Origin of the sequence: Streptomyces sp. NPDC127100 (assembly GCF_042724095.1) — a bacterium.
GTDB lineage: Bacteria > Actinomycetota > Actinomycetes > Streptomycetales > Streptomycetaceae > Streptomyces.
Map to the genome: position 1 here is coordinate 112451 of NZ_JBHXFL010000011.1, position 56267 is coordinate 168717.

The following is a 56267-nucleotide window of genomic DNA, read 5'->3' on the forward strand; positions in this document are numbered from 1 at the left end:
ATCACCAGCCGCACCCGGCCGAAGTCGCGCCGGTAGCTCCAGCGGACGGAGGCGGGATCTGCGTCGGCCCGGGCGGCGAAGTCGCGCAGCGCGTCGGTGCCGTCGGGCGCCGCGCGGACGGCCGCGTAGAGCGGGTCGGCGGCCAGTTCGGCCGGGGAGAGGTTCCCCAGCTGCTGGTACACCCAGTACGACATCAGGCCGCTCAGGATGCGCTCGCGCCACCAGCCGGTGGCCCGCATGTCGGCGACCCAGGCGGCGGAGGTGTTCCAGTCGTCGATCACGTCGTGGTCGTCGAAGACCATGCACGAGGGCACGGTGGACAGCAGCCAGCGCACCTCCGGGTCGCTCCACGACTCGTCGTAGAGCCGGGTGTACTCCTCGTAGTCCGCGACCTGGTCGCCCGGGGACTCCGCCAGGTCGCGGCGCCCGGAGATCCAGCGGCGGGTCGCGTCGGAGACCTCGTCGGCGTACACCTGGTCGCCGAGCAGCAGCAGCACGTCGGGCCGCGCGCTCCCCGGGTCGGCCGCGATGCGGGTCGCGAGGGAGTCCAGGGCGTCCGGGCCCACCGGGTCCTTCCCGCCGGCCGGCGGTGCGGCCCAGCGGCAGGAGCCGAAGGCGACGCGCAGGCCGTCGTCGGCGGCCGGCGTGGCGATCACCGAGGGCGGGAAGCGCGAGTCGGGCGGCGGCCACACGGGGGCGCCGTCGAGCAGTACCTCGTACTCCGTCGCCGTCCCGGGCGTCAGGCCGGTCACCGGGACCAGGACGTAGTGGTGGCCCGCGACCTGGAACGTGCGGGCCGTGCCTTGCGCGCCGTCGGCGCAGCGCACCTCGGCGGTGCAGGGACGGTTCGTCTCGGCCCAGATGGTCGCGGACGAGCCGTCGTTGTACCTCAGCAGTGGTCCAAGGCGCAGTTCCGCCATGGCGATCCCCTCCTCCGTCGCCCCGTACGGTACGGAACGACGGAGGGGTGCGGGGAGTGTCCGCGCCGGAGCCGGAGCGGTCTCAGCAGCTCGCGAGCTGGTTCGTCAGCGCCGACTTCTCGGCGGAGTCGACGGAGAGGCCGTAGTAGTACTTCACCTGGACCCAGGCGCGCACGTACGTGCAGCGGTAGGCGGTGCGGGACGGCAGCCAGGTGGCCGGGTCCTGGTCGCCCTTGGCCTGGTTGACGTTGTCGGTGACGGCGATGAGCTGCGGGCGGGTCAGGTCGTTGGCGAACGACTGGCGGCGTGAGGTGGTCCAGCCGCTCGCGCCGGAGTCCCAGGCCTCGGCGAGCGGCACGACGTGGTCGATGTCCAGGTCGGAGGCGGCGGTCCAGGTGGCGCCGTCGTAGGGGGAGTACCAGCTGCCCTTGGTGGCGGCGCAGGAGGAGTCGGTGACCACGCCCGAGCCGTCGCGCTTGAGGACCGTCTCGCGGGTGTTGCAGGTGCCCGACTGGGTGATCCAGTGCGGGAAGAGGTCGCGGTCGTAGCCGGTGCGGTTCTCGGTGGCCACGGTGAGGGAGGCGAGGTAGGAGCGGGCGGTGGCGGCGCTCACCGGGGTGGGCAGGGCGGCGGAGGCGGACGGGGCGCCGAACAGCCCGGCGGAGGCTATGAGCCCGGTGAGCGCGGCGAGGCCGGCGAGACGTCGACGCGCGTAGAACTTCGGCATGCGAACTCCCTTGGGGTGGGGGGGTGGGGCGCGAGCGAAGGAATGCTCGCGGCGCCGCATGGCGCACAGATGTGCGGCCGGTAAGAAGTTAGTGACGTGTGCATGGCACGTCTAGAAGCGCGACGGGACTTTCGCCCTCGATGTGGCGGCCCGCCGGGGCACGGGGGGTGCTGGTGGCGGGCTCAGGGGTGCGGAGCCGGCGGGGCCGGTGGGCGGCTCGGCGGGCGAACGGCGGGTGAACGTCCGCCCGTGCGGTGGCGCGATGGCCGACCTGTTTTGTACCGTGGAGAAACAAAGTGGCTCCCGCCCGTTCTCCCTGACCGGCGGGCGGGGCCGCCTTGTTCCCTCCCCGTGTCTTGGAGTCTGCCGATGACGGCCACCACCACTGTTCTTTCCGCCCGTGCCCTGCTGCTCGACATGGACGGCACCCTCGTCAACTCGGACGCCGCCGTCGAGCGCATCTGGCGGCGCTGGGCCGGCCGGCACGGGCTGGACGGCGACGAGGTCATGAAGGTCGTCCATGGTCGGCAGGGCTACGCCTCGATGGCGCTGCTGCTGCCGGACCGGCCGATGGAGCGGAACCACGCCGACAACGCGCGGATGCTCGCCGAGGAGACCGCCGACACCGAGGGTGTCGTGGAGATCGCCGGGGCGCGGGAGTTCCTCGCCTCGCTGCGGGGGCTGCCGCACGCGCTGGTGACCTCCGCCGACGTCGCGCTGTCCACCGCGCGGATGGCCGCCGCCGGGCTGGGGCTGCCGGACGTCCGGGTGACCGCCGAGTCGGTCGGCGCGAGCAAGCCGGACCCGGAGGGCTTCCTCAAGGGCGCGGCCGAACTGGGCGTCGAACCCGCGGACTGCGTCGCCTTCGAGGACTCCGGGGCCGGGATCGAGGCCGCGCGGGCCGCGGGGATGCGGGTCGTGGGGGTCGGGCCGCGGGCCGGTGCGTACGGGCCGGACGTGGTGGTGCGGGATCTGACGGAGGTGCGGGTGGAGGCCGACGGGCGCGGGGGGCTGCGGCTGTCCGTGGGCGGCGGAGTGGCCTGACGCGTCTGCGTGCGCCGAGGGGGGCGGGTGCGGCCGCGGCCGGTGAGGGGGTGACCGTGGGGGTGGCGGGGCCGCGGGTGGGGAGCGCGGCCCGGCGCCGACGGGGTGCCGCCGCGCCCACCCGTGCCGCCCTCGGCGGCACGATTGCCCGCGGCTGAGCCGCTTGCGGTGCTCGGTGCGGCGCGGTTGGGCGCGGCTGAGGCGCTTGCGGTGCTCGGTGTGGTGCGGTTGGGCGCGGCTGTGGCGCTTGCGGTGGCCGGTGTGGTGCGGTTGGGCGCGGCTGTGGCGCTTGCGGTGGCCGGTGTGGTGCGGTTGGGCGCGGCTGTGGCGCTTGCGGTGCTCGGTGTGGCGCGGTTGGGCGCGGCTGTGGCGCTTGCGGTGGCCGGTGTGGTGCGGTTGGGCGCGGATGATGCGGGTCAGGGCTGGTGGGTCTCCGTTTCCAGCATTCGGCGGGTGGCCTCGTCGTACACGCCCAGTTCGGCGCGGATGCCGCGGGCCCACTGGTAGGTGCGGACCGATTCCTCGACCTGGTGGTTGTAGGTGCCGTTGAACTCGCCGGTGTACAGGTAGAGCTGGGCCAGGCGCTGCTGGAGTTCCACGACCTCGGCGCCCCGGTCGCCCCGGTGCAGCGTGCCGCCGCCGTCGTAGGGGCCGTCGTCGTCCTGCCCGTCGGTCCCCGGGGCGAGCGCGGGGGCGCTCGGCGTGGTCGTGGTCGGCTCGGGCGACCGCGACGGTGCCGGCGAGGCGCTGGACGCCGACGGGGACGGCGAGGGGGAGGACGAGGGGCTCGCCGACGCGGAGGCGGACGGGGAGGGGGACTCGGTGACCGGCTCGGCCGTGGTGGCGCTCGGCTCCGGTGCCGTCGACGACGCGGTGGCCGACGGAGCCGGTACGCCCGCCCGGACCTCGTCCGGCAGTGCGCCGTCCCGCGAGGGCGACTCGTAGGAGAACAGCCCGCTCGCGTACCCGGCCGCCCCCACCACGATCACGGCCGCCCCCGCGACGCCGAGCAGCACGCCCAGTCGCCGTCGGCGAGGCCGGCCGCCCCCCGTGCCCTCCGGCACGGTCCGCAGCGGCGCCGTCGTCGCCGGGTCGTCCGCCGAGGTGTCGAACAGGCGCACGTCGTGGTCGCTGGGCGCACCGGCCGAGGGCGCCAGCGGCGTGGGCAGCACGGACGCCGCCCCGGTGGCCGGGGGCGCGGTGGACGGCCCGGCGTCGACGGCGCGCAGCGTCATGGTGGCGTCCGGGTCCGGCGCCGGCGGCGTGGACTCCGGCGGGAGCGCCGCCGGTTCACCGGTGCCGTCCAGTTCGACGTACGGCCGGATCCGCAGCGGGTCGAAGTCCTCCGCGGCCGCGGCCTGGGCCGTGCGCGCGTCGCGCAGGGCGTCGGCCGCGCGGGACCCGCAGGCACAGGACGGCGTGTGGTCGGCCTCCCTGGGTGCTCCGCACTCCGGGCAGGGGTGCTCCGAGGGCCGCCCCCCGGGCCCGTGCGGCTCCTGCGACGGCTTCTGTTCCTGCTCCACGCGCTCGTCCCTCCCCTCGCGACTCCCCTCGCGAACTCCAGAGATTATGCAGATCTCCTCCACACTTTCGCGCACACGCCCCCGGGAGCACCCGCCTTTCGCAGGACTGAACAGGCCATAACGGGTCACACCGATCAGGATGGGGTGTGGGTGGCGGCACCCGTGGACAGCGCCGGGAGGTCATCGATGGCAGCGGATGTGCGCGAAGCGACGGAGGCGGCAGGGCCCGAGGACCGCGAACAGGTCTCCCGCGGCGTCCTGGTGTCGATCGGGGCCCTGCTCCTCGGCATGCTGCTCGCCGCCCTCGACCAGACCATCGTGTCGACGGCGCTGCCCACCATCGTCAGCGACCTGGGCGGGCTGGAGCACCTGTCCTGGGTGGTCACCGCGTACCTGCTGGCCGCGACCGCCGCGACCCCCCTGTGGGGCAAGCTGGGCGACCAGTACGGCCGCAAGCGGCTGTTCCAGACGGCGATCGTGATCTTCCTGGTGGGCTCCGCGCTGTGCGGCGTCGCGCAGAGCATGTCCGGGCTGATCGCCTTCCGCGCCCTTCAGGGGCTGGGCGGCGGCGGCCTGATGGTGCTGTCGATGGCGATCGTCGGCGACCTGGTGTCCCCCCGGGAACGCGGGCGCTACCAGGGCCTGTTCGGTGCCGTGTTCGGCGCGACCAGCGTGCTGGGGCCGCTGCTCGGCGGGGTCTTCACCCAGCATCTGAGCTGGCGCTGGGTGTTCTACATCAACCTGCCCGTCGGCATCGTCGCGCTCGCCGTGATCGCGGCGGTGCTGCACATCCCGCGCCGCACCACCCGGCACGTCATCGACTACCTGGGCACCCTGCTCATCGCCTCCGTCGCCACCTGCCTGGTGCTGGTCGCCTCGCTCGGCGGCACGACCTGGGCGTGGGGATCGCCGCAGATCGTCGGGCTGGCGGTGCTGGGCGTCGTGCTGGCCGTGGTGTTCGTGGCGGTGGAACGCCGGGCCGCGGAGCCCGTCCTGCCCCTCAAGCTCTTCCGCGTCCGCACCTTCACGCTCTCCGCCGTCATCAGTTTCATCGTCGGCTTCGCGATGTTCGGCGCGATGACCTACCTGCCCACGTTCCTCCAGGTCGTGCGGGGGGTCACCCCGACCATGTCCGGTGTGCACATGCTGCCGATGGTGGTCGGCGTGCTGCTGGCCTCGACCGGCTCCGGGCAGATCGTCAGCCGCACCGGGCGCTGGAAGGTGTTCCCCGTCGCGGGCACGGCCGTCACCGCCTTCGGCCTGGTCCTGCTGCACCGGCTCGACGAGAACAGCTCGACCGCCGAGATGAGCGTCTACTTCTTCGTCTTCGGAGTGGGCCTCGGCCTGGTGATGCAGGTCCTCGTCCTCATCGTGCAGAACGCCGTGGCGTACGAGGACCTGGGCGTGGCCACCTCCGGTGCCACCTTCTTCCGGTCCATCGGCGCGTCCTTCGGCGTCGCGATCTTCGGCACGGTCTTCTCCGGCCGCCTCGGCGACCGGCTCACCGACGTGCTCGGCGGCGCCACGCTGCCGCCCGGCGTCTCCGCGGACTCGCTCAAGGCGGACCCGCGCGGCATCGGCGCCCTGCCCCCCGCCCTGCGCCCGGACGTCCTGCACGCCTACGCGTCCGCCATCACGGACGTCTTCCTGTACGCCGCCCCCGTCGCCCTCCTCGGCTTCGCGCTGGCCTGGTTCCTCAAGGAGGACCGGCTGCGCGGCTCGGTCACGGCGCCCGACGGCTCGCAGACCTACGCCAGCAACCCGGTCGAACGGTCCTCGCACGACGAGGTGTGCCGTGCCCTGTCGGTGCTCGGCACCCGCGAGGGCCGCCGGGAGATCTACCGGCGGATCACCGAACGGGCGGGCTACGACCTGCTGCCCGCGGCGAGCTGGATGCTGCTGCGGGTCAGGAAGTACGGCCGGGTGGAGCCGGCCGTGCTCGCCGAGCGCAGCCCCGTTCCGCTGACCGCCGTCATGGCGGCCGCCCGCCAGGTGGAGGAGCGGCACCTCGCCGTCCGCGAGGGCCCCGACCTGATCCTTACGGACCGGGGACGCGAGTACGCCGAGCGGCTGGCGCAGGCCCGGGAGGACTCCCTGGCCGAGCTCCTCGGCGACTGGTGGGGGCCGGACCGTCCGACCGACCTGGTGCGGCTGGTGAAGGAGCTCACCGGTGAGCTGTGCGGGTCGGAGCGGGAGCGCCCGCACGACGAGCGCACCCTGCTCACCCGGTCCGCCTGAACCCCGTCAGACGGCGGCCCGGTCCAGCGGCTTCGTGAACCAGTGCTCGGCGTACGGGTCGTCCTTGTACGCCTCGGTCTCCGTGTAGCCGAGCCGCGCGTACAGGGAGCGGGCCTCGACGAGGTCGCCGCGGGTGTCGAGGACGATCCGCGCGGCGCCGAGCTCCCGCGCGGCCTCCTCCGCGGCCCCGACCAGCAGCGCGGTGCCGCCCCGGCCGCGCAGGTCCGCCCGCAGGAACACCCGGGTCAGCTCGGCGGTCGTGCCGTCCAGCAGCCGTACGCCCGCGGTGCCGGCCGGTTCACCGGCGTACCGGGCCACCAGCAGCCGGGCCAGGTCGGCGCCGGAGTGCGCGGCGATCTCCCGCTCCAGCTCGTCCGGGTCGGTGCGCCGTCCCTCGTGCAGCAGGTACCAGCGGTCGCTGACCTCCGTGTAGTACGCGCGCCACAGGGCGGCGGCGACGGGGGAGTCGTGCGGTTCCGGGGCGACGGTCCAGGTCATGACCGGCATTCTCGGGACCGGCCGCGTGGTGCGCGACCGTATTTTCCCACCGATGCGCCGTCGGCGCCTCCCGGGTGCCGTTTGAGGCGGATCTGCGCGGCAACACGAAGTGCGAACCGGCCGTCCGAGAGCCGGTGGCCCGAGAACCCGGAAGGCACACATGTCCACAGGCGTGATCATCGCTCTGATCGTGATCGTGGCGGCCGTGCTCGTTGTCGCGGCCGTCCTGGCCTCGCGCGCACGGGGCTCCCAGCACGGCGGGAACCTGAAGCGGCGCTTCGGGCCCGAGTACGACCGGGCCGTGGCCCGGCACGACGGCGACACCAAGGCCGCCGAGCGTGAACTGGCCGAGCGCGTCGAGCGGCACGGATCGCTGCGGACCAGGCAGCTCGACCCGGCCGAGCGCGAGCGCTTCGAGGCGCACTGGACGGCCGTGCAGGAGCGCTTCGTCGACTCCCCGCGCGAGGCGGTCGCCGAGGCGGACCGTCTGATCGCCGAGGTGGCCGGCGCCCGCGGCTTCCCGGACGGCGGCCAGTACGAGGAGCAGCTCGCCGCGCTGTCCGTGCACCACGCCCACCACGTCGAGGGCTACCGGCGCGTGCACCGCGTGACGCACGCGCGCGTGGACGGGGCGCAGGACAGCGGTGCGGGCACGGAGGAGATGCGCGCGTCCCTCGTCGAGGCGCGCGCCCTGTTCGAGGACCTGGTGCGCCCGTCCCGCCACGACGGCGGCCGGCACCGGACCGGGGCGGAAGGCGGCGCACCCGCACCGGCCCGCGCGCACCACTCCTGGTCGTTCAGCAAGCGTCAGCCGAAGGAGAGTTGAGCCACATGTCCGACGTGACCCGGCAGCCCGGCGGCACCCCCGCCGAACGAGACCCGCAGTTCCCCGGAGCCCACGGCGAAGCCGCCCCGGGCACCGACCGCGCCGACCGCGGAGCCGGCCCGGCGGGCGGCATCGACCCGGCACCCGGCGCACGCGCCGACCAGGCCGCCGGCCCCCGCACCGGCCACGACGGGGGCATCGGCGCCGGCCATGACGCCGGCCTCGGTACTTCCGGCCCGGCGGGCGGCGCGTACGCCGACCAGGGCGCCGGCACCCGCACCGGCCATGACGCCGGCCTCGGTGCCGGACACGACGCGGGCCTCGGCGCCACCGGCCCCGCGGGCGGCGCCACCGGCCCGGCATCCGGCACCCACGCCGGACACGACGCCGGCCTCGGTGCCCGTGTCCGCGACGGGGTCACCCCCGGCTCGGGGACCCACGGCACCGGCAACGGCGCCGGTACCCGTGCAGAGGGCGCCGTGGACGGGCACGGGCTGCTGCCGCACGAGGAGTGCGACAGGCTCGGGCAGCGGCTCCACCACGCGGTGACGGAGTTCGTCGACGCCCCGCGTGCCTCGGTCGAGGAGGCCGACCGCGTCCTGGAGGAGCTCGCCGCCCGCTTCACGGACGCCGTGACGCACCGCCGCCGCGCCCTGCGCACCTCCTGGCACGACGCCGGCGAGGAGACCCGCGCGACGAGCACCGACACCGAACAGCTCCGTCTGGCCCTGCGGGACTACCGCGAGCTGGCCGACCGCCTGATGCACGTGTGACGCGCAGGCGTCACCGCTCCGCCCGGCGCTCCCGCCACCGGCCCACGACCTCTTCGACGTCGTAGGGCTTGAGACCCAGCGGGGGCCCGGGCGGTGGCTTGAACATGACGTCACGGATCTTGGCGTTGATCTGCTCGACGATCCTGCGGGCGGCCCCCTCCGTCGGGGCGTCCACCGCCGCCAGAAGCGCGTCCTCCGCCTCCTTGCGCAGGGCCAGCGTCGGCGGCAGCACGGAGAGGCCCTCGCGGGCCATCTTCCGCTTGACCCACCACAGTTCGTCGTACGGGGTCTCCACGTCGCTCGGGAGCGGTTTCCCCGCCCCCGGCAACCGGTCGAACTCGCCGCGCGCGTCCGCGTCGCGGATCTGCTTGTCGACCCAGGACTCGAAGTCGACGCCGGGTGGCTTTCGCTCGGTCATGACCCCATTGTGCCGGACACCACACCACCGGCCGATCTATCATGCGGCGGCGACCAGCCAACGCCCAGCCGGGACGTCTCGAAGGAGCGCACGTGCTCGAACTCACCATGGCCGCCGTCGCCGCGGCCGACGCGGGCGCCACCGCCGGTATGCAGATGGCCGACGCGCCCAGCGAACCGGGCGCGGTGCTGCGGGTGGGCCGGGACCGGTCCGTGTGCCGGCTGTCGACGCCGGACGACTGGCTGTTCGTCTCCCGGGTCCACCTGGAGTTCCGGTGCGGCTCCGACGGCACCTGGCAGCTCACCTGGCTGCGCGGCTCGCAGCCGGACCCGTCCTCCGAGGTCCGGCTCACCGCCGGCGCGCACACGCAGCCCCTCGTCTACGGCGGCACCGTGGCGCTGCCCAGGGGCGGCAGCGGCGAGATCGTCGTCCAGGACCGCACCGGGCCGCGCAGCGTGAACGTCGGCTTCTACCACGAGGTGTAGGCCGCCGCCCGGCCGCTCAGGCCAGTACGCGGGCCAGCGCGAAGCCGTCGTAGCCCTTGCTGCCGACGGTCTGGACCGCGGTGCCGCTCAGCCGCGGATGGCTGCCGATCATCTCGATGGCGGCGCGGGTGCCGCGCACGTCCTCGGCGTCGCTGCCGGCGTCGGCCACCCGGCCGCCGCGCACCACGTTGTCGATGACGATGAGGCTGCCGGTGCTGGTGAGCCGCAGCGCCCACTCCAGGTAGTGCGGGTTGTTGCCCTTGTCGGCGTCGATGAAGACCAGGTCGAAGGGCGGCGGGTTGTCGTCCGCGAGCTTCGGCAGCGACTCCAGCGCCGGGCCAACGCGCACGTCGACGACGGACTCCAGGCCGGCGCGGGCGATGTTGCGGAGGGCGACCTCGGCGTGCCGGGCGCTGTACTCCAGCGTGACCAGGCGGCCGTCGGCGGGCAGGGCGCGGGCCAGCCAGATCGTGCTGTAACCGGCGAGGGTGCCGATCTCCAGGATGGTGCGGGCGCCCTGGACCTGGGCGAGGAGGTGGAGGAACTTGCCCTGGGTGGGGGTGACGGCCACCGGCGGCAGCCCGGCGGCGTCACTCTCCCGGAGGGCGGCCTCCAGGGGGCCGTCCTCGGCCGCGAGATGGCCGGTGAAGTAGGCGTCGACGTCGTCCCAGAGCCGTGAGTCGCTCATGCCGGGGATGCCTCCCGTACGCGTGGTTAGCACTGCTAAATAGATGCGCTAACGAATATAGACGCGCGGGGAGGGCGTGTCCCGGAGTTGACCGGGGCCCGGCCGGGTGTGTCCCCCGGCCGGGCCCCGGTGGCCCCGGTGTGCTCAGGCGGACTCGGTGCGCTCGACCGAGGGGGCCGAGCCGGGCAGCGGGCGTCCGGCCGACTCCGTCATGAACCACACCGCCGCGCCGCCGATCACGGCCGCGGCCATCATGTAGTAGGCGGGCATCATCATGTTGCCCGTCGCCCCGATCAGCGCCGTCACCACCAGCGGCGTCGTGCCGCCGAAGAGGGACACGGAGACGTTGAAGCCGATCGACAGCGAGCCGTAGCGCACCCGCGTCGGGAACAGCGCGGGCAGGGCGGACGGCATCGACGCGGTGAAGCAGACCAGCAGCAGACCCAGCGCGGCCATGCCGAGGCCCACGGCGAGTAGGCTGCCCTGGCGGATCAGCAGCAGCGCCGGGACGGACAGCAGCAGGAAGCCGGCGCAGCCCGCCGCGATCACCGGCCGTCGCCCGACCCGGTCGGTGAGCGCGCCCGCGAACGGCTGCACGATCATCATCAGCGCCATCACGGCCAGCACGACCAGCAGTCCGTGCGTCTCGTCGTACTTCAGCTCGCTCGTCAGGTAGCTGGGCATGTACGACAGGAGCATGTAGTCGGTGACGTTGAAGACCAGCACCAGGCCGACGCACAGCAGCAGCGTCCTCCACTGCCCCGTGATCATGTCCCGCAGGGGGACGCGGGGCCGGGAGGCCTCCGCCTTCTCGACCTCGGCGGCGAACGCCGGGGTCTCCTCCAGCCGCATCCGCAGGTACAGGCCGATGATGCCCATGGGTCCGGCGATCAGGAAGGGGATGCGCCAGCCCCAGGAGGTGAGGTCGCCGTCGGACAGCAGCGCCGTCATCAGCGTCACCAGTCCCGCGCCGCCGATGTAGCCGGCGAGCGTGCCGAACTCCAGCCAGCTCCCCAGGAACCCGCGCCGCTTGTCCGGCGCGTACTCGGCGATGAAGGTGGACGCGCCCGCGTACTCGCCGCCGGTCGAGAAGCCCTGCACCAGGCGGGCCACCAGCAGCAGCACCGGCGCCCACACGCCGATCGACGCGTAGGACGGGATCAGGCCGATGGCGAACGTGCCGGCCGCCATCATGATCATCGTGACGGCGAGGACCTTCTGCCGCCCGACCCGGTCGCCGAGCGGGCCGAAGACCATGCCGCCGAGCGGCCGGACCAGGAACGCCGCGGCGAAGGCGCCGAAGGTGGAGAGGAGCTGCGCGGTGGGGTTGCCCGAGGGGAAGAAGACCTTGCCGAGCGTCACGGCGATGTAGCTGTAGACGCCGAAGTCGAACCACTCCATGGCGTTGCCGAGCGCCGCCGCCTTCACGGCGCGCTTGACCAGGGCGGGGTCGGTGGAGGTGACGCGGGCGCCGGACGCCGACGCACCGGAGCGGACCGGCTTCTCGAGGGACGGATGGGATGCGACGGTGGCAGCCGACAAAACTCCGCTCACCTACCTTTCGACGGGGACAGGGACACCGCGACCCGCACGGCGGCACTGTCGCCGGGCCGGAAGGGACCCGCGGCAACGCGCCACAGGCCGAAAAGCGACCATAGGCGCTGATGTGCCGCTTACGCCCGGTAGGCTGTTCGTTGCACAGTGCATCAATATGTCGTGCAAACAGGCACGTCTCGTCCGTACGGAGCACGCCCCGAGCCTCTGACCTGTGATGCTTCTCGCTCCGAGCGGAGCGGTGACGGACCGGCGGAGCAGGTACGGGAAGCGCCCCGGGCACGACCGCACTATCGTCATGCGGACAAAGGGCGGCCGAGGGGCCGGCCGACGACGGACGGCGGTCAGGCGGAACGGGGGTTGCCTGCGTCTCCCCCAGGGGGCGGTGCGAGCCTCATAGGGTTCGCAGGGACAGCACCGCGCACACGGGCGCGCGGACGAGCGGGGCGGGAGGCCGCGGGGCGTGGCGAATGCGGAGAGCAGTGGGCGACCGGCGGAGGCCTTCGGCGCACCGGCCGTCGCGGCGACCAGAGCACGGCTGCGCGCGGCGCGGCTGGGACTGTGGCTGGTCGCGGCCGTCCTCGCCGTACGCCAGCTGGCCGCGGTCCTCGGCACCCCGCGCGGGGAACGGCTGACGGACCTGGAGACGTGGGTCGGGGAGCACGGGGTCCTGCACGTGGAGGGCTCGCTGTACGACTCCACGCAGTTCACCGGCACCCCCTTCGTCGGCCTCGTCCTCAAGCCCTTCACCCGCGCCGCCGAACAGGCTCTCGGCTGGGGCTGGACCTTCGGCTCGCTGCTGCTGGTCGTGGCCCTCGGCCTGGTCGCCGCCCGCGCGCTGCCCCGGCCGGTGGGCCGCCGCACGGCGCTGCTGGCTGCGCCGGTCGCCGTGAGCCTGCTGATGCTCTCGCTGCCGGTGCGCAACGCGCTGTGGCTCGGCCAGACCAGCATCCTCCCCGTCCTGCTCGTCCTGCTGGGCTGCTTCACCGTCCGCGGCGAGCACGGCGAACGCGTCGGCGGCGTGCTGATCGGCGTCGCCGCGGCCTTCCAGCCGACCGTGCTCCTGTTCGTGCCCCTGCTGTGGTTCACCGACCGCGGACGGGCCGCCGTGTCCACCGCCGCCGGCTTCGCCGCCTGCACGGCGATCGCCTGGGCGGCGATGGCGCAGGACTCGTACACCTACTGGGTGCACCACCTGGCGGGCGTCGGGCTCGGCGGCGCGGCCGACGACCTCGCCAACCAGTCCCTGCACGGCGCCCTGCTGCGGCTCGGCCTCTCCGGCCCCCTGGAGATCGCCCTCTTCCTCGTCCTCGGCGCGGCCGTCGCCGCCCTCGCCCTGCGCCGGGCCGTGCGCTACGCCCGCGACGGCCAGCTCCTGCTCGCCGTCGCCGTCACCGGCTGCGCGGCCGTCGCCGTGTCGCCGACCACCTGGCAGCACCAGCTCCTGTGGGTGCTGCTCGCGGTCGTCGGCCGGGTCGGCAGGCGCGCCTCCGACCGGTACGTGTGGCCGGTCGCCGTCGTGCTGGTGATGACGCTGCCCGCCAGGATGATGCTGCCGGACATGCCGTCCCTGTACCCGCTGCGCGACAACGTCGTGCTGCTCGCGGCGCTGGCCGCGGCCGTCGCCGTGCCGTTCCTGCCCCGCACCTCGCCGTACTACGACTCCCCGGTGCCGACGAGCTACGCGGCGCCGGTCCCGGCCCGCTTCCGGCACGTCCCGCTCCTGCCCCACCTGCGCAGGGTCCTGACCCGCCCCAACCTCCTCCTGGAACTCCTCCTCATCCGGGTCACCTACGCCGCCTACTCCCAGGTCCGGCTCGCGGCGACCGGCGGCAGCAACTCGGCCGGCCGGGAGCGGGCGGAGGCGCACGGCCACCAGATCCTAGACCTCGAGCGTGTCCTGCACATCGACATCGAGCACGCGGTCAACCACGCGGTGGTGCGGATCGGCTGGCTGCGGGACTTCTTCGACTTCTACTACACGTCGTTCCACTTCTTCGTCCCGCTGACCGTGCTCGGCGTCCTGTACTGGCGCCGCCCGGTCGACTACCGCTGGGCCCGCGCCTCCCTCGGCTTCGCCACCCTGCTGGCCCTGGTCGGCTTCTGGCTGTACCCGCTGGCCCCGCCGCGCCTGATGCCGGGGCTCGGCATCATCGACACGGTGCACGGCGTGCAGGACTTCTCCAAGCCCGACTACGGCACGCTGACGGCCCTCACCAACCAGTACGCGGCGATGCCGTCGCTGCACTTCGGCTGGTCGCTGTGGTGCGGACTGGCGATCGCGGTCATCGCGCCGAAGACGTGGATGAAGGCCCTCGGCCTGCTCCACCCGCTGTTCACGGTCTCGGCGATCGTGGCGACCGGCAACCACTGGGTGCTGGACGCGGTGGGCGGCGCGCTCGTGGTCGGCGGGGGCTTCGGGCTGACGTACCTGCTCCAGGGCCCCCGGGCCCGGACGGTGACGGCAGCGGCGCAGCAGGCCCTGCCGGCTCCCACCCGTCCCCCGGCCGACGAGGTCAGCAGCGGTCCGGCGTCGTCGGCGAAGGAAGGTACGCCGAGCTGATCCGGTACTCGCCCGCCGCCGGGACGGTCAGCCGCGTGAACTCGCCGTCCCGGGTCAGGCACCCGCCGTCGGCCCGCAGCCACGGCGACCAGGCGACCTTCACGGTGACCGGGCCCGGCCGTCCCACGCGCAGCACCAGCTCGACGCCGGTGGTCGTCACGACGGTGCCGGGCGCGGAGACCAGCGGTACGGCGTCCCGCACCCGGTAGACCCGCCAGTGCTCGTCCTGCCAGACCGGCTCCAGCCACTCGGGCCGCAGCCCGGGGTCCCGTACGAGCGCCGCCTCGGCCTCGGCCGGGCCGTCCGGCCTGCCGAGCGGCAGGACGACGAGGCCGACGCCCCAGCGGTCCAGCCAGTCCCGGTAGGTGGCCGCGGAGAAGCTGCCGTCGTAGAAGAGACGGCCGCGCTCCACGTCGAGCTGCCGGTTCCAGCCGCGGGCGAGATTGACGTGCGGGGCGAGCCCGGAGGCCTCGCGGTGGTTGCGGGCGGGCACGACCTCGACCCGGGTGCGGTCGGCCCCCAGCCCGTCCAGCGCCCGCACGAGCCCGTCCGTCTCGGCGGCCCAGGCGGGCACGGCCGTGGACACCCGCAGGTCGTCGACGGTCTTCTTCCCCACCCATCCGACGGAGTAGACGAGCGCGACGACCAGGAGAGCGCTCGTGACCCGCCGCATCCGGTCCACGGTGAGCAGGGCGGCGAGCAGCGCGGCGGGCGCGAACAGTTCGACGAAGCGCTCGACGTTCGTCCCGACGGGCGAGGCGACGAGGTACGTCAGCACCGTCCCGACCGCGTACACGGCCCCGCTCCACCGCGCCACCCGCCAGGTGCGCGGCGCCAGTGCGGTGACGGCCAGCCCGAGTGCGACGGGCGGCCAGATCCGGTCCGCCGGCATCGGCTGCTCCCCGGTGAAGGGGAAGAACAGCGTGGTGAGCCCGACGACGGCGGCGGGCGGTATGAGCAGGACCAGGGCCCGCCCCCAGTCCCGCACCAGCAGGAAACCGGCCCCGACGACGGCCAGGAACAGCCCGGCCACCGGCGAGGCCATGGTGGCGAGCGCGGCGTAGGCGGCGGCGAGGGCGAGCCGCCGCTCCCGGACCAGCGGCACGCACGCGGCAAGTCCGAGGGCGACCCCCAGGGCGAAGGTCGTCCGCCCCGAGGCGACGTCGCACCACAGTGCGAGCGAGGCGAGCAGCGCGGGCCACAGCGGCCGGCGCACCCCCGCCCGCCTGATCAGCACGGCCGCCAGCCAGGTGGCGGCCAGCCCGGACGCCACGGTGACCGTGCGCACGCCGAGCGCGGCCATCAAGTAGGGGGATATGAGGCTGTAGTTGGCGGTGTGCATCCCGCCGTACCAGAACAGCCCGTACGCCGAACCGCCGTGCCGCGACGCGAAGTCCGCCCATGCCTGCTGCGCCGCGAGGTCACCGCCGCCGGTGGCGAGGTACGCCCACCACAGCCCGTACAGGGGCAGGGTGGGCAGCGTCGCCAGCAGCGGGACGCGATGCCGGTGCCAGAAGGTGCGCGGCGCGTCGTTCCGGCGTCCGTCCGCCCGCTGTTCGGGACGGGAGACGGTGAGATCGGCAGGGACCACGGTCGGGGTTTCCGTTCGGCTTCGTCAGGTGCGTCCGGTGCGGACACACGTGCGAAGACGATAATTCGAACAGAAACGTTGATCCGACCCGGGGCCGGGTCATCAGGCCCGTGCGGAGGCCCAGTCGAGGAAGGCGGCGAGGGGGTTTCGAGTGCGGGGACCCCGCCCAGTGGTGCGCGGGGGCGTCCCCCGTCCTGGAAGCGGGGGACGCCCGGTGATCACACCGTCGCGGTGTGCCCGGTGATCGGGCAGGTGCCCGCCGCCACGGCCGCGGTGAAGCCGGCCGTCCTGGCGGTGGGTGCCGTCCCGCCGATCTGCTGGAGGATCTCGTCGGAGAGGAGGTCCTCCTTGCCCTTGAGGGCGTCGGCGACCTTCAGGTCGGTGTTGAAGACCATCTCGGCGGCGACGTTGTCCTGGACGATGCGGGCCAGGTTGTCCAGGGCCACGGCGATCGGGTCCGAGGGGGTCTCCACGGTCGGCAGGTCGATCAGGTGGGTGTCCACCTTCGCCTGGTTCATGGTGCGGCGGATGATGATGGACGCCTGGTTCAGCTCGGCCGTGGTCCAGATGGACAGCACCGTGACGTAGAGGTTGCTCCACGCCGTCTCGCCGATCAGCGTGCGCCACCGCTTCATGAGGCCCTCGATGCCGGTGATCTGCGCGGTCGCGGCGAAGGTCATGTTGACGCGGATGGACGGATAGACCGTGGCGGCGAACCTGTTGTACGACACCATGTCGAACGACTGCGCGTTGACGGACGCGTCGATGAACTTGACGGCCTCGCTCAGGATCCTGTCGCAGGAGTTCTCGAGGTCGAGCGGGAGGTTGGCCGTGCCGAGCTTCGTGTACGCCGTCTGGAGCGTGGTCCGGAAGGCGGTCAGCGGAGTGATCCAGCCCTTGTCGCCCGGCGCCTTGGTGACGACCATGCCGAGGTCGTGCGGGTCGATGCGCTCGGCGTTGGGGATGTTGGGTACCTGGTCGCTGAGGTAGGAGGCGAGGATCGAGAAGAGGCCCAGGGGAACGTGGGCGATCGACTTGGCCAGCTCGAAGTACTCCGGCACCGGGTCGACGGTCTCGACCTGCTTGCCGTTGTTGATCAGCGTGAAGCGTCCGCCGACCGCGTTGTTCGAGACGACGACGACCGGGCTGAGCTGGGTGGTCAGTTCGCTCTTGAGGGCCGCGTAGTTGGCCCGCATCCTCGTGTTGACGGCGCGTATCGCGTCGCGCGCCGCCTTCTGGTCGGTCGCGGTGGTGCCGGTGGTGGCCGCCGAGGCGGTGGAGGCGGTCTGGCCCGTGAGTAACGTCGCCGCCCCGACGGCCGACGCGGTGCCCAGAAATCCTCTACGCGTTGCCATGCCCCGTTTTCCTGCTTTCTTGGGTGAGTGAAAGTGCCTTGTGGCGTGGGGGGGAACAGCGTGGGGGGAGATCAGGGTGGGGGGAGGTGGGGGGAAGTCTCAGGTCAGGGACTTCTGCGACGGGACCACGACTCCGTAGAGGTCCTGGACCGTGGCGAGTGCGGCCTCGTGGGCCTGCTGCGCGGGAATGCCGTTCGGGTTGCCCTTCAGGGGCAGCGGCCGGGTCGCGGAGGCGTCGGCCACCACGGTCGGCTTGTTGCCGTTGAGGAAGGCGCCCTGGGTGGTGAACAGCGTGCACATGTTGGTCATGAAGCCCGCGATGATGACGTTCTCGCGGCCGGCCTTCTTCACCTGCGCGGCGAGGTCGGTGCCGTGGAAGCCGTTGGGGACGCTCTTCTCGACGACGGGCTCGCCCTCGGCCGGCTCGAGCGCCGGGATGATCCGGCCCGCCTTCGACTTCAGGTCGTAGCCCTTGTCGACGATGTGGATGACCGGCGTGCCCGCCGCACGCGCCCGCTTCAGGAGAGCCGCGGCGTTGTCCACCGCCGGCTTCCAGCCGTCGAGTTCCATCACACCCTCGGTGTAGGTGTTCTGGTAGTCGACGAGGATGAGCGTCGCGTCGGAGAGCGTGGCCGGGGTCTCGTCCAGGCCGTTGAGCTTCCGCAGCGTCGTGGTGTCCTTCGCGACGTTCGCCGCGGTGGTGGCGGAGGCCGACGGCGTGCCCTTGGGGGAGGCGGCCTCGGACTCGCCGCCGCACGCGGTGGCGGTGACCGCGAGGACGGCGGCGGCACCGAGCGCGACGGCCGGGCGGAGCAGCCTCATCAGACGATCTCCTTCTGCGACGGGACGACGACGCCGTACAGGTCGGCGATGGTGGCGAGGGCGCTGGTGTGCACCTGGCGGGCGTCCACCTCGGCGCCCGCGACCGGCAGGGCACGGGTGGCGCTGGCGTCGGCCACCACGGTGGGGCGGTTGCCGCGCAGGAAGGCGCCCTGGGCGGTGAAGGCCACGCACATGTGCGTCATGAACCCGGCGATGACGAGGTCGGTCCGGCCGGCCGCGTCGACGTGCTGGTCGAGGTCCGTGCCGACGAAGGCGTTCGGGACCTTCTTGACGACGACGGGCTCGCCGTCGACGGGCGCGACGCTCGGGTGGATCTGCCCGATCTCGGCCCGGATGTCGTACGGCGTGCCCTCGCCGCCGTCGTTGACGACGTGGATGACCCTGGTGCCCGCCTCGCGGGCCCGGGCCAGCAGCTCGGCGGCGGCGTCCAGCGCCTCCCGCCAGCCGTCCAGTTCCATGACGCCGGTCGTGTAGGTGTTCTGGTAGTCGACGAGGACCAGCGTGGACTCGGCGAGCTTCGCCGGGGTCTCGTCGAAGCCGTTGAGCTCGCGCAGCGTCGTTCTGGGCATGGGGGAACCACCTGAATTCGCGTGGAGGGGGAGGCAGTTCACCGGTGCGGTGACCTGCGCCCACGACGCTACGGCCACCGCCTCGTGTCGGCAATGTCATCTAACATGCAGATACCGACATGGCAGTTGCCGAGCGTGGGGGGTTCCGTGAGCACCGTCGGACGACTGATCGTCATCGTCCTCTTCGAGGACGTCGACCTGCTCGACGTCACCGGACCACCGGAGGTGTTCTCCCTAGCGCGCCGCGAGACGGACGAGGCCGCGGGTTACGACGTGGTCCTCGCCGCGGAGACCATGGACCCGGTCACCACCGGGGCGGGGGTCCGGGTCCTGCCCGACACCACCTTCGACGCACTGGCCACGAAGAGCATCGACACCCTGATCGTGCCCGGCGCCGTCCAGGTGGACGACCAGCGCCGCGTCCACCCGCTCACCGACCCGGCGGTGGTGGAGCGAGTACGGCGACTCGCCGCCCGCACCCGGCGGGTCACCTCCGTCTGCGTCGGGGCGCACATCCTCGCCGCCGCCGGGCTCCTCGACGGCAAGCGCGCCACCACCCACTGGTCGACCGCGCGGCAGCTCGCCGCCGAGCACCCGGCCGTCGAGGTCGACGCCGACCCGATCTTCATCCGCGAGGGCGACGTGTGGACCGGCGCCGGCATCAGCGCCTGCCTCGACCTGTCGCTCGCGCTCATCGCCGACGACCTCGGCGAGGACGTCGCGCTGCGCGTGGCCCGGCAGCTCGTGATGTACCTGAAGCGGCCGAGCGGCCAGAGCCAGTTCAGCGTCCCCCTGGAGCAGGTCTCCGCGACCCGGCGCGTCGAGGACCTCCGCCACCACATCATGCGCCACATCGCCGAACCCCTCACGGTCGCGGACCTCGCCGCGTACGCCCACGTCGGCGACCGGCAGCTCACCCGGATCTTCAAGAACGAGCTCGGGACCACCCCGCACGCCTACATCGAGTCGGCCCGCGTCGAAGTGGCGCGCCACCAGCTCGAATCGACCGACGCCACCCTGGAACGGATCGCCTCCGCCTGCGGATTCGGCACCGTCGACACCCTGATCAGGGCCTTCCGCCGCCGGCTCGACACGACACCGACCGAGTACCGGCGCCGGTTCCGCACCGCACCTGCGGGGGCGCGCTGACGCCGGTCCGGCGGCGGACGCACGAAGGCGGCGGCCCCGGGGATCGGGGGGCCGCCGCCTTCGGTCCGTGGGGGCCGGATCAGTACCAGCCGTCGGCCTGCCAGAAGCTCCACGCGTCGCAACCCCGGCGGCCTTCTTGGACGTGACCGGCGTCTCGACGGAGCGGGACCGGACGGACCGCGGCCGGCCGGTCAGTGGCAGAGGTCGCTCAGGATGTCGAAGTCGCTGGTCATGCGATTGCTGACCGTGTCGTAGTACTCCCGGAGCTGGTCACCGCGCCAGGTGTCGCCGGAGGCGTTCGCGGACCCGATGTCGTTCAGGGTGGTCCTCAGCTCCTGCATGTCGTCGGCGAGATCGTTGATCGCGCCGGAGACGTCCGGGTCGTCGGCGTCCTTCGCGGCGAACTCCAGGTCGACCTCCAGATCGATCAGCTCGGCGGTGCCCGGGTCCGTCGCCTCGTTGTATTCGCTGACGCCGGACATGGCGTCCTCGCAGCCGGCCGGTGTGGTGTCCTCGGGTTCGGGTTCGGATGTGTACTCGTCCGGCTCGGGTGTGTAGTCGTCCGGCTCCGGTGTGTACTCCGGCTGCTGGGGGCTCGGGACGGCTTCGCCTCCGGCGGACGGTGTCCCGCCGGCGTCCGCCGACACGGCGGGTTCGTCCGCCGTCTGCGACTCCAGCCGGTCGAGGACCTTGCCCGGGCCGATCGCGAGCACGATCACGCCGACGACGACGGCGAGGAAGCCGAGCCAGCCGTAGCCCGAAGCGGTGCCGGAACTCGACGGGGCGTCGATCTTCTTCGTCCTCCTCGGGTCCGGAGCGCGCTTCACGGTCGTGGCCGTCGCGCTGTACTTCGCCGTGTCGTAGGCCGCCAGTGAGCCGGCCACGGTGTCGGGGAGCCAGTCGCCGGCGAGGTCGAGGGTCTCGCCCCCGGCCCCGCGGCGGGCCTGCTTCATGATCCAGTCGACGCCGGGCCGTTTCGCGGGGTCCTTGGCGAGGCAGGGCCGGACGATCTCGCGCAGCCGGGGCGGGCAGGCCTCCAGGTCCGGATCCTCGTGCAGGATGCGGTAGAAGAGCGCCTCGGTGTTGCCCTCGCCGAAGGCGGCCTGGCCCGTCGCCGCGTACGCGGCGAGGTTGCCGAGGGCGAAGACGTCGCACGGTGGTCCCGCCGAGCGGCCGCGGACCTGCTCCGGAGCCATGAACGCGGGGGTGCCGATACGGATTCCGGTGGTGGTGGCGGACGTCGCGTTCGCCGCGTGGGCGATGCCGAAGTCGATGACCCGGGGCCCGTCGTCGGCGAGGAGGATGTTCGCCGGCTTGAGGTCCCGGTGCACCAACTCGCGGGCGTGGACGGCCGCGAGGCCCTCCGCGACACCGGCGATCAGCCGGAAGACCGTGGGCAGGGGCAGGGGCCCGTGCTCGGACACGGCCTGGGCGAGCGAAGGGCCCGGCACGTAGGCGGTGGCCAGCCAGGGCGGTGTCGCCTCGCTGTCCGCGTCCACCACGGGCGCCGTGTACAGGCCCTCGACGCTCCGGGCAGCCTTGATCTCCCGTTGGAAACGGCGGCGGAACTCCGGGTCGTGTGCGTAGTCGGGCCGTACGACCTTGACGGCGAGCGGCCGGCCGCCCGGGGTGAAGGCCAGGTACACGCGTCCCATGCCGCCGGCGCCGATGAGGGCCCGTACCTCGTACCGCCCGACGGTCCTGGGATCATCGGCGTCGAGCGGAGTGAATCTGCCGGCCATCGGTACCCCCGTACTGCCACGCCCGCCATTTGGATACTGGCACTATCCCACGAACGCGGGTCCCCGGGAGGCCACTTCAGGACGTCGGGTCACTTCTTCGGCGCGTCGAAGGTGACCGGGGTCTCGAAGGCCGCCCGGCGGGTGGCGCGGCGCAGCGCCTTCAGCACCGGTGTGCCGAGCGCGAGGGTGAGCACGACCGTCATCGCGGCGCGGCCCCCGTCCCAGCCGAGGGACGTGGCCAGGCAGTACGCGAGGAAGCGGGCCAGGTTGTCGGCGACCGACGCGTCCGGGTCGAAGGCGATGTTCGAGGCGAGCGTGTTCATGAAGGTCCAGCCCGCGAGGTTCATCACCGTCCCGTAGGCGAACGCGGCCAGGAACCCGTACGCGGCGAGCAGGAGCAGCTCACCCCGGCCGCGCAGCCGGTCCGGGAAGGGCAGCAGGCCCGCGCCCATCGTGAACCAGCCCATCGACAGCATCTGGAACGGCATCCACGGCCCCACCCCGCCCGTGACCAGCGCGGACGCGAACATCGTGACCGAGCCGAGGACGAAGCCGAAGCCCGGGCCGAGGACCCGGCCGCTGAGGACCATCAGGAAGAACATCGGCTCCAGGCCGGCCGTCCCCGCGCCGATGGGGCGCAGTGCCGCCCCCGCCGCGGCCAGCACGCCGAGCATCGCCACGGCCTTGGGGCCGAGGCCCGACTCCGAGATCGTCGCCGCCACCACCGCCACCAGCAGCACCAGCACACCCGCGAACAGCCACGGCGCGTCCTGGGCGTGGGCGTTCACCGAGGCGTCCGGCGGGGCGAGGAAGGGCCAGCCGAAGCCCGCCACACCCACCGCGCTGACCAGGACCAGGGCGACGACGGAACGGGGGCCCAGGCGGACGGCGCGGGCCTGGCGCGTGCCGCTCACGACAGCGCCTCCCGCACCTGCGCCACCGTCAGCCACTTCTGCGGCGCCAGGACCTTCGCGACCTGCGGGGCGAAGGACGGGGACGCCATCACCACGTCCGCCGCCGGGCCGTCGGCGATCACCTCGCCCTCGGCGAGCAGGACGACCCGGTCGGCCAGCTCGGCGGCCAGTTCCACGTCGTGCGTGGCCAGCACGATCGCGTGGCCGTCGGCCGCGAGCGAGCGCAGGATGCCCGCCAGGCGGGCCTTCGCCGCGTAGTCCAGGCCGCGCGTCGGCTCGTCCAGGAGCAGCAGCGGCGGGCGGGCCGTCAGCACGACGGCCAGGGCGAGGGTCAGGCGCTGGCCCTCCGACAGGTCGCGGGGGTGCGTGCCGTCGGTGACGCCGGGGAGCAGCTCCGTCAGCAGCGCGCGGCAGGTGCCGGGCGCCGCGTCCGCGTCCCGGTCGGCGGCCGCGCACTCGGCGGCGACCGTGTCCGCGTACAGCAGGTCGCGCGGCTCCTGCGGGACGAGACCGACCCGGCGGACGAGCTCGCGCGGGGCCGTGCGGTGCGGCACGGCGCCGCCGGCGCGGACCGAACCGGCGGACGGTTCCACGAGGCCGACGAGCGCCGAGAGGAGGGTGGACTTCCCGGCGCCGTTGCGGCCCATGAGGGCGACCGTCTCGCCGGGGGAGACGGCGAGGCCGACGTCGCGCAGCGCCTGGACGCGGCCGCGCCGGACGGCGAGGGAACGGACCTCGGCGGCGTACGGGGAGGGGGTGGCGTCCGGGGCCTTCCGGCGGCGGGGCCACCGGGGGGCGGGCGCGGGCCGGGGCGCCGGGAGCGCGGAGCCCGCGGGCGTGCGTTCCGGGGGCCGCCGGCCGTCCAGCCGCTCCCGCAGCGGGGCCGCGCGGCGGCGGGCGTCCCGGACCGTCAGCGGCAGCGGGGACCAGCCGGCCAGCCGGCCCAGGTCCACCACCGGCGGACACACCGGGGACACGGCCATCACCTCCGCCGGGGAGCCGATGACCGGCGCGGCGCCCGGGGACGGCAGCAGGACGACCTGGTCGGCGTACTGCACGACGCGTTCCAGGCGGTGCTCGGCCATCAGGACCGTCGTGCCGAGGTCGTGGACCAGGCGCTGGAGCACCGCCAGGACCTCCTCCGCGGCGGCCGGGTCCAGGGCGGAGGTCGGCTCGTCCAGGACCAGGACGGCGGGGTGCGGGGTGAGGACCGAGCCGATGGCGACGCGCTGCTGCTGGCCGCCGGAGAGCGTGGCGATGGGGCGGGCGCGCAGGCCGGACAGGCCCAGCAGGTCGAGGGTCTCCTCGACCCGGCGGCGCATCACGTCCGGGGCGAGGCCCAGGGACTCCATGCCGTAGGCGAGCTCGTCCTCGACGGTGTCCGTCACGAAGTGGGACAGCGGGTCCTGGCCGACCGTGCCGACCACGTCGGCGAGTTCGCGCGGCTTGTGCGTGCGGGTGTCGCGGCCGGCCACGGTGACCCGGCCGCTCAGGGTGCCGCCGGTGAAGTGCGGCACGAGGCCGCCGACCGCGCCGAGCACGGTCGACTTGCCGACGCCCGACGGGCCGGCCAGCAGGACGAGTTCGCCCTCGGGGACCTCGAAGTCCACGCCTTGGACGGTCGGTTCGGCGACTCCGTCGTACGTCACGGAGACATCCTCGAAGCGGATCACGACGGCTCCTCGACGGGTGCGGGTACGGGTGCGGAGGCGGGCTCGGGGGCGGGGGTGACGAACGCCGGGAGCAGACCGACGAGCACCGCCGCCGCCGGCCACAGCGGGAGCGACGGCGCGACCAGGGGGACCACGCCGGGATGCAGCGCCGCCGGGTCGACGGACGCGGCCACGGACATCAGGGCCGCGACGGCCACGCCGGAGGCGGTGACCAGCCAGGCGCGGGCGTCCCAGCGGTCGGGGCGGTAACGGGTGCGCGGGGACCGGCGGCCGCCGAGCCACAGTCCCCCGAGCGCGGCGGCGAGCCCGGCGACGAGGACCGGGACGCCGTACGTGCCGCCGGCGGCGGTCAGCACGCCGTACGTCCCCGCGCAGACGCCGAGCAGTCCGCCCAGGGTGAGGGCGGCGGTGGTACGGCGTACGGCGGCGGGGACCTCGGCGGTACGGCCGTAGCCGCGGGCGTCCATCGCGGCGGCGAGGGCGACGGAGCGCTCCAGGGCGCCCTCCAGCACCGGCAGTCCGACCTGGAGCAGGCCGCGTACGCCCTTGTCGGGCCGGCCCCTGAGGCGGCGGGCGGCACGCAGGCGGTGGACGTCGGCGACGAGGTTCGGGGCGAAGGTCAGGGCGACGACGACGGCCACGCCCATCTCGTACAGGGCGCCGGGGAGGGACTTGAGGAGGCGGGAGGGGTTGGCGAGGGCGTTCGCGGCGCCGACGCAGACGAGGAGGGCGGCGAGCTTCATCGCGTCGTACAGGGCGAAGGCGAGGCCCTCGGCGGTGACGCGGCCACCGAGGCGGATGCCCTGCGCCCAGTGGGGGAGGGGGACTTCGGGGAGGGTGACCAGGGTGTGGGTGCCGGGGATGGGGGAGCCGAGGACGGTGGTGAAGGCGAGGCGGATGAGGAGGACGGCGAGGGCGAGCTTGACGAAGGCGCCGTAGGAGCGGGACGAGGGGGCGTGGGGGCGGCGGGCGATGACGACGTAGGCGGAGACGGCGACGAGGAGGGCGAGGAGGAGGGGGTTGGTGGTGCGGGTGGCGGCGGTGCCGAGGGCGAGGGCCCAGAGCCACCAGGCGCCGGGGTGGAGCTGCGCGGTGCGCTGGTGGCGGGGGGTGGGTGCGCCGGGCGTCCGGCGCGGGGTGGGGGTGCGCCGGCGCCAGGGGGTGGGGGCGCTCGCCCGCGCTGACAGGGTGCCGCCTGCGCCCACCCTCCCCCGCTCTCGGCTTCGCTCGAGCGGGGGGACCCCCATCGCCCCAGCGGCACGACTGCCCGCAGGCTGGGCGGCGCGACTGCCCGCAGGCTGGGCGGCGCGACTGCCCGGAGGCTGGGTGGGCTGGGCGGCGCGGCTGTCCGCAGGGTGGCTGGGGTTTGTCGGGTCAGGAGTCGGCATTTCTGCGCCGCCTCGACTGCCAGGCCGCTGCCGCGGCCAGGGCCGCGACGATCGCCATGCCCGTGACGAGGCCGGCCGACGGACCGCCGTCGTCCTCCTGCTCGGACTTCTGCCCGGGGGCCGCGGTCGTCGTCGGGTCCTGCTTCCGCGACGACACCTGCTCCCCGCACCCCGCCCCCGGGTAGCCCGCGATGGCGCAGAGCAGGGCGTTGGTGTCGTAGCGCAGGGGACCCGCCACGGCGGCCAGGGCGTCGGCCGTCGTGGCGTCGGCGGCGACGCGCGCACAGGCCGTACGGCCCGCGGGCGGGGTCTCGCCGGACGGGGCGTCGGACGCCGTACCGAAGTCCAGGACGAGCGCCACCCGCTTGCTGCCTTCCTCCGCGGGCGTCTTCGCGCAGATCGCCGCGAAGTCCGCCGTGCCGCGCGGCTGGGCCGCGTCGCCGGAGTCCTCGCTCACCGAGAAGCGGAAGCCCTGCACGTCGCCGTCGGAGGGGCGGGCCGTCGAGGGGCCCTGGGTGGCGTACGTCCACTCGTCGCCGGCACGGTCCCAGAAGGACCAGTACCGGTAGCCGGTGGCCTGCGCCGGGCCCGCGCCCGCGACGATCACGAGCGCGGCCAGCAGCAGGAGCGCCAGGCGGCGTATCACGGCTGCTGCTTCCGGTTGCGGCCGCTGATGAAGATGCCGATGCCGATGCCGAAGACGAGGCAGACGCCGACGAACCACCAGACGCCGAACGGGGAGTCGTCCTTCCCGTCCTTCTCGTCCTTCTGCTCGTCCTTCCCGGACTGGCCGGTGGCCCCGTCGCTCACCTTGACCCCGCTCGGGGCCGGACCCGTGGCGTTGAGCCGCTCCACCAGGTCGGTGCCGCCGAAGGAGCGCGGGTCGGTGCCCGTGGCGTGGGCGGCGAGGACGAGCTGCGCGTAGGCGGCGGGCCCGCTCTGCGCGGCCCAGGCCGCGGCGTTCTTCTCCAGCCAGGCCAGCGGCTTCGCGGCACTCTCCGCCCCGCCCTGCGCGGCGAGCGCGACGACGGCGTCGGCGGTGTTGCCGTAGTCGGGCTGGGGGTCCGCGCCGGCGAGGGCGGAGGTCAGGTGGCCGTCCTTGGCGACGGTCCGCGCGAGGTGGGCGGCGCCGTTCGCGGCGGCCTGCTCCCGGGTGGGCCGGTCCGCGCCGGCGCAGCCGGTGGCGCCGCCCGCCGCCTTGCCCGGCTCGGCGACCAGGCCCTTGCCGAGCGCGCCGAGGACACCGGCGGCGGTCGCGTCGTCGTTCGCGAGGAGCTTGCCGTCCTTCTCGGGCTGGTAGGCGAAGGCCCCCGCGCCCTCGCCGCCGGAGCAGGGCAGGGCGAACGTCAGCAGGGCGTCGTAGGGCGACTTGCCGCCCTTCGTGACGTCCTCCGGCTTGGTGCCGGTGGCCGTCAGGGCGCCGATGACCACGGAGGTGGAGTTGGCGTCGCTGGGGCCGCCCGGGCTGTAACCCCAGCCGCCGTCCTTGTTCTGCACGGACTTCAGCCAGGCCAGGGCGTCCTCGACGACGTCACCGCGCCCGCCGACGGCCCACAGGGCCTGGACGGCGGCGGCCGTGCTGTTGGTGTCGACCATGGTCTTGGCGTCGCACGGCTTGCCGGTGTCGGCCCGGTAGGGCGCGAAGGCGCCGTTGCCGCACTGCTGCCCGGCGAGCCAGTCCACGGCCTTCGTGGCCGGGATCACGCCCGCGGTGTCCTGGGCGAGCAGCGCGAGCGACTGGCGCCAGACCCCGTCGTACTGCGGGTCGGCGGTGCCGTACAGCCCGGCGGGCGTGGTCGCGGAGGCGGACGGTGACGGGTCGGCGGCGACCGCGGGCGCGGCGGCGGCGCCGAGCACGGCTATGGCGGCCAGAGCCGCGGCGCTGCGACGGCGGACGTTCATGATCGGCGGGTGCCTTTCCCTGTGCGGGACCGGACAGCACGGGGCACCCCCGGCGGCTCGGCCCCGTATGCCTCGACGGTGCCCGTGCACGGCGGGCGCCGGGCACGTGAGCCGGTCACAGTTCCGCCCGGGGCGATCCGGCTCACCGCCCGGGACGGACGGCTCACGGTTGCGGGTCAGCGCCGGAATTGCACCGGCTTCCCCCCGTACGGGTGTGATGACGACGCCGCCACTTTACCCGCCCGTAAGAAGGCGGGCCGAGGGCGGTCGCGGGGGACGGGAGGGCCTCCAGTACCTTCCCGTCATGCCACTGGGGAGACTGCTCGGTTCCGGGCGCACGGCCGACGTGTACGAGATCGACGAGGCGTGGGTGCTGCGCCGCGACCGGGAGGGCATCGGCGACGCCGTGGCCGAGGGCACGGTGATGGAGCACGTGCGCGCGCACGGCTACCCGGTGCCCCGGGTGCGGCCCGGCGGTCCGGGAGCGCCGCGGACCGATCTGGTGATGGAGCGGCTGTCCGGGCCGACCATGCTGCGGGCGTGCCTGTCGGGCTCGCCGACGCCCCGCGAGGCGGGTGCCGAACTGGCCCGGCTGCTGCGGCGGCTGCACGAGGTCCCCGCCCCCGGCTCCGCGGATCCCGGCGTCCGCGTCCTCCACCTCGACCTGCACCCGGACAACGTGATCCTCACGCCCGACGGGCCCCGGGTCATCGACTGGTCCAACGCCGAGGAGGGCGACCCCGGCCTGGACTGGGGCATGTCCGCGGTGATCCTCGCCCAGGTGGCCGCCGACCCCGACGGGCCGGTGGCCGGCCCCGCGGGGGAGATGCTGGCCGCGCTGCTCGCCGACCCCTCGGGCCTCACGCCGGACGGCCTCGCCGAGGCGCGGCGGCGGCGCGCGGCCAACCCGACCATGAGCCGGCGGGAGCGGGAGGTCCTGCCCGCCGCCGAGACGCTGATCCGCTCGCACCTGGGCTGACCCGACCGGCCCGACCCCGAAGGGCTCCCGGTCCGGTTCACCGGACCGGGGTGTTCGCCTCCCCGGCCTCCGTCAGGTCGAGCAGACGGCACACCGTGTCGATGTCCACCTTCACCTGGTCGAGGGACGCGCGGCCCGCGAGCCAGGCGATCAGGGTGGAGTGCCAGGTGTGCTCGACGACACGGACCGCGGAGAGCCGCTCGGGGGCCGGGTGGTCCGGGCCGCCCATCGCGTCCAGGATGATCGCCGTGGTCTGCCGGGAGACCTGGTCGACCTCGGGGGAGACGCTGCGGTCGGCGAAGGTGAGGGCGCGGGCCATCGCCTCGGCCAGCCGCGGCTCGCGCTGGAGGGCGCCGAAGGCCCGCATCAGGGTCTGCGCCACCCGCTCCGCCGCCGTCTCGCCGTCCGGCGGCTGCTCGCGCAGCGTCGCGTGCAGGCGCTCGAGCTGGTCCTGCATGGTCGCGACCAGCAGATGCACCTTGGACGGGAAGTAGCGGTACAGCGTGCCCAGGGCCACCTGCGAGGACTCGGCGACCTCGCGCATCTGCACCGCGTCGAAACCGCCCCGGGCGGCCAGCCGGGCGCTCGCCTGGAGGATGCGGCGACGGCGCGCCTCCTGCCGTTCCGTCAGGGGCGCGGAGGGCGGGGAGCGGCGCTCGGGTCCGGCCGCCGTTCCCGCCACCGGGTTGTCCACCTTGGTCACCTTGGTCACCTTCTTCCCCGCGCCCGGCCCGGCGGGTGTCCCGCCGGGGCCGCCGTCGTGGCGTGAATCACCTGATCCACTCGTCACAGGGCCCTTACCTGCCGGTAGATTCGAGGCCTCTGACGATCAAGTCTGAAACTTGTTCCAGATTAACGTCCCGGCGTAGTGTCGCGGGACGAAGCAGGGAGAGAGGGGCCCGGGAGTGACCGCTGAGGCCAGTCAGGCGGGTCCCCGTCAGGAGGTCGCCGCCGACGGCTTGCGACCCCTCCGCATCGCGCTCCTCACCTACAAGGGGAACCCGTTCTGCGGCGGCCAGGGCGTCTACGTCCGCCATCTGTCGCGCGAACTGGCCCGCCTCGGCCACCGGGTCGAGGTCATCGGCGCCCAGCCGTACCCCGTGCTCGACGAGGGGCACGACGACCGGCTGTCCCTCACCGAGCTGCCGAGCCTCGACCTCTACCGGCAGCCCGACCCCTTCCGCACCCCGAAGCGCGACGAGTACCGCGACTGGGTCGACGCCCTCGAGGTCGCCACCATGTGGACCGGCGGCTTCCCCGAGCCGCTGACGTTCTCGCTGCGCGCCCGCCGCCATCTGCGCGCCCGCCGCGGCGACTTCGACGTCGTCCACGACAACCAGACCCTCGGCTACGGCCTCCTCGGCGACGTCGGCGCCCCCTTCGTCACCACCATCCACCACCCCATCACCGTGGACCGGCAGCTCGAACTGGACGCCGCCGACAGCCGCAAGCGCCGCCTGTCCGTGCGCCGCTGGTACGCCTTCACCCGCATGCAGAAGCGCGTCGCCCGCCGCCTGCCGTCCGTGCTCACCGTCTCCGGCACCTCCCGCCAGGAGATCGTCGACCACCTCGGCGTACGGGGCGACCGCATCCACGTCGTCCACATCGGCGCCGACACCGACCTGTTCTCGCCCGACCCGTCGGTGCCGCAGGTGCCGGGCCGGATCGTGACCACGTCCAGCGCGGACGTCCCGCTCAAGGGCCTGGTCTTCCTCGTCGAGGCGCTGGCGAAGGTCCGCACCGAGCAGCCCGACGCCCACCTCGTCGTCGTCGGCAAGCGGCCCGCCGAGGGGCCCGTCGCCCAGGCGATCGAGCGGTACGGGCTCGAAGGCGCCGTCGAGTTCGTCAAGGGCATCTCGGACGCCGAACTCGTCGACCTCGTGCGCTCGGCGCAGGTCGCCTGCGTGCCGTCCCTGTACGAGGGGTTCTCGCTGCCCGCCGCCGAGGCCATGGCGACCGGCACCGCGCTGCTCGCCACGACCGGCGGGGCCGTTCCGGAGGTCGCCGGCCGCGACGGGGAGACCTGCCTCGCCGTGCCGCCCGGCGACGCGGGCGCACTGGCCGCCGGCCTGAACCGGCTGCTCGGCGACCCGGAGCTGCGCGCCCGGCTCGGCGTGGCCGGACGCGACCGCGTGCTGCGGCACTTCACCTGGGCCCGTGCCGCCGAGGGCACGGTCGCCCGCTACCGCGAGGCCATCGGCCCCGCCGCCACGACCACCCCGAGGATCGTGCCCGCGACCCCGACCCCCAGTGACACCGGCGTCTATCCCGAAAGCAGGGCCACGTGCTGACCGTCGACTTCTCCCGGTTCCCGCTCGCCCCCGGCGACCGCGTCCTGGACCTCGGCTGCGGCGCCGGCCGGCACGCGTTCGAGTGCTACCGGCGCGGCGCCCAGGTCGTCGCGCTGGACCAGAACGGCGAGGAGATCCGCGAGGTCGCCAAGTGGTTCGCCGCGATGAAGGAGGCCGGTGAGGCACCGGCCGGTGCCACCGCCACCGCCATGGAGGGCGACGCGCTGGCCCTGCCCTTCCCGGACGAGTCCTTCGACGTCGTCATCATCTCCGAGGTGATGGAGCACATCCCCGACGACAAGGGCGTCCTCGCCGAGATGGTCCGCGTCCTCAGGCCCGGCGGGCGCATCGCCATCACCGTGCCGCGCTACGGCCCCGAGAAGGTCTGCTGGACGCTGTCCGACGCCTACCACGAGGTCGAGGGCGGCCACATCCGCATCTACAAGGCGGACGAACTCCTCGCGCGCATACGCGAGGCGGGCCTCAAGCCGTACGGCACCCACCACGCGCACGCGCTGCACTCGCCGTACTGGTGGCTGAAGTGCGCCTTCGGCGTCGACAACGACAAGGCGCTGCCCGTGCGGGCGTACCACAAGCTGCTGGTCTGGGACATCATGAAGAAGCCGCTGGCGACCCGGGTCGCCGAGCAGGCGCTCAACCCGCTGATCGGCAAGAGCTTCGTGGCCTACGCGACCAAGCCGCACCTCCCGCCGGTGGACGCCGCGTGACGTCGCCCAGGAGTCCCCGCACCCCCCGCACCGAACACCTCGTCCTGCCCGGCGTTCTCACCGACGAGCAGGCCGCGGCCACCGTCCGCGGCATCCTCGCCGTACAGCGCGAGGACGGCGCCATCCCGTGGTTCCGCGGGCACCACCTCGACCCCTGGGACCACGTCGAGGCGGCGATGGCCCTGGACGCGGCCGGCGAGCACGACGCCGCCGAGCGCGCGTACGCGTGGCTGGCCCGGCACCAGAACCAGGACGGCTCCTGGTACGCCGCCTACGCCGACGGCGACTTCGCCGACGTCACCGACCGCGGCCGGGAGACCAACTTCGTCGCCTACGTCGCCGTGGGCGTCTGGCACCACTACCTCGCCACCGGCGACGACACGTTCCTGGACCGGATGTGGCCGGTCGTCGTCGCCGCGACCGAGTTCGTGCTGCGACTCCAGCGGCCCGGCGGCCAGATCGGCTGGCGGCGCGACGACGACGGCACCCCGGCGAACGACGCGCTGCTCACCGGCAGCTCCTCCGTCCACCACGCGCTGCGCTGCGCCCTCGCCATCGCCGAGCAGCGCGAAGAGCCGCAGCCTGACTGGGAGTTGGCCGTCGGCGCGCTGCGGCACGCCATCCGCCGCCACCCGGAGCGGTTCCTGGACAAGGACCGCTACTCGATGGACTGGTACTACCCGGTGCTGGGCGGCGCGCTGACCGGCACGGAGGCCAGGTCGCGCATCGAGGAGGGCTGGGACCGCTTCGTCGTCCCCGGCCTCGGCGTGCGCTGCGTCGTCCCCAACCCGTGGGTGACGGGCGGCGAATCGGCCGAACTCGCCCTCGCGCTGTGGGCGGTGGGCGAGTCCGACCGCGCCCTGGAGATCCTCCAGTCCATCCAGCACCTGCGGGACGCCGAAAGCGGCCTGTACTGGACCGGGTACGTCTTCGACGACCAGGTCGTCTGGCCGCGCGAACTGACCTCCTGGACGGCCGGTTCCCTGCTGCTCGCCGTCGCCGCGCTCGGCGGCCACGAGGCGACCTGCCAGGTCTTCTCGGGCGACCGGCTGCCGAAGGGCCTCGACCCGGACTGCTGCGTCTGACCGGGAGGCCGGCGGGTCAGCGGTGGCCGAGCCGGCCGGCGATGGCGTGGCCGACGAAGAGGTAGACGACGGCGGCCAGACCGTACCCGGCGACGACGCGCGCCCAGGCCTCGTCGAACGTGAAGAGGTCCCGCGACCAGCCGGCCAGCCAGTCGGCCGCGTCATGGACGAACCGCACCAGGTCGTTGGCCCGGTTGGCGTCCAACAGGTACATCAGTATCCACAGGCCGAGGATGAAGGCCATGACGTCCGCGACGATCGCGATGGCCCGGCCCGCGGTGCTGGAACCGTGGTATCTAGACATGCCTTGCGTATGGCCCCGGAAGCCCGGGGGAAACCTGCGCGGACGGCCCCCCGCCCGGAACTGCGTCCGGACGGGGGGCCGTTGAGTCTGTTCGGATCCTTCGAAGGTCAGCCGCGCTGGATGCCCGAGGTGTCCTGGAGGACGCCGCGACGGCCGTCCTGCGTCTGGGCGACCAGGTTCGCGCCGCGCTGCTCGACGGCCAGGTACCAGGTGCCCGGCGCCAGTTCGGCGATCGGCGTCGGCGAGCCGTCCTCCGCGAACAGCGGACGCGGCACCGGCACGGCGAACCAGAACGGCGAGAAGTCCCCGGCCGGCTGGGCCTGCGCCTGCTGCGGCTGCGGGGCCTGCGGCTGCGGCTGGCCCTGCTGCGGCTGACCGCCGAACGACGGCTGGCCGGGCTGGCCGGGCTGACCCGGCTGTCCGCCGTACGGCTGCTGCTGCGCACCCGGGTAGCCGTAACCACCCTGCGGCTGGGCGCCGTAGGGCTGCGGCGCGGCCGGACGCTGGGCCGGCACGAGCGGGCTCCTGAGGGCGGGGACGAGCGGGGTGGCGAGGGCGGCGGCGGCCATGACCAGCGTCGCGATGAGGGCGAGGATCAGGCCCATGCCCGCGTCCGGACCGCCGGAGGAGCTGCCGAAGTTGTCCGTGCCGCCGGCCGGGTCGAAGACGTTGCCGAGCGCGCTCCACGCGGCGAAGATCGCGAAGGCGGCGCCGAACTGCCCGAGTTCGAGCCCCGCGATCTTCCGGGGCTGCGGCAGCCCCCGGGAGACCACGACGAGAGCGGCGGCGATGATGCCCGCGAGGACGACCCCCATCAGGACCGGGCCGCTTTCCCACAAGTTGGGCATTTCGACACTGTCGGGCACGCCGTCGATCGAGTAGAGATCGAGGAACGACGCGATGAACAGCAACACCGCTGCTCCGATCACCACGCCGTCGCCTCGAGTGAGGGAGCGGATATTCACTTCAGGTCCTTCGTAGGTCGTCTCGTCGTCGGTAGAGGCGTCGCTGTCACCATGTCGCCGTCGGGCCCTGATGGGAAGCGCGGGGGTGACCCCTCATCGTACGGACGACACTATCGTCCGTACGGCGGACCTGTCCGCAGGGATCTGCGCGGTGATCGCTACCCGCGCAGGAAACTCACGATTCCCTCAGACATCCCCTGTGCCGCCTTCTGCCGCCACTCGCCGCTGGTCAGCAGTGCCGCGTCCGCGCTGTCGCGCATGTTGCCGCACTCGATGAACACCTTGGGAACCGTTGACAGATTGAGACCGCCCAGGTCCGTGCGCGTGACGAGACCGGTACCGCCGCCCAGGTAGTTGGCGGGCGCGCTGCCCGTGACCCGGACGAAGTTGCCCGCGATGCGCTGGCCGAGTTCGGCGGAGGGAGCGACGATGGCGCGGGTGTCGGCGGCACCGTCGTGCACCCTGCCCGGCAGGATGACGTGGAAGCCGCGGTTGCCGGCCCCCGCGCCGTCGGCATGGATGGAGATCGCGGCGTCCGCACGCGCCTCGTTGCCGATCCGGGCCCGTTCGTCCACGCAGGGACCGAAGGGGCGGTCGCCGTCCTGCGTCAGTCTCACCGTGGCGCCCTGCTCCTCCAGGAGCGTGCGCAGCCGGTGGGCCACGTCGAGGGTGAACTTCGCCTCGGGCCAGCCCGCGTTGGTGGACGTGCCGGTCGTGTCGCACTCCTTGCGGTTCGTGCCGATGTCCACCTGCCGGTTGATCTCGGACGAGTGCCGGAAGTTGCCCGGGTTGTGCCCCGGGTCGATGACGACGACCTTGCCCTTCAGCGGGCCGGACCCGGCGGCGGGCGCGGACGCCCGCGGGGACGCGGGGGACGTGCCGTCCGCGGACGCGGGCGACGTGCCGGTGGGCCTCTTGGCGTCCGCGGTGGGGGACGCGGGACCGCCGGAGGACGGTGCCGGCGACGCCGACGCGCCGCTCGCCCGGTCCGTGCCGCCGCCTCCGTCGCCCGGGCCGCCGACCGCGGCGTACACCCCCCACCCGAGCAGCGCCCCGGGGACGAGCGCGGCGAGCGCCACGGTCAGCGGGCGGCGCAGACGGGAACGGCGGGGCTGGGGAGGATCGAAGTCCGGGCCTGTGTACGACACGTCAGCCACCTTAGAGGCCCCCGGCGGGCTCCGCAGGGCCCCCCGGGGCCCGCCCCGGACCCCGTCGCCGGACCGCGGCGGCGCACGCGCGCCCGGTCAGTCGTCGTCGGACTGCTGCTCGTGCCGGTAGGTGCCCCGGGCCAGCTCCTGGAGGAGTTCGTGCTCGGTCTTGCCCGTCACCCGCGCCATGGTGCGCAGCAGCTGCGCGCAGAGAGCCGCCGCGCCGTCCATCAGGGCCTCCGTCGCCAGCGGGTCCTCCCGGCGCCGCTCGGCGACGTACTCGGCCAGCAGGTCGTCCCCGGAGACGTAGGCGGTCATGAACTCGATACCGGTGCGGACGCGGTCGTAGTCGCTGCTCATGGCCGAACCATCGCACACGGACGCGTCGGAGGCGCCCTCAGATCCCCTTGCCCGTGCGCCGCAGGACGCGCAGCGAGTCGGTGGCCGAGACCTCGGTGAACGCGCCGGACGCGAGGGCGCGGAGGTAGACCCGGTACGGGGCCTGGCCGGTGAACTCGTCGGCCGGGTCCGGGAAGACGTCGTGGATGACCAGCAGGCCGCCGTCGGCCACGTGCGGGGCCCAGCCCTCGTAGTCGGCGTTCGCGTGCTCGTCGGTGTGGCCGCCGTCGACGAAGACCAGGCCGAGGGGGGAGTTCCAGACCGCCGCGACCCGGGGCGAGTGGCCGACGAGGGCCACCACGTGCTCCTCCAGGCCGGCCCGGTGGAGGGTGCGGCGGAAGGTGGGGAGCGTGTCCATCACCCCGAGCTCGGCGTCGACCGTCTCCGGGTCGTGGTACTCCCAGCCCGGCTGCTGCTCCTCGCTGCCCCGGTGGTGGTCGACGGTGAGCGCCGTGACCCCGGCCCGGCGGGCCGCGTCGGCCAGCAGCAGGGTGGAGCGCCCGCAGTACGTGCCGACCTCGAGGAGCGGCAGTCCGAGCCCGCCCGCCTCGGCCGCCGCCGCGTACAGCGCCAGTCCCTCGTGCGCGGGCATGAACCCCTTCGCGGCGTCGAAGGCGGCCAGGATCTCCGGCGTGGGTGCCGCGGGCATGGGGGTCCTCCCGGTGGTGCGTGCGTGCTGGCGCCCCATGCTGCCGCACCCCCCGCCGCGCGCCGCGACAGGGGGTGCTCCGGGGTGGGCGGCGCGGGTCAGGCGGAGACCGGGTCGCCCGGCAGGGACAGGTCCAGGTCGACCGGGCGCTCGTCACCCCCGTGGGTCGCCGCGTGGGCGAGCGGGCCGTGCCCCGCGGCACGGGCGGCCAGGACGTACGGGCCCTCGGCCGGCACGGCGAGCGTGTAACTGCCGTCCCCGGCGGAGAGCGTCGCGCCCGCCTGACGGCCGTGGCGGTCGATCAGCGTGACCTTGGCGCGGGCGACGGGCACGCCGTCGGCGGCCAGCACCCGGCCCCGGAAGCCCCGCAGCGCCTCCTCGGCGCGCGCCAGGTTCTCGTCCTCCTCGCTGCTCGCCCGCAGCTGCGTGGTGGCCGCCGGGCGCCTGCGCGGCAGGAAGAAGGCCAGCGCGAGTCCGGCGGCGACCGCGACGGTCGCGATCAGGAAGGAGATCCGGAAGCCGTGCATGGTCGGGACCGCCACGCCCCCGACGGTGGTCGAGGTGTTGGCGAGCACCATGCCGATGACGGCGCTGGACACCGACGTGCCGATGGACCGCATCAGGGTGTTGAGGCCGTTGGCCGAGCCCGTCTCCGAGGCCGGGACGGCGCCCACGATCAGCGCGGGCAGCGACGAGTAGGCGAGGCCGATACCCGCGCCGAGCAGCACCGAGGTGACGACGGTCTGCCAGGCGGCGCTCATCAGGCCGAGGCCGCCGCCGTAGCCGACCGCGATGACCAGCAGGCCGATGATCAGGGTGGTGCGCGGACCGTAACGGGCGGACAGGCGGGCGTACACCGGCGCGGTGAACATCATCGTCAGGCCCAGCGGGGCCACGCACAGGCCGGCGACGACCATCGACTGGCCGAGGCCGTAGCCGGTGGCGGAGGGCAGCTGGAGGAGCTGGGGCAGGACGAGGGAGACGACGTAGAAGGCGACGCCGACCATGATCGAGGCGAGGTTGGTGAGGAGCACCTCGCGGCGGGCCGTGGTGCGCAGGTCCACCAGCGGGGCCGCGACGCGCAGCTCCATCAGGCCCCACAGCAGCAGCACCGCGACGGCGGCGGCGAACAGGCCCAGCGTGGTGGCCGACCCCCAGCCCCAGTCGCTGCCCTTGGTGATCGGCAGCAGGAAGAGGACGAGGCCGGCGGAAAGGCCGAGCGCGCCGGGCAGGTCGAAGGAACCCCTCGCGCGCAGCGGGGACTCCGGTACGACCAGGAGGGTCAGGGCGATGGCGACGACGCCGAGGCCGGCGGCGCCGTAGAACAGGGCGTGCCAGTCCGTGTGCTGGGCCACCAGGGCGGCGGCGGGCAGCGCGAGGCCGCCGCCGACGCCGATCGAGGAGCTCATGAGGGCCATCGACGAGCCGAGCCGCTCGCGGGGCAGCATGTCGCGCATGAGGCCGATGCCGAGGGGTATCGCGCCCATCGCGAAGCCCTGGAGCGTACGGCCGACGATCATGGGCAGCAGGGCGGCGGTGAAGGCGCTGACCAGCGCGCCGGCCACCATCACGGACAGGCTGACGATCAGCATGCGCCGCTTGCCGTACAGGTCGCCGAGGCGGCCCATGATCGGCGTGGCGACGGCTCCGGACAGGAGCGTGGAGGTCAGGACCCAGGTGGCGTTGCCGGGCGTGGTGTCCAGGAGCCGGGGCAGGTCCTTGATGACCGGGACGAGCAGGGTCTGCATCACCGCGACGACGATGCCCGCGAAGGCGAGCACCGGGACGGTGGCCCCGCTCGCTCTGCGCGCTGTTTCGTCGGTCGTCGTGTGGGACATTGAGTGAGGCCTCCAGGCCGGGGAGTCGGGCGAATGCGATGCGTGACGTGTGCAGGCTGAACCTCGTGCGCCCGGGCAACTATTCCGTTGCTTCGAGTCCCTAACGATTTCTTGACCTTCTCTTGGGACGTGCCGTAACCGGGCCCGCGCGGACCGCGACCGGGCGCCCCGGTCCGGAGTGCGGCAGGACCCGTGTCCCGGGTGGCCGGCGTCCCGTACGGTCGTCGCCGTCCAGCACCGTGCCGACAGGAGACGCATGCCCATCGACGCAGCCCGGGCGCTCGCCGCCGCACCCCGCGTCCGCGAGATCGCCTGGGACCACAAGGACGTCCTGCTCTACCACCTCGGCATCGGCGCCGGCGTCCCCGCCACCGACCCGCGCGAGCTGCGCTACACGCTGGAGTCCCGGCTGCGGGCCCTGCCGAGCTTCGCCACCGTCGCGGGCGGCGGCCCGCCGGGCGTGATCGGCACGCTGTCCGTGCCCGGCGTCGACGTCGACCTCGCCCGGGTGCTGCACGGCGGACAGGGCCTCGAGATCCACCGGCCCGTCCCGGCGCGCGGCCGGGCGAGGGCGACCTCGCGCGTCGTCGCCGTGCACGACAAGGGCACGGCGGCCGTCCTCGTCCTGCGCACCGAGGCCGCGGACGCCGCGGGGCCGCTGTGGACCGACGAGGCCGAGGTCTTCGTCCGCGGGGAGGGCGGGTGGGGCGGCGAGCGGGGCCCGTCCGGCCGCCCGGCGCCGCCACCGGCCGGGGAGCCCGACCTGGTCGTCGAGCGCCCCGTCCGCGAGGGCCAGGCCCTGCTCTACCGGCTCTCCGGCGACTGGAACCCGCTGCACGCCGACCCGGCGTTCGCCGCGCGCGCCGGGTTCGGCCGGCCGGTCCTGCACGGACTGTGCACCTACGGCAGCACGCTGAAGACGGTCGTGGACACGCTGCTCGACGGGGACGTGACCCGGGTGCGCGCGTACCGCACGCGCTTCGCCGGGGTCGTGTACCCGGGGGAGACCCTGCGGGTGCGCATGTGGCGGGGCGACGGCGTCGTACGGGTGGCGGTCGGCGCCGTCGAGCGCGACGACGCGGCCGTCCTCGCCGACACCCTGGTGCGGCACGGCTGACCGCCGGGGCCCGCGCCGGCGACGACGACGGCCCCGCACGTCGCGAGCGACGTGCGGGGCCGTGTCTTCCGGTGTGCTCGGCGTGCCGTCAGGCCGCCGTTTCGGTCTCCTCCACCGGCTTGCGGTGGCGGCCGCGCGGCGTGGCCGCGTCGTCCTGGCTGGAGACCGGTCCTCGGTGCCGGCCGTGGCCGGTGTCGGTCGTTCGAACGTCGGCACCGGCGGCCTGGATCGGCTGGGTCGTGCTGGCGTCGTTCATCGGTAGGAATTCACCCCGTCAACATGATCTTTCCTGAAGCCGGGCGAGTGTAACCGGCACACCGCGGCCCGGATCCAGGCGGCCACGCCGACCGGCACTAGTTCGTTACAAGCCGTGCCAGAGGGGCCTGTTGCAGCGGAACCGGACGCGACGGAGCGGAGGCCGGAGCCTCCAGTCCCGCCGAAGTCCCCGGCTCCGTGGCGTCGGTCAGCCCGTCCTCGGCGAAGGGGACCGTCAGCCTGGCCACCCCGCACGGCGACTCCCGGGTGGCGTACGGCAGACGGAGCTCGCCGCCCGCCGTCCACGTCCCGGCCCCCGCCAGCCATCCCTCGGGCGCCGCGAGATGCCGCACCCGTCGTTCGACCGGCCGCCACACCCCGACCCAGCTGCCCAGCGCGCCGTCCACCCGCAGCGCCACCCCGCAGCGCTCCGGCGTCAGCATCTGACCCGGCTGGACCGCGAACGGCGTCACGGCGCAGTCCGGCAGCCGCAGGCATTCCGGGAACCGCACCGGCAGGGTGCTGCCCAGCACCCCCCAGCCCAGCCGGGCGTGCCCCGGCGAGGGCGCGTCCGAGCGGATCAGCACCAGCCCGCTGTCCGGGTCGGCCAGCAGTATCCGGTCGTCGCTGTCCGCGGCGATCTGCAGCAGCGGCGACACCTCGCCGCCGCACCCCAGGTCCACCACGACCGCCTTGGTGCGCCCGCCGGTCTCGCGGTCCACGGCCAGCATCCGCCCCTCGCGGTCCAGCCAGACCCCGCCCGAGCACCGGCCGGGGATCTCCGCGAGGTGCCGGGGCCCGGACGAGTCCCCCGCCACCTGCCACAGCGCCGTCGAGCGCGGGCCGACGGCCAGGGCGTACGCCCGCTCGCCGCCCGGCACCGGCGGCAGCAGCCGCGGCGGTGCGGTGCCGTCCGGGCACTCGATCGCGCCCAGCGGCTGCTCCCCGGTGCCGGGCCCGGTCGGGTACAGCAGCGCGAAGAGGTGCCGCCCGGCCGCGACGCGGTGGACCAGGACCCGCCCGTCGGCCATCGGCTGCACCTCGGTGCCGGGCTCCTCCGGCTGATGGCCGGGCAGCGGCACCGCGTACGGTTCCGGACCGTCCAGGGTCCAGCGCTCCGGGTACCAGGAGTCGCCGGCCGGGGCGAGGCGGGCGGCGTAGGCGCCCTCCGCGGTGATGGCGCAGGCCGCCCGCGGTGTCCCGGCGTTCTCCGGGCCGTCGTCCCCGTGGTCCGCCGAAGGCTCGATAGCACAGACCGTCATCGTTCGGTCACCTCCGGCGATGAAGCTAGTTTTCGTACGCACACGCGGGGGACCGGAGACGGCCTCCATCACACATACGGGTGGCGCAGGAACGGTTCGCCTGAGGAAAGCCGGAGGTGTGTGCTGGACGGTGCCGGTCCGCCCGGACCGGCCCGCGGCGGGTACAGCGGCCCAGAAGCTCCAGGTAGCCTTGCGTGCGTGCCCCGTCTGTCAGAAGTCATCGCCGCGCTGGAGAACCTGTGGCCCGCCGAGCGGGCCGAGTCCTGGGACGCGGTCGGCACCGTCGCGGGCGACCCCGACCAGGAGGTCTCCCGGGTCCTGTTCGCCGTCGACCCGGTCCAGGAGATCGCCGACGAGGCGGTGGAGCTGGGCGCCGGCCTGCTGGTGACCCACCACCCGCTGTACCTGCGCGGGACGACGACGGTCGCGGCCTCCACCTCCAAGGGCCGCGTGGTGCACACGCTCATCAAGAACGACGTCGCCCTGCACGTCGCCCACACCAACGCCGACACCGCCGACCCCGGCGTCTCCGACGCGCTGGCCGGCGCCCTCGACCTCCGCGTCGTACGCCCCCTGGTGCCGGACCCGTCCGACCCCGAGGGCCGCCGCGGCCTGGGCCGCGTCTGCGCGCTGGAGCACCCGCTCACCGTCCGCGAGCTCGCCGCCCGCGCCGCCGAGCGGCTGCCCGCCACCGCGCAGGGCATCCGGGTCGCCGGCGACCCCGAGGCGGTCGTCCGCACGGTCGCCGTCAGCGGCGGCTCCGGCGACAGCCTCTTCGACCACGTACGGGCGGCGGGCGTCGACGCCTTCCTCACCGCGGACCTGCGCCACCACCCGGTGTCCGAGTTCACGGCGGATCGCGCCCACAGTCCTCTCGCGCTGCTCGACGCCGCGCACTGGGCCACCGAGTGGCCCTGGTGCGAGCTGGCCGCAGCCCAGCTCGACGAGATCTCCGACCGCAACGGATGGGACCTCCGGGTCCACGTGTCCCGCACGGTCACCGACCCCTGGACCGCCCACGCGGCGTCCACCACGACAGCGAACACCATGGGAGCCCCCAACTGAACGCCGCGCCCGCCGACCAGATCCGACTCCTCGACGTCCAGGACCTCGACGTCCGCCTCCAGCAGCTCGCGCACAAGAAGCGGTCGCTGCCCGAGCACGCCGAGATCGAGTCGCTGACCAAGGACCTCACCCAGCTGCGCGACCTGCTCGTCGCCGCGCAGACCGAGGAGAGCGACTGCGCCCGCGAGCAGACCAAGGCCGAGCAGGACGTGGACCAGGTGCGCCAGCGCGCCGCCCGCGACCAGCAGCGCCTGGACTCGGGAGCCGTCACCTCCCCGAAGGACCTGGAGAACCTCCAGCGCGAGATCGCCTCCCTCGCCAAGCGGCAGGGCGACCTGGAGGACGTCGTCCTCGAGGTCATGGAGCGCCGCGAGTCCGCGCAGGAGCGGGTCGCCGAGCTGACCGAGCGGGTCGGCTCCGTGCAGGGCCGGATCGACGACGCCACCGGGCGCCGGGACTCGGCCGTCGAGGAGCTCGACGGCCAGGCGGCCTCGGTGGCCAAGGACCGCGAGGTGATCGCGGGTGCCGTCCCCGCGGACCTGCTGAAGCTCTACGACAAGCTCCGCGAGCAGCAGGGCGGCGTCGGCGCGGCCAAGCTGTACCAGCGCAGCTGCCAGGGATGCCGCCAGGAGCTGGCCATCACCGAGCTGAGCGAGATCCGCTCGGCGGCGCCCGACACCGTCGTCCGCTGCGAGAACTGCCGCCGCATCCTCGTGCGCACGGCCGACTCCGGGCTGTAGGGGGCCGGTGCGGTGAGCGCGGGGGCAGATCCGGCGGCGGGTCCGCCGCGGGAGTTCGTCGTGGAGGCCGACGGCGGGTCGCGGGGCAACCCGGGGCCCGCGGGCTACGGCGCGGTGGTGAGCGACGCGGTGACGGGGGAGACCCTGGCCGAGGTCGCCGAGTACCTCGGCGTCGCCACCAACAACGTCGCCGAGTACCGCGGCCTGCTGGCCGGCCTGCGCGCCGCGCACCGGCTCGACCCCGCGGCGTCCGTCCACGTCCGGATGGACTCCAAGCTCGTCGTCGAGCAGATGTCGGGCCGCTGGAAGATCAAGCACCCCGACATGAAGCCCCTCGCGGCCGAGGCGGCCCGCGTCTTCCCGCCGGGCCGGGTGACCTACGAGTGGATCCCCCGCGCGAGCAACAAGCACGCCGACCGCCTGGCCAACGAGGCGATGGACGCCGGCGCCCGCGGCGAGCAGTGGTCGCCGTCGGCGTCGACGGCCGACCTGCACGCGACCGGGACCCCGCGGACCGCGGCCGGTGCCCCGACCTCCATCGTCGCCGCCGGGACCACGCCGGACGCCCTGTCGTCCCCCGTCGCCGGGGCGGGACGCGGCGACGACGACGCGCGGGCCGCCAGGACGGTGGCCTCGCCCGGCTGGGGTCCGCCCGACATGGGCGCCCCCGCCACCTTCGTACTGCTCCGGCACGGCGAGACGCCCCTGACGCCGCAGAAGCGGTTCTCCGGGAGCGGGGGCAGCGACCCGTCGCTGTCCGCCGCCGGCCGCGAGCAGGCCGCCAGGGCCGCCGAGGACCTCGCCCGGCGCGGCACGATCCAGGCGATCGTCGCGTCACCGCTGGCCCGCACCCGCGAGACCGCGGCCGTCGTCGCCGCCCGCCTGGGCCTGGAGGTCACGGTCGACGAGGGGTTGCGCGAGACCGACTTCGGCGCCTGGGAGGGGCTCACCTTCGGCGAGGTGCGCGAGCGGTACCCGGACGACCTGAACGCCTGGCTGGCCTCCCCGGACGCCGAGCCGACCGGCGGCGGCGAGAGCTTCGCGGCGACCGGCGCCCGCGTCGCCGCCACCCGCGACCGGCTGGTCTCCGCCCACGCGGGCCGCACCGTCCTGCTGGTCTCGCACGTGACGCCGATCAAGACGTTCGTACGGCTCGCCCTCGGCGCCCCGCCCGAGTCGCTGTTCCGCATGGAACTGTCGGCGGCGTCCCTGTCGGCCGTGGCGTACTACGCCGACGGCGGCGCCAGCGTCCGCCTGTTCAACGACACGTCCCACCTGCGCTGAGCCCCGCCGCCGCGCGGGCCAGCGCCTCGACCCGCGCCCAGTCGCGCCCGGCCACGGCGTCCTTCGGCAGCATCCAGCTCCCCCCGACGCAGCCGACGTTGGGCAGCGCCAGGTACTCCGGAGCGGAGGCCGGCCCGATGCCGCCGGTGGGGCAGAACCGGGCCTGAGGCAGCGGGGCGGCGAGCGCCTTCAGGTAGGCGGTGCCGCCCGCGGCCTCGGCCGGGAAGAACTTCATCTCCCGCACCCCGCGCTCCAGCAGCGCCACCACCTCCGACGTGGTCGACACCCCCGGCAGGAACGGCACGCCGGACCCGCGCATCGCCTCCAGCAGCGTGTCCGTCCATCCCGGGCTGACCAGGAACCGCGCCCCGGCCGCCACGACCTCGCCGACCTGTTCCGGCGTGATCAGCGTGCCCGCGCCGACCACCGCGTCCGGCACCTCTTCGGCGATCGCCCGGATCGCCTCGACCGCGACCGGCGTCCGCAGCGTGACCTCGATCGCGGGCAGCCCGCCGGCGACGAGCGCGCGGGCGAGCGGTACGGCGTCCGCGAGGTCGTCGAGGACCACGACGGGGACGACGGGGGCGAGGTCCAGGACCGAGCCGGCGGGGGAGGCGGACGGGGAGGCCGGCGGCGGTGAGGGGGGCAGCGGTGAGGTCATGGCCTCATCGTGCCCTCCGAGTGCACCCCCTGCAATTGTCGTTGCGCATGGTGCAACACCTGCCCGGTGGGGTCAGTGGATCTCCTCCACCAGCACGTCCAGCGACCACGGCTTCCCCGCCCTCGCCGGCGCCTCGGCCTCCACCGCGTACCCCAGGTCGCGCAGCGCCTCCACCAGCTCCGCGGGGCCCTCCGGCGCGGTCCCGGAGGTCAGCAGGCTCCGGACGATCCGCCCCTTCGTCGCCTTGTTGAAGTGGCTGACCACCTTCCGGGTCGGCGCGTGCAGCACGCGCACGGACGCCGTCCGCCCGGCCACCTCGCCCTTCGGCTTCCACGCCGCCGCGTAGGCCGCCGACCGCAGGTCCAGCACCAGCCCGTCCCCGGCGGCCTCCGGCAGCACCTCGGCCATCGGCGCCCGCCAGTACGCGCCCAGGGCCCCCAGGGCGGGGAGCTTCACGCCCATCGAGCACCGGTAGGAGGGGATCCGGTCGGTCACCCGCACGGCACCCCACAGCCCGGAGAACACCAGCAGCCAGCGGGCGGCCCGCCTCCTGGCGGCCGCGTCGAGGGAGGCCAGGTCCAGGGCGTCGTAGAGCACGCCGGTGTAGATCTCGCTAGCGGGCCGCGCACCGGCCGTCCGCAGCTCCGCGTTCTTGGCCACCTCGCCGCGCAGCCCCTCGCTCAGCCCGAGCACCTCGCGGGCCTTCTCCTCGGCCCCGGCGCACAGCTCGACCAGCTCGGCGAGGACGCTCTCCCGGGCGGGCGTCAGCCCCGGAAGGGACAGCGTCCGAGGCTTCAGCGGGGCGCCCCGGCCGGACGACGCCTTACCCTCCGACGGCGGCAGCAGGACAAGCACAGGTACTCCTTCGGTCGAGCTCCTGGCCAGGGTACGGGGTGGCTCCGAGGGGGCCGGTGGCCCATACTCACCCGGAGTCGATCACCGGGAGGGGCCGCTCATGGGGCAGGCGGGCACACACGGACGGTCCGCGGCACGCGTCGTCGCGACCGTGCTGACGGCGGTCGCCGTCGCTGGACTGACGGGCGGCTGCTCGTCCCACGACAGCGCGCAGGACGACGAGACGCGCGAGCACTACTGCTCCGCCCTCGGCACCTGGCAGCAGACGAAGGCCCGGTCCGAGAACGCCGACGTCGCCGGATACGCGGCCCTGGCCGCCGCGCGACGGCTCGACCGGGAGGGCCTCGACCGGTCCGGCAGCCACGTCCTCCAGGACACCGCCCTGGCGGTCGACACCGCGGACCCCGGCGCCGAGGGCCGGGTGGCGTCCTACTGCACGGACGCGGGCTTCGAGACCTACGTCCGCTGAGCCACGCCCCGGCATCGCCCACCCTGTGCCACGATCGATGGAGCGGTTCCCGGTCTCCCGGACAGGTGATCCGGGGGCGCGGGCGTGCGGGGCGGGGTGGTGTCGGCGCCCGGTAGCATGGGCGGCACGGCAGACGAGCCGGGCGGGCGGCCGCGTGGAGTCCCTCACGGGACTTCCCGAGGAACGTCCGGGCTCCACAGGGCAGGGTGATGGCTAACGGCCACCCGGGGTGACCCGCGGGACAGTGCCACAGAAAGCAGACCGCCGGGGACTTCGGTCTCCGGTAAGGGTGAAACGGTGGTGTAAGAGACCACCAGTGCCCAGGGCGACCTGGGCAGCTAGGTAAACCCCACCCGGAGCAAGGTCAAGAGGGGGCGCCTCCTCGCGAGAAGGGGCGGCCCTGCGCGGACGTTCGAGGGCTGCCCGCCCGAGTCCGCGGGTAGACCGCTGGAGGCCGGTGGCAACGCCGGTCCTAGATGGATGGCCGTCGCCGGCGGGACCGCGAGGGCCCGCCGGAACAGAACCCGGCGTACAGCCCGACTCGTCTGCCGCCCCACCTCGGGCCGCCGTCACGGAATCTCCACGATCAACGGCATTCCCACACCCCACGACCCGGCTGATCCCCCGGCCCGTGCGTGCAACGGGCATGGGTGTACGTATAGTTGGCCGGAATTCGACAGCTCGTGCGGGACGGGGAGCGGTGAGAACCACGCGGTGGGAGCGAAGTGGCGTCGCGCCGGAGCGGGCCCTGCCCGTATTCGCGCCCTTCGGCCGGACTCGCCGGGCGCCGTCCCGGATACCACGGCGGGACGCACGGGCGACGGGTTCGCGACGAACTCGGATTGCTGACGGACCATGCAACAAGCGGGGTTTTCCCGCACGTCAGGGTGATTAGCATGAGCCGTACGTGGACGGAAGATCGTCTTCCTGTCGGCTGACCCCTTTCCCGGCCCGCGGCCGCTTCGCGCCGTCACCCCGATTCCCCTGCTCTCACCGACCGAGGGACCGCTCCATGCCAGTGCCTGCTTCGCCCAGCCAGCACCAACCGGCGGGGGCGCCGCGCACCTCGCTCGCCGCACGGTCGGTCGTGCCGGTGACGACCGCCGCCGCCGGCGGCGCGACGGTCGCCCTGGCACCGTCCGACGCCGCCACGTGGGTCCTGGCCGTGGTGGTGGTCGCCTGGGTGTGCGTGACCGCCGCCGTCCTCGTCGCCCACCGGCTGGTCCACCGCGCCCGGAGCGCGGCCGCCGAGCGCGAGACGGAGAACAACCGCCTCAGGGCCGAAGCGGCCCGGCTGTCGGTCGAGATGTCCCACCTGGCCGGTCAGACGCTGCCCGACGTGGCCGAGCGCCTGCGGCAGGGCACGAGCGCGGCCGACGTACTGGCCAGCGTCCCGCCGTCGTCCGACCCGCACCTCCAGCGGCTGACCCGCACGTTCGCCGCGGTCGTCGAGGAGGACGTCCGACGGCTGGACGCCCTGGACGGCGAGTACCGCACGCTGCGCGACGACATGGACCGGGCGGCGGCCGAGTACGAGCGCTTCGTGAAGGAGACGCTGCCCGCCGCGGTCGCCCGGCTGCGCGAGGGCCGGTCCGCCGACACCGTGCTCGCCGAGTTCGAGCTGCCCCGGCTGCCCGAACTGCGCATCCCGGCCGAGTCCTTCATCCGCGAACTCGCCCACAGCGAACGGCGCGCCGCCGCGGCCCAGGCCGCCTCCGCCAAGGCCCTCAGCCGCGTCCAGGCCAAGGCCGTGCGGATGCTCGCCGACCTGCGGGACATGCAGGAGCGGCACGGCGAGGAGGTCTTCGGCGACCTGCTGAAGCTGGACCACAGCACCTCCCAGCTCGGCCTGATGACCGACCGGCTGGCGCTGCTCATGGGCGGCAGGTCCAGCCGCGCCTGGAACAAGCCGATCGTCATGGAGAGCATCCTGCGCGGCGCCGTCGGCCGCATCTCCGCCTACCAGCGGGTGCGCCTGCACTGCTCCACCCGCGCCGCGGTGTCCGGCTTCGCCGCCGAGGGCGTGATGCACCTGCTCGCCGAACTGATGGACAACGCCGCGAACTTCTCCCCGCCCATCGACGAGGTGCACGTCTACGTCGAGGACCGCAGCGCCGGCATCGTCGTCACCATCGAGGACAGCGGCCTGAAGATGGCCGACGCGGCGATGCGCCGCGCCGAGGAGGCCGTGACCGGCCGCGTCACCGACCTGGCCTCGCTGCAGGGCACCCGGCTCGGCCTCGCCGTGGTGGGCCGGCTCGCGGTGAAGTACGGCATCAGCGTCAACTACCGCCCCTCCTCCCGCGGCGGCACCGGCGTCGTCGTCCTGCTGCCCCTGCACCTGCTCGCCCAGCAGCGCGACCTGGTCCCGCACCAGACGGCCCCCCGGCCCGAGGCCATGCCGGCGGCGCTCGCGCCCGCGCCGGTGCCCGAGGTGCACGAGCGCCCCGCCGCGGCACTGCCGGCGGCCGGCGAGCGCCCCGCGGTGGCGGCACTGCCGGCCGCCACCGAGCCCCCCGCCGCCCGGCCCGAGCCGCCCGCACAGCGACGGCACCGGCGGCCCGACGGCACCACGCCGAACGGTCTGCCGGTGCGAGCCCCCGGCCGCACCATGGCCGAGGCGGAGCGCGAACGCGAGCAGCGCCACTCGGCGTCCGCGCAGGCCGCCGACGCACCGCCGGCCCGGCGCCCGGCACGCGACGCGGGCTCGCGGTTCGGCGCCTTCCACCGCGCACGGCAGTCCGCGGACGGTACCGCCGGACCGGCCGCCCGGCCCGGAACCGAGCCGCCCGCGGCTCCCTAGTCCCCACCCCTTCCCGTACGGCGTCCGGAGCGACGGCGCCCCCTTCCCGCTCGAGCTCGTGAGATAGGAGGAACGGGCCGGTGGCCGGTCAGCCGGGCACCACCGTCCCATCACCCATCATGCAGACCACCGACAACAGCCTCAGCTGGCTCCTGCAAGGTCTCCTGGAACAGACCCCCGGAGCCCGTCACGCCCTGGTCCTCTCCCGGGACGGCCTGAAGCTCTGCTGGAGCGAGCACCTGACGCTCGACCTGGCCGACCAGCTGTCGGCGATCTGCTCCGGCATCCAGGCCCTCGCCCAAGGGGCCTCCATGGAGTTCGGCGACGGCACCGGCGGGGTCCGGCAGTCGATGACCGAGTTCCACGGCGGCCTGCTGTTCATCGTGGAGGCCGGCGAGGGGGCGCACCTCGCCGTCATCGCCGGCGAGGACGCCGATCCCGGAGTGGTCGGCCACCAGATGACGGAGCTGGTCGAGCAGATCGGCGAGCACCTGCGGGCCGAGCCGCGGGACCAGGCCAGGGCGAACGGCACCGCGTGATGCGCAAGCCCGTCGACACGGGTGATCCCGACCGGCTCTACACCGTCACCCGTGGACGCAGCCGTGCCGACGAGTCCTTCGACCTGGTCACCCTCGTCGTCAGCGAGAGCGGGCCGGTGCCGGGGATGCAGTCGGAGCTGGCCCGGATCCTGGAGATGTGCCGGCACCCCACCGCCGTCGTCGAGATCGCCGCGGAACTCGCACTGCCGGTCACGGTGGTGCGGATCCTGCTCGGCGACCTGCTGGACACGGGCCGCATCACCGCCCGCCACCCGCGCACGGCGCAGTCCGTCGCCTCCCTGCCTGATTCCGCCCTACTCCAAGAGGTGCTCCATGGGCTCCGCAACCTCTGAGCTGCCCTCCCACCGCACACCGCTGAACGACACCGCGGAGACCGGTCTGAAGATCGTCGTCGTGGGCGGATTCGGCGTCGGAAAGACGACCCTCGTCCGCTCCGTGAGCGAGATCCGGCCGCTCAACACCGAGGAAGTGATGACCCAGGCCGGCGTGGGCGTCGACGAGACCGGTGCGGTGACGGGGAAGACCACCACGACGGTCGCGTTCGACTTCGGACGGATCACCCTCAACGACCGCATGGTGCTGTACCTGTTCGGAGCCCCCGGCCAGGAGCGCTTCTGGTTCCTGTGGGACCGGCTGTTCTCGGGAACGCTGGGCGCCGTGGTCCTCGTGGACACCCGGCGGATGGACGACTCCTGGTACGCGATCGACAGGCTGGAACACCACCGCACGCCCTTCGTGGTGGCCGTGAACCGGTTCGACGACGACGGCGTCCGCTACTCCCTGGACGAGATCCGCCAGGCGCTCGCCCTGCCCGCGCACGTGCCGATGGTCGACTGCGACGCGCGGGTCAGGCAGTCCGGCAAGGACGTCCTGCTCACCCTCGTCAACCACCTGCACGACATGGCCATCGCCCAGGAGGCGACACTGTGACCGACTCCGGCTACCCTCCCGCGCGACCGGCGCCCCCGGGCTGTCCCGCCCACGCCGGGGCGGTGCGCCTCGGGGGGCTCGAGTACCAGCAGACGCCGGCGCAGCTCTACCGCGCGCTGCGCCGGGAGCACGGTCCGGTCGCGCCGGTCCTGCTCGACGGCGACATCCCCGCCTGGCTCGTGCTGGGGTACTCGGAGGTCACGTACGTCACCAGCCACGACGAGCTGTTCGCGCGCGACTCGCGGCGCTGGAACCAGTGGGACTCCATCCCGCCGGACTGGCCGCTGCTGCCCTTCGTCGGGTACCAGCCGTCGGTGCTCTTCGCCGAGGGCGAGGAGCACCGGCGGCGGGCCGGGGTGATCACCGAGGCGCTGGAGGGGATCGACCAGTTCGAGCTGTCCCACGACTGCCTGCTGATCGCCGACGAGCTCATCGCCCGGTTCGCCGGCAGCGGCCGAGCGGAGCTGATGGCCGACTACGCGCACGCCCTGCCGATGCGCACCGTGGTGCACATGTGCGGGATGCCGACCACGGGCGAGGACACCCGCCGGCTCGTCGACGACCTGCGGATCTCCCTGGACGCCGTCGAGGGCGACGACCCGGTGGCGGCGTACGCGCGCGTGGGGGAGCGGCTGCGTCAGCTGGTGCGGGACAAGCGGGCCGTCCCCGGCCCGGACGTCACCTCGCGCATGCTGGCCCACCCGGCGGGCCTGACGGACGAGGAGATCGTCCAGGACCTGATCTCCGTGATCGCGGCGGCGCAGCAGCCGACCGCGAACTGGATCTGCAACACGCTGCGGCTGCTGCTGACGGACGAGCGGTTCGCCGTGAACGTGTCGGGCGGCCGGCTCAGCGTGGGCGAGGCGCTCAACGAGGTGCTGTGGCTGGACACGCCGACGCAGAACTTCATCGGGCGGTGGGCGGCGCGGGACGTCCAGCTGGGCGGCCGGCAGATCCGGGCCGGCGACTGCCTGGTGCTCGGGCTGGCCGCGGCCAACACCGACCCGCAGATCTGGCCCGAGGGGCACGTGGGCGCGGAGAACGCCGCGCACCTGTCGTTCAGCAACGGCGAGCACCGCTGCCCCTATCCGGCTCCCCTGCTCGCGGACGTGATGGCGCGGACGGCGGTCGAGACGCTGCTGGAGCGGCTGCCCGACCTGGTGCTGGCGGCGGACCCGGAGGAGCTGGCCTGGCGGCCGTCGATCTGGATGCGCGGACTGTCGGCGCTGCCGGTGCGGTTCACGCCGGTGGTGCAGTAGCGCGGCTTCCGGGCCCGTGATCAGGGCCCGGACACCGGCGCGGACCGGCGAGTGGGACGGGCGGTGCGGGTCAGTCCCGCACGGGCGTGAAGCGCACCGGGAGGCTCTGCGGTCCCCGGGTGAACACCCCCTGCTCGGCCGGTTCGAACCCGTCGGCGAGGCGCACGTCGGGCATGGCGTCGAGGAGCTGGCCGACGCCGATCTCCACCTCGGCCTTGGCCAGCAGCGCGCCGACGCAGAAGTGCCGGCCGAGCGCGAAGGCGAGGTGGTCGGCGGCGGCGGAGAAGGCGGTCGTGGTGGTGAGGTCGTCGCGGAGGACGTCGAAGCGGTCGGGGTCGCGGTAGCGGCTCTCGTCACGGTTGGCCGCGCCGATCAGGCAGGTGACGGTGGCGCCCGCGGGTATGGTGCCGCCGCTGAGCGTCACCTCCGTCGCCGACTGCCGCATGATCATGTGGACGGGCGGGGTGAACCGCAGGGTCTCGGCGAAGGCGCGCGGGATCAGCGAGCGGTCCGCACGGACGGCGGCGAGCTGGTCGGGGTGGAGCAGCAGGTTCGCGAAGATGCCGGCGATGGCCTTGTCGGTGGTCTCGCCGCCGGCGGCGAGCAGCAGGCTGCAGAACGCCTTGACGTCCTCGTCGCTCATCCGCACCCCGTCGACCTCGGCGGCGCACAGCGCGGACAGCAGGTCGTCGCCCGGGTTCTCGCGGCGGTCCCGGATGATCGGCAGCATGTACTCGGCGAACTCCACCCGGGTCCGCTCGCCGGCCGCCGTCACCTCCGGGTCGCCCGACAGGTTCCCGAGGAAGGCGATGACGGCCGTGTACCAGCGGTGGAAGCGGGAGTGGTCGGCCTTGTCCAGGCCCAGCATGTCGGCGATGACGTTGACCGGGAAGCGGGTGGCGTAGTCCGTGACCAGGTCGGCGGAGCCGGTGTGCCGGAAGGAGTCGATCAGTTCGCGGGAGTTGCGCTCGATGACGGGCAGGAACTTCCGCTCCAGGTCGCTGCCGCGGAAGGCGGGGGCGACGAGCGCCCGGCGCACGGCGTGCTCCCGCCCGCTGAGCTGGAGGATCGTCTTGCCGTGCACGGGCTCGATCTGCCAGGCGTAGTTGTCCGTGGTGAACTCGCCGGCCTTGTCCTTGAAGACGCGCTCGACGTCCTCGTAGCGCGAGACGATGTAGCTCTGCGTCGCCTCGTGCCAGATGAGGGGCGCGGTCTCCCGCATGACGCGGTAGGCGGGGTAGGGGTTCGCCGCGAACTCGGGCGAGAGGATGTCGGGCACCTGCTGGGCGGTGGGCATGGGGCTCCCAGGGTCGTGACTTGGTGTACGGCACAAGGTTATTGATCATTCATCAGTTCCGACAGGGCGTCAGGTGGGCCACTCGCCCGCCGGCGCGAGGCGGGGAGCCCGGGTGACGTCCGGTGCGTGGCGTTCCGTAGTCTCCTGGCTGTTTCGTGCGACACCCGGTGCAGGAGGAGGCGGACCGCATGGCCCACACGCGCTACGACCAACGGATCCGGGTGTTCGTCCAGGTCTGCGGCGGCGAGCACGACTGGCGGGAGGCCGAGGCCCGCTTCGAGGCGCACGGCTGGCCGGTGCGCGACGCCCACCCCGCGGGCCGGGGACCGCTGGGCGCGGCCCTGGAAGCCGACCCCGACTCCCGCGTGTACGAGATAGAGGTCCGCCTCTTCGGCGCGGCCAAGGGCAGCGACCGGGGCGCGGCCGACCGGGTGCGCAAGGTGCTGCGCGGCGCGCACCTCGAGGGGTACGTCCGCCGGGCCGAACCCCTCGAGCGCGACCGGGAGTTGTTCCCCCACTGGCGGATCGTGAGCACCGCCCACCGGCGCCCCGGCAGGCAGCCCGCCTGGCGACGGCACCTCACCCGCGCGGCCACGCGGCTCGGCAGGCACGACACCGGCGGATTCGTCGCGGGCGGGCCGCGCCAGGCGCTGCGGCTGGCCCGCGCCGACGCTCCCGCCGGTGCCCCCCGCCCCGCCGTGGCCGTCCGGCCGCTGGACGGGCGGCGCCGCGAACCCGCTCCGTACCGGCGGGAGGAGCAGCTGGAGCACTCGATCTACCGGCTGGTCCTGTGGACCCTGATGTCGGCGGGCGCGCTCACGCTGGCCTCGGCGGCGGTCCCCGGCGCCCCCCGGTGGATCCTGGGGACCCTGGCGCTCTTCGGTGCCTGCGGATCCCTCTGGTCCGGCTGGGACATGAGCCGGGCGGGCAAGCGGCAGGAGGGCGTCGTCCTCGCCCTGCTCTGCCTGCTGGTCTTCGCCGCCTTCGGGATGGGCCTGCTCAGCAGCGACGGCAAGGCCTGGACCCCGCGCGAGACCCTCACGACCGCGGTGGTGGTCGCCGTCCTCGCGGGGCTGTGGCTCCTGGCGCGGCAGTGGACGTGGGGCGAGTGGGTCGCCTGGGCGGTCCCGCTGACGGCCACCCTGACCGTCTCCGCCTTCGTGGCCGCGGGGTCCGTCCTGCACGCCCTGTACGCCGACGGCCTCTCGCTCAGCCCGTCGGACCTCGACGTGCCGCCGGTCTGGCAGTTCGCGGCCTCGGTGAAGCTGCTGGTGATGCTCAGCCTCGTCATGATCGTCCCCGCCTGGTGGGGCTTCGCCAAGCACCGTCACCACCGGTACGCCACCCCGGGGGACGGCACCAACATCATCCTGAACGTGTGCCTCTTCGTGGCGATGCTGGCCGGCGCGGGGCTGCAGGCCTGGGACTCCGCCGCGACGGCCGTGGACCGGACGGTCGCGGCGGCCCGGCGCGGTGCGGAGCCGCCGTCGTACTTCGGCGTCGAACCGAAGTGGACCTGCGTACGGCTCGTCGTGCCGGCCGACGAAGCCGCCGGAGAGGGACCGCGGTTGAACCCGTCCCGGCCCTACCTCTCCTTCGGCATCGCGGGGGAGACGGCGGTGCTGTGGGACCCCGCCACCCGCGAGCCCGTGAAGCTGCCGGCGAGTCAGGTGTGGCTGGGGCCGGCGAAGTCGGGCAAGGTCATGTGCCCGGTACGCCCGGCCCCGGGCCCTTCGAAAGTTTCGTGACGCCTCCTCACCCTTTCTGATCTACGTTCCGGCGTCGGCTGCTCGCGGATGGCTCAATCTTGGCAAGTGTGCGCCTGAACAGCCAGAACCATCCACCCTTGCACCTCTCCGGCGTCCGAAGCTTTCGAAACAATTACCGAAACCATTGACGCTTGACGGGGGCAGGCCAACACTGGCGCCGTCGTCGTACCCCCCAGGAGAGGAAGCATCGCGATGAACGTCCTCGCCGGACCGAGGCGCCGCGGACGCGGCTCGGTCTCCCTGTCAGTCCGCGGCGCGTGGGCCGTCGCCCTGGCCGCCCTGGCCGCGCTGCTGCTGCCGGCCACCGCCCACGCCGACACGGTCGTGACCACCAACCAGACCGGTACCGACAACGGCTACTACTACTCGTTCTGGACCGACAGCCAGGGCACCGTCTCCATGAACATGGGGGCCGGCGGCCAGTACAGCACCTCGTGGCGCAACACCGGCAACTTCGTGGCCGGCAAGGGCTGGAGCAACGGCGGGCGCAGGACCGTGCAGTACTCGGGCACCTTCAACCCGTCCGGCAACGCGTACCTGGCTCTCTACGGGTGGACCTCGAACCCGCTCGTCGAGTACTACATCGTCGACAACTGGGGCACCTTCCGGCCCACGGGCACCTTCATGGGCACCGTGAACAGCGACGGCGGCACCTACGACATCTACCGGACGACGCGGTACAACGCCCCGTCCGTCGAGGGCACCCGCACCTTCGACCAGTACTGGAGCGTGCGGCAGTCGAGGCGGACCGGTGGCACCATCACCACGGGCAACCACTTCGACGCGTGGTCGCGTGCCGGGATGCCGATGGGCAGCTTCAACTACTACATGATCATGGCGACCGAGGGCTACCAGAGCAGCGGCAGCTCCAGCATCAACGTCGGCGGTACGTCCGGCGGTGGCGGCGGAGGGGGCGGTGGCGGAGGCTGCACCGCGACGCTGTCGGCGGGGCAGAAGTGGGACGACCGGTACAACCTCAACGTCTCGGTGAGCGGCTCGAGCAACTGGACGGTGACGATGAACGTGCCGTCCCCGGCGAAGGTGTTGTCCACCTGGAACGTCGGCACGAGCTACCCCAGCGCGCAGACGCTGACCGCCAAGCCCAACGGCAGCGGGAACACCTGGGGCGCCACCATCCAGGCCAACGGGAACTGGACCTGGCCGACGGTCAGCTGCAGCGCGGGCTGACGCCATCCACCGACGAGCGAGGAGGACCCCTCCGCATGCGCACCAGACCCCGTCCGTCATGGCGTCCCCTGGTCACCGGGGCGGCCGCCGTCGCGCTGGCCGCCGCCGGCACCGTCGCCGCCGACGCCGCACCCGCCCAGGCCGCCGCCTGCACCGGCTACGTCGGCCTCACCTTCGACGACGGCCCCTCCGGCACCACGTCGTCCCTGCTGAACGCCCTCAAGCAGAACGGGCTGCGGGCCACCATGTTCAACCAGGGCCAGTACGCGGCCCAGAACCCGTCCCTCGTCCGGGCCCAGGCCGACGCCGGCATGTGGGTCGCCAACCACAGCTACACCCACCCGCACATGACCCAGCTCGGCCAGGCCCAGATGGAGTCGGAGATCTCCCGGACCCAGCAGGCGATCGCGGCCGCGGGCGGCGGTACGCCGAAGCTGTTCCGCCCGCCGTACGGCGAGACCAACTCCACGCTGCGGTCGGTCGAGGCCAAGTACGGCCTGACCGAGATCATCTGGGACGTCGACTCGCAGGACTGGAACAACGCCAGTACCGATGCCATCGTGCAGGCCGTGTCCCGGCTCGGCAACGGCCAGGTCGTCCTCATGCACGACTGGCCCGCCAACACGCTCGCGGCGATCCCCCGCATCGCGCAGACCCTGGCGGCCAAGGGCCTGTGCTCCGGCATGATCTCCCCGGCGACCGGCCGCGCGGTCGCCCCCGACGGCGGCGGCACCGGCGGCGGAGGGGGCGGTGGCGGCGGCTGCACCGCGACGCTGTCGGCGGGGCAGACCTGGGGTGACCGGTACAACCTCAACGTCTCGGTGAGCGGGGCGGGCAACTGGACCGTGACGATGAACGTGCCGTCCCCGGCGAAGGTGTTGTCCACCTGGAACGTCAGCGCGAGCTACCCCGACGCGCAGACACTGACCGCCAAGCCCAACGGCAGCGGGAGCACCTGGGGCGCCACCATCCAGGCCAACGGCA

The 56267-nt window shown here is 73.8% G+C and carries 53 protein-coding genes, 1 other RNA gene and 1 riboswitch (2 of these 55 running past the window's edge); of the genes, 25 read left to right on the top strand and 29 right to left on the bottom strand.

The window, feature by feature from the left end; all coding sequences use genetic code 11:
* Positions 1–920 carry the 5' portion of an alkaline phosphatase D family protein gene (locus ACFWJB_RS14080; protein WP_386922348.1) on the bottom strand. It extends 727 nt beyond the left edge of the window, so only the first 920 of its 1647 coding nucleotides appear in the window; it begins with the start codon at positions 918–920; the stop codon falls past the left edge of the window.
* An 82-nt stretch (positions 921–1002) separates the two neighbouring features.
* On the bottom strand, positions 1003–1647 hold the full coding sequence (locus ACFWJB_RS14085) for an HNH endonuclease family protein (protein WP_385470203.1): 645 nt from the start codon (positions 1645–1647) through the stop codon (positions 1003–1005).
* 369 nt (positions 1648–2016) lie between these two features.
* Here ACFWJB_RS14085 and ACFWJB_RS14090 point away from each other — a divergent pair, with 369 nt between their 5' ends.
* Positions 2017–2691: an HAD family hydrolase gene (locus ACFWJB_RS14090; RefSeq protein ID WP_386922350.1), complete on the top strand. Its 675-nt coding sequence runs from the start codon at positions 2017–2019 to the stop codon at positions 2689–2691.
* A 416-nt stretch (positions 2692–3107) separates the two neighbouring features.
* Here the strand turns inward: ACFWJB_RS14090 and ACFWJB_RS14095 are convergent, their stop codons facing one another.
* The gene (locus tag ACFWJB_RS14095) at positions 3108–4214 is read right to left on the bottom strand and encodes a peptidoglycan-binding protein (RefSeq protein WP_386922352.1); all 1107 of its coding nucleotides are present in this window, start codon (positions 4212–4214) and stop codon (positions 3108–3110) included.
* Positions 4215–4400: 186 nt separating this feature from the next.
* Here ACFWJB_RS14095 and ACFWJB_RS14100 point away from each other — a divergent pair, with 186 nt between their 5' ends.
* Entirely contained in the window at positions 4401–6452 is a 2052-nt protein-coding gene (locus tag ACFWJB_RS14100; protein WP_385473101.1) for a DHA2 family efflux MFS transporter permease subunit, read from the top strand.
* A 6-nt stretch (positions 6453–6458) separates the two neighbouring features.
* Here the strand turns inward: ACFWJB_RS14100 and ACFWJB_RS14105 are convergent, their stop codons facing one another.
* On the bottom strand, positions 6459–6950 hold the full coding sequence (locus tag ACFWJB_RS14105) for a GNAT family N-acetyltransferase (RefSeq protein ID WP_386922355.1): 492 nt from the start codon (positions 6948–6950) through the stop codon (positions 6459–6461).
* Between the two features lie 160 nt (positions 6951–7110).
* Here ACFWJB_RS14105 and ACFWJB_RS14110 point away from each other — a divergent pair, with 160 nt between their 5' ends.
* Together ACFWJB_RS14110 and ACFWJB_RS14115 are read left to right on the top strand one after the other, a co-directional pair.
* Positions 7111–7776, top strand: coding sequence for a hypothetical protein (locus ACFWJB_RS14110; RefSeq protein ID WP_385473107.1), 666 nt, complete (start codon positions 7111–7113; stop codon positions 7774–7776).
* Between the two features lie 5 nt (positions 7777–7781).
* The gene (locus ACFWJB_RS14115) at positions 7782–8549 is read left to right on the top strand and encodes a hypothetical protein (protein ID WP_385473110.1); all 768 of its coding nucleotides are present in this window, start codon (positions 7782–7784) and stop codon (positions 8547–8549) included.
* A gap of 10 nt (positions 8550–8559) precedes the next feature.
* Here the strand turns inward: ACFWJB_RS14115 and ACFWJB_RS14120 are convergent, their stop codons facing one another.
* Positions 8560–8967 (bottom strand): DUF1992 domain-containing protein, encoded by a 408-nt coding sequence (locus ACFWJB_RS14120; RefSeq protein WP_386922357.1) that lies wholly within the window; start codon positions 8965–8967, stop codon positions 8560–8562.
* A 92-nt stretch (positions 8968–9059) separates the two neighbouring features.
* Between ACFWJB_RS14120 and ACFWJB_RS14125 the strand changes: the two genes are divergently transcribed.
* Positions 9060–9452 carry a hypothetical protein gene (locus ACFWJB_RS14125; protein ID WP_385473116.1) on the top strand — a complete coding sequence of 131 codons (393 nt, stop codon included), beginning with the start codon at positions 9060–9062 and terminating at the stop codon, positions 9450–9452.
* Positions 9453–9468: 16 nt separating this feature from the next.
* Here the strand turns inward: ACFWJB_RS14125 and ACFWJB_RS14130 are convergent, their stop codons facing one another.
* The gene (locus ACFWJB_RS14130) at positions 9469–10140 is read right to left on the bottom strand and encodes an O-methyltransferase (protein ID WP_386922359.1); all 672 of its coding nucleotides are present in this window, start codon (positions 10138–10140) and stop codon (positions 9469–9471) included.
* A gap of 144 nt (positions 10141–10284) precedes the next feature.
* Entirely contained in the window at positions 10285–11682 is a 1398-nt protein-coding gene (gene proP / locus ACFWJB_RS14135) for a glycine betaine/L-proline transporter ProP (protein WP_385467854.1), read from the bottom strand.
* A 475-nt stretch (positions 11683–12157) separates the two neighbouring features.
* Here proP and ACFWJB_RS14140 point away from each other — a divergent pair, with 475 nt between their 5' ends.
* Complete coding sequence (locus tag ACFWJB_RS14140) at positions 12158–14257, top strand: bifunctional glycosyltransferase 87/phosphatase PAP2 family protein (RefSeq protein ID WP_385467857.1); 2100 nt, start codon at positions 12158–12160, stop codon at positions 14255–14257.
* Here ACFWJB_RS14140 and ACFWJB_RS14145 read toward each other — a convergent pair.
* From ACFWJB_RS14145 to ACFWJB_RS14160, 4 genes are all read right to left on the bottom strand, one after another.
* On the bottom strand, positions 14211–15848 hold the full coding sequence (locus tag ACFWJB_RS14145) for a hypothetical protein (protein WP_386922362.1): 1638 nt from the start codon (positions 15846–15848) through the stop codon (positions 14211–14213). The two genes, ACFWJB_RS14140 and ACFWJB_RS14145, sit on opposite strands and share 47 nt — an antisense overlap.
* 218 nt (positions 15849–16066) lie before the next feature.
* Entirely contained in the window at positions 16067–17203 is a 1137-nt protein-coding gene (locus ACFWJB_RS14150) for a hypothetical protein (RefSeq protein ID WP_386922364.1), read from the bottom strand.
* Between the two features lie 99 nt (positions 17204–17302).
* A complete protein-coding gene (locus ACFWJB_RS14155) occupies positions 17303–18025 on the bottom strand; it encodes an isochorismatase family protein (protein WP_386922366.1) in 723 nt (240 codons plus the stop codon).
* Positions 18025–18615 (bottom strand): isochorismatase family protein, encoded by a 591-nt coding sequence (locus ACFWJB_RS14160; RefSeq protein WP_385467869.1) that lies wholly within the window; start codon positions 18613–18615, stop codon positions 18025–18027. The genes ACFWJB_RS14155 and ACFWJB_RS14160 overlap by 1 nt, the downstream gene beginning before the upstream one ends.
* Before the next feature lie 147 nt (positions 18616–18762).
* On the opposite strand from ACFWJB_RS14160, the gene ACFWJB_RS14165 reads away from it, so the two are divergent.
* A complete protein-coding gene (locus ACFWJB_RS14165; protein WP_385467872.1) occupies positions 18763–19764 on the top strand; it encodes a GlxA family transcriptional regulator in 1002 nt (333 codons plus the stop codon).
* 191 nt (positions 19765–19955) lie between these two features.
* On the opposite strand, the gene ACFWJB_RS14170 is transcribed toward ACFWJB_RS14165, so the two are convergent.
* The 6 genes from ACFWJB_RS14170 to ACFWJB_RS14195 all read right to left on the bottom strand — a co-directional run bounded on the left by ACFWJB_RS14170 (position 19956) and on the right by ACFWJB_RS14195 (position 27383).
* Positions 19956–21506: a serine/threonine-protein kinase gene (locus ACFWJB_RS14170; protein WP_386922368.1), complete on the bottom strand. Its 1551-nt coding sequence runs from the start codon at positions 21504–21506 to the stop codon at positions 19956–19958.
* A gap of 89 nt (positions 21507–21595) precedes the next feature.
* A complete protein-coding gene (locus tag ACFWJB_RS14175; RefSeq protein WP_386922370.1) occupies positions 21596–22420 on the bottom strand; it encodes an ECF transporter S component in 825 nt (274 codons plus the stop codon).
* The gene (locus tag ACFWJB_RS14180) at positions 22417–24093 is read right to left on the bottom strand and encodes an ABC transporter ATP-binding protein (protein ID WP_386922372.1); all 1677 of its coding nucleotides are present in this window, start codon (positions 24091–24093) and stop codon (positions 22417–22419) included. Before ACFWJB_RS14180 ends, ACFWJB_RS14175 begins: the two co-directional genes overlap by 4 nt.
* Positions 24090–25298: an energy-coupling factor transporter transmembrane component T gene (locus ACFWJB_RS14185; protein WP_386922374.1), complete on the bottom strand. Its 1209-nt coding sequence runs from the start codon at positions 25296–25298 to the stop codon at positions 24090–24092. Before ACFWJB_RS14185 ends, ACFWJB_RS14180 begins: the two co-directional genes overlap by 4 nt.
* A gap of 169 nt (positions 25299–25467) precedes the next feature.
* Complete coding sequence (locus ACFWJB_RS14190; RefSeq protein WP_386922376.1) at positions 25468–26127, bottom strand: SCO2322 family protein; 660 nt, start codon at positions 26125–26127, stop codon at positions 25468–25470.
* A complete protein-coding gene (locus tag ACFWJB_RS14195) occupies positions 26124–27383 on the bottom strand; it encodes a prenyltransferase/squalene oxidase repeat-containing protein (protein WP_386922378.1) in 1260 nt (419 codons plus the stop codon). The genes ACFWJB_RS14190 and ACFWJB_RS14195 overlap by 4 nt, the downstream gene beginning before the upstream one ends.
* 130 nt (positions 27384–27513) lie before the next feature.
* Positions 27514–27587, bottom strand: a riboswitch (cobalamin riboswitch).
* A 100-nt stretch (positions 27588–27687) separates the two neighbouring features.
* Between ACFWJB_RS14195 and ACFWJB_RS14200 the strand changes: the two genes are divergently transcribed.
* Positions 27688–28362 (top strand): phosphotransferase, encoded by a 675-nt coding sequence (locus ACFWJB_RS14200; protein ID WP_385467894.1) that lies wholly within the window; start codon positions 27688–27690, stop codon positions 28360–28362.
* A 37-nt stretch (positions 28363–28399) separates the two neighbouring features.
* Here ACFWJB_RS14200 and ACFWJB_RS14205 read toward each other — a convergent pair whose 3' ends face one another.
* Entirely contained in the window at positions 28400–29056 is a 657-nt protein-coding gene (locus ACFWJB_RS14205) for a TetR family transcriptional regulator (protein WP_385467926.1), read from the bottom strand.
* 211 nt (positions 29057–29267) lie between these two features.
* On the opposite strand from ACFWJB_RS14205, the gene ACFWJB_RS14210 reads away from it, so the two are divergent.
* The 3 genes from ACFWJB_RS14210 to ACFWJB_RS14220 are packed head-to-tail and all read left to right on the top strand — an operon-like array spanning position 29268 to position 32466.
* Positions 29268–30653, top strand: a complete 1386-nt coding sequence (locus tag ACFWJB_RS14210; RefSeq protein ID WP_386922380.1) for a glycosyltransferase family 4 protein — start codon at positions 29268–29270, stop codon at positions 30651–30653.
* The gene (locus ACFWJB_RS14215) at positions 30647–31381 is read left to right on the top strand and encodes a class I SAM-dependent methyltransferase (protein WP_386922382.1); all 735 of its coding nucleotides are present in this window, start codon (positions 30647–30649) and stop codon (positions 31379–31381) included. The genes ACFWJB_RS14210 and ACFWJB_RS14215 overlap by 7 nt, the downstream gene beginning before the upstream one ends.
* Positions 31378–32466 carry a prenyltransferase gene (locus ACFWJB_RS14220; RefSeq protein WP_386922384.1) on the top strand — a complete coding sequence of 363 codons (1089 nt, stop codon included), beginning with the start codon at positions 31378–31380 and terminating at the stop codon, positions 32464–32466. Before ACFWJB_RS14215 ends, ACFWJB_RS14220 begins: the two co-directional genes overlap by 4 nt.
* A gap of 16 nt (positions 32467–32482) precedes the next feature.
* On the opposite strand, the gene ACFWJB_RS14225 is transcribed toward ACFWJB_RS14220, so the two are convergent.
* The 6 genes from ACFWJB_RS14225 to ACFWJB_RS14250 form a co-directional block, all read right to left on the bottom strand.
* Positions 32483–32770 carry a hypothetical protein gene (locus tag ACFWJB_RS14225; protein WP_385467906.1) on the bottom strand — a complete coding sequence of 96 codons (288 nt, stop codon included), beginning with the start codon at positions 32768–32770 and terminating at the stop codon, positions 32483–32485.
* Positions 32771–32877: 107 nt separating this feature from the next.
* Complete coding sequence (locus ACFWJB_RS14230; protein ID WP_386922387.1) at positions 32878–33735, bottom strand: hypothetical protein; 858 nt, start codon at positions 33733–33735, stop codon at positions 32878–32880.
* Positions 33736–33893: 158 nt separating this feature from the next.
* Complete coding sequence (locus ACFWJB_RS14235) at positions 33894–34883, bottom strand: N-acetylmuramoyl-L-alanine amidase (RefSeq protein ID WP_386922389.1); 990 nt, start codon at positions 34881–34883, stop codon at positions 33894–33896.
* Between the two features lie 96 nt (positions 34884–34979).
* The gene (locus ACFWJB_RS14240; RefSeq protein ID WP_189228049.1) at positions 34980–35243 is read right to left on the bottom strand and encodes a hypothetical protein; all 264 of its coding nucleotides are present in this window, start codon (positions 35241–35243) and stop codon (positions 34980–34982) included.
* Between the two features lie 37 nt (positions 35244–35280).
* Positions 35281–35931 (bottom strand): class I SAM-dependent methyltransferase, encoded by a 651-nt coding sequence (locus tag ACFWJB_RS14245; RefSeq protein WP_385467917.1) that lies wholly within the window; start codon positions 35929–35931, stop codon positions 35281–35283.
* 98 nt (positions 35932–36029) lie between these two features.
* Complete coding sequence (locus tag ACFWJB_RS14250) at positions 36030–37769, bottom strand: MFS transporter (protein WP_385467921.1); 1740 nt, start codon at positions 37767–37769, stop codon at positions 36030–36032.
* Between the two features lie 256 nt (positions 37770–38025).
* On the opposite strand from ACFWJB_RS14250, the gene ACFWJB_RS14255 reads away from it, so the two are divergent.
* Positions 38026–38886, top strand: coding sequence for a MaoC/PaaZ C-terminal domain-containing protein (locus ACFWJB_RS14255; RefSeq protein ID WP_386922392.1), 861 nt, complete (start codon positions 38026–38028; stop codon positions 38884–38886).
* Positions 38887–38974: 88 nt separating this feature from the next.
* On the opposite strand, the gene ACFWJB_RS14260 is transcribed toward ACFWJB_RS14255, so the two are convergent.
* On the bottom strand, positions 38975–39142 hold the full coding sequence (locus ACFWJB_RS14260; RefSeq protein ID WP_385469985.1) for a hypothetical protein: 168 nt from the start codon (positions 39140–39142) through the stop codon (positions 38975–38977).
* 97 nt (positions 39143–39239) lie between these two features.
* On the bottom strand, positions 39240–40403 hold the full coding sequence (locus ACFWJB_RS14265) for a hypothetical protein (protein WP_386922394.1): 1164 nt from the start codon (positions 40401–40403) through the stop codon (positions 39240–39242).
* A gap of 198 nt (positions 40404–40601) precedes the next feature.
* Between ACFWJB_RS14265 and ACFWJB_RS14270 the strand changes: the two genes are divergently transcribed.
* The 3 genes from ACFWJB_RS14270 to ACFWJB_RS14280 are packed head-to-tail and all read left to right on the top strand — an operon-like array spanning position 40602 to position 43492.
* Positions 40602–41468, top strand: a complete 867-nt coding sequence (locus tag ACFWJB_RS14270) for a Nif3-like dinuclear metal center hexameric protein (protein ID WP_385469981.1) — start codon at positions 40602–40604, stop codon at positions 41466–41468.
* Entirely contained in the window at positions 41465–42208 is a 744-nt protein-coding gene (locus ACFWJB_RS14275; protein ID WP_385469987.1) for a zinc ribbon domain-containing protein, read from the top strand. Before ACFWJB_RS14270 ends, ACFWJB_RS14275 begins: the two co-directional genes overlap by 4 nt.
* A gap of 12 nt (positions 42209–42220) precedes the next feature.
* The gene (locus ACFWJB_RS14280; RefSeq protein ID WP_386922396.1) at positions 42221–43492 is read left to right on the top strand and encodes a bifunctional RNase H/acid phosphatase; all 1272 of its coding nucleotides are present in this window, start codon (positions 42221–42223) and stop codon (positions 43490–43492) included.
* Here ACFWJB_RS14280 and eda read toward each other — a convergent pair.
* Both eda and yaaA read right to left on the bottom strand, forming a co-directional pair.
* Complete coding sequence (gene eda, locus ACFWJB_RS14285; protein ID WP_385469977.1) at positions 43467–44153, bottom strand: bifunctional 4-hydroxy-2-oxoglutarate aldolase/2-dehydro-3-deoxy-phosphogluconate aldolase; 687 nt, start codon at positions 44151–44153, stop codon at positions 43467–43469. The genes ACFWJB_RS14280 and eda overlap by 26 nt on opposite strands.
* Before the next feature lie 72 nt (positions 44154–44225).
* Positions 44226–45008 (bottom strand): peroxide stress protein YaaA, encoded by a 783-nt coding sequence (gene yaaA / locus ACFWJB_RS14290; protein ID WP_385469975.1) that lies wholly within the window; start codon positions 45006–45008, stop codon positions 44226–44228.
* A gap of 100 nt (positions 45009–45108) precedes the next feature.
* On the opposite strand from yaaA, the gene ACFWJB_RS14295 reads away from it, so the two are divergent.
* The 7 genes from ACFWJB_RS14295 (at position 45109) to ACFWJB_RS14325 (ending at position 51029) form a co-directional block, all read left to right on the top strand.
* The gene (locus ACFWJB_RS14295) at positions 45109–45477 is read left to right on the top strand and encodes a hypothetical protein (RefSeq protein WP_385469973.1); all 369 of its coding nucleotides are present in this window, start codon (positions 45109–45111) and stop codon (positions 45475–45477) included.
* Between the two features lie 134 nt (positions 45478–45611).
* Positions 45612–46025, top strand: an RNA gene (gene rnpB, locus ACFWJB_RS14300) — RNase P RNA component class A.
* Positions 46026–46489: 464 nt separating this feature from the next.
* Entirely contained in the window at positions 46490–48280 is a 1791-nt protein-coding gene (locus ACFWJB_RS14305) for an ATP-binding protein (RefSeq protein WP_386922399.1), read from the top strand.
* Positions 48281–48399: 119 nt separating this feature from the next.
* The gene (locus ACFWJB_RS14310; RefSeq protein ID WP_385469969.1) at positions 48400–48819 is read left to right on the top strand and encodes a roadblock/LC7 domain-containing protein; all 420 of its coding nucleotides are present in this window, start codon (positions 48400–48402) and stop codon (positions 48817–48819) included.
* Complete coding sequence (locus ACFWJB_RS14315; protein ID WP_385469967.1) at positions 48816–49172, top strand: DUF742 domain-containing protein; 357 nt, start codon at positions 48816–48818, stop codon at positions 49170–49172. Before ACFWJB_RS14310 ends, ACFWJB_RS14315 begins: the two co-directional genes overlap by 4 nt.
* Complete coding sequence (locus ACFWJB_RS14320; protein ID WP_385469965.1) at positions 49153–49770, top strand: ATP/GTP-binding protein; 618 nt, start codon at positions 49153–49155, stop codon at positions 49768–49770. The genes ACFWJB_RS14315 and ACFWJB_RS14320 overlap by 20 nt, the downstream gene beginning before the upstream one ends.
* A complete protein-coding gene (locus ACFWJB_RS14325; RefSeq protein ID WP_386922402.1) occupies positions 49767–51029 on the top strand; it encodes a cytochrome P450 in 1263 nt (420 codons plus the stop codon). The genes ACFWJB_RS14320 and ACFWJB_RS14325 overlap by 4 nt, the downstream gene beginning before the upstream one ends.
* Positions 51030–51099: 70 nt before the next feature.
* Here ACFWJB_RS14325 and ACFWJB_RS14330 read toward each other — a convergent pair whose 3' ends face one another.
* Positions 51100–52326 carry a cytochrome P450 gene (locus ACFWJB_RS14330; RefSeq protein WP_385469961.1) on the bottom strand — a complete coding sequence of 409 codons (1227 nt, stop codon included), beginning with the start codon at positions 52324–52326 and terminating at the stop codon, positions 51100–51102.
* Positions 52327–52514: 188 nt separating this feature from the next.
* Between ACFWJB_RS14330 and ACFWJB_RS14335 the strand changes: the two genes are divergently transcribed.
* The 3 genes from ACFWJB_RS14335 to ACFWJB_RS14345 all read left to right on the top strand — a co-directional run.
* Positions 52515–54074 (top strand): hypothetical protein, encoded by a 1560-nt coding sequence (locus ACFWJB_RS14335; RefSeq protein WP_385469959.1) that lies wholly within the window; start codon positions 52515–52517, stop codon positions 54072–54074.
* Positions 54075–54287: 213 nt separating this feature from the next.
* On the top strand, positions 54288–55283 hold the full coding sequence (locus ACFWJB_RS14340) for a glycoside hydrolase family 11 protein (protein ID WP_386922405.1): 996 nt from the start codon (positions 54288–54290) through the stop codon (positions 55281–55283).
* Between the two features lie 35 nt (positions 55284–55318).
* Positions 55319–56267, top strand: the 5' portion of a protein-coding gene (locus tag ACFWJB_RS14345; RefSeq protein ID WP_386922407.1) for a polysaccharide deacetylase family protein. Its footprint extends 38 nt past the window's final position; 949 of the gene's 987 nt are visible here — the first part of the coding sequence; the start codon lies at positions 55319–55321; its stop codon lies off the right edge, out of view.

Bases quoted from the DNA above. Each gene is read 5' to 3' on its own strand.
- ACFWJB_RS14085 (WP_385470203.1), bottom strand. From the start codon at position 1,647: ATGCCGAAGTTCTACGCGCGTCGACGTCTCGCCGGCCTCGCCGCGCTC.
- ACFWJB_RS14090 (WP_386922350.1), top strand. From the start codon at position 2,017: ATGACGGCCACCACCACTGTTCTTTCCGCCCGTGCCCTGCTGCTCGAC.
- ACFWJB_RS14100 (WP_385473101.1), top strand. From the start codon at position 4,401: ATGGCAGCGGATGTGCGCGAAGCGACGGAGGCGGCAGGGCCCGAGGAC.
- ACFWJB_RS14105 (WP_386922355.1), bottom strand. From the start codon at position 6,950: ATGACCTGGACCGTCGCCCCGGAACCGCACGACTCCCCCGTCGCCGCC.
- ACFWJB_RS14110 (WP_385473107.1), top strand. From the start codon at position 7,111: ATGTCCACAGGCGTGATCATCGCTCTGATCGTGATCGTGGCGGCCGTG.
- ACFWJB_RS14115 (WP_385473110.1), top strand. From the start codon at position 7,782: ATGTCCGACGTGACCCGGCAGCCCGGCGGCACCCCCGCCGAACGAGAC.
- ACFWJB_RS14120 (WP_386922357.1), bottom strand. From the start codon at position 8,967: ATGACCGAGCGAAAGCCACCCGGCGTCGACTTCGAGTCCTGGGTCGAC.
- ACFWJB_RS14130 (WP_386922359.1), bottom strand. From the start codon at position 10,140: ATGAGCGACTCACGGCTCTGGGACGACGTCGACGCCTACTTCACCGGC.
- ACFWJB_RS14150 (WP_386922364.1), bottom strand. From the start codon at position 17,203: ATGGCAACGCGTAGAGGATTTCTGGGCACCGCGTCGGCCGTCGGGGCG.
- ACFWJB_RS14155 (WP_386922366.1), bottom strand. From the start codon at position 18,025: ATGAGGCTGCTCCGCCCGGCCGTCGCGCTCGGTGCCGCCGCCGTCCTC.
- ACFWJB_RS14160 (WP_385467869.1), bottom strand. From the start codon at position 18,615: ATGCCCAGAACGACGCTGCGCGAGCTCAACGGCTTCGACGAGACCCCG.
- ACFWJB_RS14170 (WP_386922368.1), bottom strand. From the start codon at position 21,506: ATGGCCGGCAGATTCACTCCGCTCGACGCCGATGATCCCAGGACCGTC.
- ACFWJB_RS14195 (WP_386922378.1), bottom strand. From the start codon at position 27,383: ATGAACGTCCGCCGTCGCAGCGCCGCGGCTCTGGCCGCCATAGCCGTG.
- ACFWJB_RS14200 (WP_385467894.1), top strand. From the start codon at position 27,688: ATGCCACTGGGGAGACTGCTCGGTTCCGGGCGCACGGCCGACGTGTAC.
- ACFWJB_RS14225 (WP_385467906.1), bottom strand. From the start codon at position 32,770: ATGTCTAGATACCACGGTTCCAGCACCGCGGGCCGGGCCATCGCGATC.
- ACFWJB_RS14240 (WP_189228049.1), bottom strand. From the start codon at position 35,243: ATGAGCAGCGACTACGACCGCGTCCGCACCGGTATCGAGTTCATGACC.
- ACFWJB_RS14245 (WP_385467917.1), bottom strand. From the start codon at position 35,931: ATGCCCGCGGCACCCACGCCGGAGATCCTGGCCGCCTTCGACGCCGCG.
- ACFWJB_RS14250 (WP_385467921.1), bottom strand. From the start codon at position 37,769: ATGTCCCACACGACGACCGACGAAACAGCGCGCAGAGCGAGCGGGGCC.
- ACFWJB_RS14255 (WP_386922392.1), top strand. From the start codon at position 38,026: ATGCCCATCGACGCAGCCCGGGCGCTCGCCGCCGCACCCCGCGTCCGC.
- ACFWJB_RS14260 (WP_385469985.1), bottom strand. From the start codon at position 39,142: ATGAACGACGCCAGCACGACCCAGCCGATCCAGGCCGCCGGTGCCGAC.
- ACFWJB_RS14265 (WP_386922394.1), bottom strand. From the start codon at position 40,403: ATGACGGTCTGTGCTATCGAGCCTTCGGCGGACCACGGGGACGACGGC.
- eda (WP_385469977.1), bottom strand. From the start codon at position 44,153: ATGACCTCACCGCTGCCCCCCTCACCGCCGCCGGCCTCCCCGTCCGCC.
- ACFWJB_RS14295 (WP_385469973.1), top strand. From the start codon at position 45,109: ATGGGGCAGGCGGGCACACACGGACGGTCCGCGGCACGCGTCGTCGCG.
- ACFWJB_RS14305 (WP_386922399.1), top strand. From the start codon at position 46,490: ATGCCAGTGCCTGCTTCGCCCAGCCAGCACCAACCGGCGGGGGCGCCG.
- ACFWJB_RS14310 (WP_385469969.1), top strand. From the start codon at position 48,400: ATGCAGACCACCGACAACAGCCTCAGCTGGCTCCTGCAAGGTCTCCTG.
- ACFWJB_RS14320 (WP_385469965.1), top strand. From the start codon at position 49,153: ATGGGCTCCGCAACCTCTGAGCTGCCCTCCCACCGCACACCGCTGAAC.
- ACFWJB_RS14330 (WP_385469961.1), bottom strand. From the start codon at position 52,326: ATGCCCACCGCCCAGCAGGTGCCCGACATCCTCTCGCCCGAGTTCGCG.
- ACFWJB_RS14335 (WP_385469959.1), top strand. From the start codon at position 52,515: ATGGCCCACACGCGCTACGACCAACGGATCCGGGTGTTCGTCCAGGTC.
- ACFWJB_RS14340 (WP_386922405.1), top strand. From the start codon at position 54,288: ATGAACGTCCTCGCCGGACCGAGGCGCCGCGGACGCGGCTCGGTCTCC.